Genomic DNA, 57,671 nt, shown 5'->3' with positions numbered 1-57,671 from the left:
GCCAGTGCCAATAACAAGGCGCCAACCGCACCCACGCGCCAGGTCACACCCCAGATCAGACGCCACAGCCAGCGGAACATACGGCGGAAAATCCCACCGCCGCCTCCGCCGGATTTCTTGCGTGTTTTCTTTCTACTTGTCCGGCGAGTGGTTGTTTTGCGCGCAACTGCTTTCTTGCCTGCAGGCTTTGCCGCACGCTTGGTCGCCTTGGGCTTGCGCCCTTTCGACGGGTATCTTTTATCCGCGACAAGAGGTGTCTTGCGGCGCCTGGACTCAGTCATTTCCAAACTCTGCCCGGTTATCGTTTTCAGGCACCATACCCTGCCACATCCTTGAAGTAGAGGTCAGAATTTCCGGAAATTGGCTTACTTTTTCTGCACATTTTTTAGGCATTGTTATTATTTTGTGCAAAAATTGTGCACCTTGCCACCATTTCCCGCATCTTTTCGGTGAGTTGAACGTTCCTAAAGGCGCACAGTCGCGCTTTTTTGCTGCGAGTGCAAACAGACCGGACAGACCGGGGAAACAAAGGGGACCAACGTGAAACTGATCATTGCGACAATCAAGCCGTTCAAGCTCGAGGAGGTGCGCGAGGCACTGACCGCGGCCGGCGTGCGCGGCATGATGGTGACCGAAATCAAGGGCTTCGGCTCGCAATCCGGTCACACGGAAATCTATCGCGGCGCGGAATACGCCGTGAACTTTGTGCCCAAGATCAAACTGGAAATCGTGGTTCCCGCCACGATGGCCGACCAGATCGTCGAAACCATCACAAACACAGCCAAGACCGGCAAGATCGGTGACGGCAAGATTTTCGTCCTCGACGTCGAGCAGGCCCTGCGCGTGCGGACCGGGGAAACCAACGAAGAGGCGCTGTAAGGCGTCCCCACTCATCACTACTCGAGGACACACAATGAACCTGATGAAATCTCTCATCCCTGCCGCCGCGATCGTCGCGCTGCCGCAGATGGGTCTGGCGCAGGAAGCCGCCGCTGGCGAAGCCGCGCTACACACCCAGTATATCTTTACCACGCTGTTGTTCCTGATGGCGGGATTCCTTGTCTTCTTCATGGCGGCAGGCTTTGCCATGCTGGAAGGCGGTCTGGTGCGTTCCAAGAACGTTGCCATGCAGATGATCAAGAACGTGGCTCTGTTTTCTCTTGCCGCAATCATGTACTGGCTGGTTGGCTTCAACACGATGTATCCGGGCGACTTCAACGGCTTCTTCGCCATTGGCGGCCCAACCGTGCTGGACCCGGTTGGTGTTGACCCTGCCGAGGCTGCCTTGGAATATGCCTCGATCGGGTCAGACTTCTTCTTCCAGCTGGTCTTTGTGGCTGCAACCGCGTCCATCGTGTCGGGTGCCGTAGCCGAGCGGATCAAGCTGTTCCCCTTCCTGATCTTCGTGGTCGTGCTGACCGGTATCCTGTACCCGATCTCAGGCTCCTGGCAGTGGGGCGGCGGCTGGTTGTCTGAAGCTGGCTTCTCGGACTTCGCTGGTTCGACCGTTGTACACTCGGTCGGTGGCTGGGCAGCTCTGGCAGGTGTGATCGTGCTTGGCCCGCGTATCGGCAAATACAAGGACGGCAAAGTGCATCCTATGCCCGGTTCGAACCTGGCGCTGGCAACTTTGGGTACGTTCATCCTGTGGCTGGGCTGGTTCGGCTTCAACGGCGGCTCGCAGCTGGCAATGGGCACCGTGGGTGACGTATCTGACGTTTCGCGCATCTTTGCCAACACCAACATGGCAGCCGCTTCGGGTGCAGTTACAGCGCTGATCCTGACACAGGTTCTTTATAAAAAGCCTGACCTGACCATGGTTCTGAACGGCGCGCTGGCCGGTCTGGTTTCGATCACTGCTGAACCGCTGGCTCCGACACTGTTTGGCGCTCTGTGGATTGGTGCAGTTGGCGGCATCATCGTGGTCTTCACCGTTCCGATGCTGGACAAGTTCAAGCTGGACGACGTTGTCGGTGCAATTCCGGTTCACCTGTTCGCCGGTATCTGGGGCACCATCGCCGTTATCTTCTACGGTGAGGCAAGCCTGGGCACACAGCTGCTGGGTATCGCAGCATACGGTGTGTTCACCTTTGTCGGCGCATTGATCCTGTGGACCATCCTGAAAACCGTCATGGGTATCCGCGTCAGCGAAGAGGACGAGATCAACGGCCTCGACATGGCGGAACTGGGTATGGAAGCCTATCCGGAATTCTCGAAAGGCTAAGCCCTTTCCAACTCAATCTAAAGCCGGGCGTTCGCGCCCGGCTTTTCTGTTGGTCGCATACAAAAAAAGCCGCGCTGGGTTGCGCGGCTTTTTCTAATGAATGGTTAGATATCAGACGCCGACGTCGATGATCGCCTTGGCTAAAATCGGTACCGTCGCCGCGTTCAGGCCCGCAATGTTCAGGCGGCTGTCGCCTACCATGTAAATACCATGATCTGCGCGCAATTTCTCGACCAGCTCCGGCGCTGCTCCGAGGCGCGAGAACATACCGCGGTGCTGGGCTACAAATCCAAACCGATCCGAACCGCTGAGGCGTTGCAGCTCATCGGCCAGTTGCTGACGCAGGCCTAGCATGGACAGGCGCACCTCTTCCAGCTCTGCGGCCCAATCTGCGCGCAACGCATCGTCGTTCAGGATCGTCGTCACAACGCGCGCGCCGTGGTCGGGCGGGAAGGAATAGTTCTGACGGTTCAAAAACGCGAGCGTCGACTGATTCAACGCGGTCTGCGAAGCATCATCGCTGATTGCCATCAACAGCCCGGTACGTTCCCGGTACACGCCAAAGTTCTTCGAACAAGACGCCGCGATCAGGCAGCGCTTGACGGACGAGGCCACCAGCCGTGTCGCCTGCGCGTCTTCCTCAAGACCGTCGCCGAACCCTTGATAAGCAATGTCTATCATCGCCACGAGGCCAAGCTCGTTGATGATGTTCACGACCTCTTGCCATTGTACCATATTCAGGTTGGCGCCGGTCGGGTTATGACAGCAACCATGCAGCAGGACCACGTCGCCCGCTTTGGCGGTTTTCAGATCCTCGACCATGCCGTCGAAGTCTACGCCACGGGTTTCACCATCGAAGTAACGGTACTGGACCGTCTCCATCCCCAGATAGCTCAGGATCGACAGGTGGTTCGGCCATGTCGGATTCGACACAAACACCCGTGCCGAGGGGTTGGCCATGCGGATCATCTCAAACGCCTGACGGCACGCGCCGGTGCCGCCCGGTGTTGCCACGGCTGCAATGTTTCCACGTGGAACCGCGTTGCCAAGGATCAACCCGATCATCGCATCCGAATAGGCCGGATCGCCCGCCAGACCTGTGTAGGCTTTGCTTTCCTGTTCCTCCAGAATGCGTTTTTCGGCTGCTTTCACTGCGCGCATCACAGGGGTGATACCTTCAGCGTTCTTGTAGACACCCACACCCAGGTCGATCTTTTGATCGCGCGGATCTTCGCGGTACATCTGCATCAGCGCCAGAATCTTATCGGCGGGCTGCGGTTTGAGGTTCTCGAACATCAGTTCTCTCCGGTTGCGACGGGCAGGGTCGGGAAGGCACCCCATTCAGCCCAGGACCCGTCATAAAGCGAGTGGTCTTTCTTGCCCATGCGTTCAAGCGCAAGGCTGAGGATCGCGGCCGTAACGCCGGAACCGCACGACGTGATGGCAGGTTTGGACAAGTCCACGCCTGCCGCTTCGAATACGGCGCGGCAGTCGTCGGGCGACTTCATTGTGCCGTTCTTGTTCAGCAGCTCGGTAAACGGCACGTTGCGCGACCCCGGAATATGGCCCGAGCGCAATCCTTCGCGCGGCTCGGGCGCGGTGCCCGCGAAACGGGCGGCAGCTCGGGCATCGATGATTTCGTGATCGGCCAGCTTTGCGGCGGCAGAGACTTGCGTCACATCCCGCACGAGATGGTTCTGAACCCGCACCGTCATGTGGCGGTCGCGGATAACAGGTGGCAGGTCTTCGACCTCGCGCCCCTCGGATTGCCATTTGGGAAACCCGCCATCCAGAACAGCCACGTTTTCCTGCCCCATCAGGCGGAATAACCACCAGACACGCGCGGCCGACATCAGCCCAGCCCCGTCATAGACGACCACCTGATGGCCATCGCCAACGCCCATCGCCCGAAGCCGCGACATGAACTTCTCGACTGGTGGTGCCATATGCGGCAGGTCAGAACGCAGGTCCGAAATCTCATCGATATCAAAGAAGCGCGCGCCCGGGATATGAGCCGCATCATATTCAGCCTTGGCATCGCGCCCCTGCTGTGGCAAGTACCACGACCCGTCCAGAACCCGCAGGTCCGGGTCCTTCATATGGGCTGCAAGCCATTCGGTGGAAACGAGGGTTTTCGGATCGTCCTGCATCTGAGCCTCCGCTGAGCGAGCTTGCGTTTTCCCTATACGTGCAGGGATGCAGGTTCAAGGCTGGATGGGCGTCTTAGGGCTGTCTATCCAACTGGTGCCGCCTGCCCGTAATGATGCATATTCAAAAACGCGGCCCCTTCGGCACCAGCGCGATAACCATGCGGCAGATCCGCGGCAAAGCGCAGCCCCTGCCCGGCTTGCAGCGGTACCCAGTCCCCGTCGCGCAGAATTTCGAGCGATCCGTTCAACACGAACACTTCTTCGGTCACGCCCGCAGCATGCGCGGGGGATTCGTGGCTCTGGTTGGGGGCAAGATCGACATGAAAGGTCTCGGCCCCCAGGGTGGGGTCAAATGGAAAGACGATTTTGACCTCAATACTGCCGGGAAAGGTTACCGTGCGAAACAGGCTTGCGTCGGCAGGGTCACGCAACGCCGACGCGCCGATTAGGGCGCTCAGAGGCAGTTGGAAACCCTTTGCGATCTTCCACAGCGTCGCGATGGTGGGGCTGGATTCGCCGCGCTCGATCTGGCCCAGCATGGCTTTGCTGACGCCGGTCATTTCGGCCACTTTCGACAGACTCAGCCCCGAGGCCGCCCGCACATCCCGTAATTTCAGCGTAATCTCGTCCGGTGCCATATCGTCGTCTTCCGAATCCTCTTGTGCGTTATAGCGCACATGTGATACGTGCGCTATAACGCACATCTCCCGCATATCGCAACCGGGGCAAAAGGGAAACAGCATCATGCCACTTTACCGTTCCAGAACCTCAACCCATGGCCGTAACATGGCCGGTGCCCGCGGCCTGTGGCGCGCGACCGGTATGGGTGACGACGACTTCGGCAAACCGATCATCGCCATCGTCAACTCATTCACCCAGTTCGTGCCCGGCCACGTCCACCTGAAGGACCTGGGCCAAATGGTTGCGCGCGAGGTTGAGGCGGCTGGCGGCGTTGCCAAAGAGTTCAACACCATCGCCGTGGATGACGGCATCGCCATGGGCCATGACGGGATGCTGTATTCCCTGCCCTCGCGTGAGGTGATCGCGGACTCGGTGGAATATATGGTCAACGCGCACTGTGCGGATGCGATGGTCTGTATCTCGAATTGCGACAAGATCACGCCGGGCATGCTGATGGCCGCGATGCGCCTGAACATCCCGGCGATCTTTGTCTCGGGCGGGCCGATGGAGGCAGGCAAGATCGACATCGCCGATCTGGACGCCAAAAAGATCGACCTTGTCGACGCCATGGTTGCCGCCGCTGATGACCGGTTTACTGATGAGCAGGTCCAGCACATCGAAGAAAACGCCTGCCCCACATGCGGGTCGTGTTCGGGCATGTTCACCGCGAACTCGATGAATTGTCTGGCCGAGGCGCTGGGTCTTGCCCTTCCGGGCAATGGCTCGACCTTGGCCACGCACTCGGACCGCAAAGAGCTGTTCCTAGAAGCTGGTCGCCGCATCGTCGAGATCACCAAGCGGCACTACGATCTGGACGAAAAGGGCTTCCTGCCCCGCGAAATCGCCACGTTTGATGCGTTCGAGAACGCCATGTCGCTGGATATCGCCATGGGCGGATCGACCAATACCGTGCTGCACCTGTTGGCCATCGCGCATGAAGGCGAGGTCGATTTCACCATGAAGGACATGGATCGCCTCAGCCGCCGCGTGCCTTGCTTGTGCAAGGTCGCACCGAACACCGAGAACGTGCATATGGAAGACGTGCACCGTGCCGGAGGTATTTTCTCGATCCTTGGCGAGCTTAGCCGCGCAGGGCTGTTCCACGAACATTGCAACACGGTCCATTCCGGCACGATGGGCGAAGCGATTGCCAATTGGGACATCAAGGTTGCCAACAACCCAAAGGCGCAGGACCTGTTCAAGGCGTCCCCCGGCGGCGTGCGCACCACGCAGGCCTTCAGCCAGTCGAACCGGTACAAGGAACTGGACACCGACCGCGAAGGCGGCGTGATCCGGTCCAAGGAACATGCCTTCAGCCAAGACGGCGGTCTGGCGGTTCTATTTGGCAACATTGCGCGCGACGGCTGTATTGTGAAGACAGCCGGCGTTGATCCGGCCAGCCTGACCTTTACCGGCAAGGCCTATGTCTGCGAAAGCCAGGATCAGGCAGTGAACGACATCCTGACCGGCAAGGTGAAAGAGGGTGACGTTGTCGTCATCCGCTACGAAGGCCCGCGCGGCGGTCCGGGGATGCAAGAGATGCTGTACCCGACCTCGTATCTGAAATCCAAAGGTCTGGGCAAAGCTTGTGCCCTGCTGACCGATGGTCGATTCTCGGGTGGTACCTCGGGCCTGTCGATTGGCCATGTGTCCCCCGAAGCGGCAGAAGGTGGCGAGATTGGCTTGGTTCAGGATGGCGACCGGATCGAGATCGACATACCGAACCGCTCAATTCATCTTGCCGTGTCGGATGAGGAATTGGCAGAGCGCCGCAGTGTCCAGAACGAAAAGGGATGGGAACCCGTCAAGCCGCGCAAACGCAAGGTTTCAACGGCGCTAAAAGCGTATGCCAAACTGACGACAAGCGCCGCCAAGGGTGCGGTTCGCCAGCTCTGACAAGCGAATGCCCGGTCGCGAATGTCTGAAGACCGGGCCCCAAACACTCCCTCGCCCGAAGCGCACTATCGGCTTCGCCGATACCCCGTTCGGCCTTGGGCCCGGCGCCGCGCTTTGCGCGGCCGCGGGCCCAACCAGAGGAAATATCTCGCAAGAGACATTGACGATGGGCGGGAGAAGCACCCGTCCAGTTCAATCGCCAAGTTTCGCGTGAACCTCGTCCAGATCGATTTCACCGATAGGCATTTTGTTTCCCGGGTTTTCGAAATCGTATTTGAACAGTTCGAAATCCTGCTTGTAGATTTCATAGACCAAATGCATGGACAAATCGTCAAAATACTCTTCCACCGGATGTGCCCGCTTTGGTCCGTGGCCCTCGGACTCGTTGAACCGCGGGATTTCTGACAGGTCTACCGTATGGGGTGTCTGAAGGTGGTTCAGCACATCCTGCATGCCGTCATTGAATTCCTCGGTCCAGAAGATGCGATCGTACCGCCCACCGTTGACAATGAATGTCGACACGTGGCCAGACATCGCCGACCAGTGAATATCAGGGTCCATGGGCCGTCGCCATCGAATGGTATCCCGAGCAAACAAAAGAAACCTTCGGAAACTGGCAATCTGGTCGAATTCACCTTTCCCATCATCCCCACCTACTTCGATACCGTAGTTGTAGATCAGGGTCGGCACCAGATTACCGCGGTATCGTTTCCCGTTTCGCTGGATTCCGCAGATCTTGTCAAAAAACGAGCTCAAAATCCGCGTATATGGATTGCGAACACAGGTAAACGCGTAAGAGGCATGGCTTCGCACATTTTTGGTAATAGGGTCCTGACTGGTGTCAAAAGCCCATTTGTGCATCCCCTCTTTCGCGTCATGAATATCGCCGTCAAAAAAGCGCCCATGATCCGAGTAATACATGATCTGCCCGATGGTCGAGCACGCACATTTGGGAACCACGCGATAGACCATGCTCTCGCTCTCGGTCATCCATGTACCGGGAAAACCCATCTGCCGTGCCTCCTATGCGGTTTTGTGCCTTGAACCTGCGCCCGCATTTGAAATCAAAAAACCAAAAATATTGTGTTTATTCAATCGTTCATCCTCAGTATCACGGTTGGCAACGGGCAGAAACGGAAATCGTGAAATCAAGATGGCCAAAGTCGCCTATATTTTGCTGTGCCATAAAGACCCTGACGCGATTGTTGCACAGGCCGAACAACTGACGGCAACAGGGGACTGCATGGCGATCCATTTTGATGCCCGCGCCAGCTCTGAGGCATTCCAACGCATTCAAACTGCTCTGAAAGACAACCCCAATGTTACCTTTGCGACTAAACGCATAAAGTGCGGTTGGGGCGAATGGTCTCTTGTTCAGGCAACGCTCTACGCATTGCAAGCCGCGGTAACCGCCTTTCCGCGAGCGACGCATTTTTACATGCTGTCCGGCGACTGCATGGCGATAAAAACAGCCGAGTATACCCACCGTTTTCTGGCTGAGCGGGACAAAGACATCATTGAAAGCCACGATTTCTTTGAAAGCAACTGGATCAAGACCGGAATGAAGGAAGACCGGCTGATCTATCGCCATTTCTTCAACGAGCGGACCCAAAGCAAGCTGTTTTACGCGTCCTATGAGCTGCAAAAGCGCTTGAAAGCTGAACGTGATATTCCCGCAGACATCAGGGTCATGATCGGCAGCCAGTGGTGGTGCCTACGCCGCCGGACCGTTGAGATGATCCTAGAACTGCTGAAACAGCGCCCAGACATAAAGCGGTTCTTTGCAACCACGTGGATACCGGACGAAACCTTCTTTCAAACGCTGGTGCGCCACCTTGTTCCCAAACAAGAGATCGACAACCGTACGCCGACGTTCCTGATGTTCTCGGATTACGGGATGCCGGTGACGTTCTACAATGATCACTACGATATGCTGCTGGGGCAGGACTATCTGTTTGCGCGCAAGATCAGCCCCGAAGCGTATGAGCTGAAAGACCGTCTGGGCAAGTTATATGCAGCCAAGAATGTCGACTTTCAGATTTCCGATGAAGGACGGAACCTCTACGGATTTCTGACCACCCGTGGTCGGGTTGGGCGCCGACACGGGCAGCGCTTTTGGGAGGCCAGCAATACCCTGGGACCCGAGCGCAACGTATATATGATCGTATGTAAAAAGTGGCATGTCGCGAAACGGCTCGTTAGCCAGATCGCTGCAGAAACAGGCATTCCCTGTGTCGAGTATCTGTTCAACGAAGAAGAAACAGCGCTGCCGGATTTGGGTGGGATCGAAACAACCTTGATCAAGCGATCTCGCCACCGTCGCGCCGTGGTACGTATGCTGTTTGAAGCTTTCGATACGAACAAATTGGTTCTGTGTGTCGATCCCGCCAATATCGACATCATTCAAGACTTCTGCGCAGATCAGGCCAACACCCATGTGCTTGAGATCGAATGCGAGTATTCAGACGAATACCTGATCGGGCACGCGCGTCGGGTTGGGCTGGCAGGTGAACACAGCCCCGCTGACACTGTGGCTCACCTTGTACCTACGCTTCGCAATGCTTTGTCATACGAGTCGGAATTGATCCGGGCCGCCAAGCTGGACGGGTTTTCGTTGATCCGAGAAAACGAAACACGCGCGCATAACGAAGCCCAGATCACCCGATTTCTTGGGGTACCAGCAGGCAAGGCGCATGCCGTTATGCGCCTTGACTACCTGTTTGCAGACTGATCCGCACTTTTCTGGTACGGATCAGATATCGAATTTGACACCCTGTGCCAGCGGTAATTCGGCCGAGTAATTCACCGTGTTGGTTTGGCGGCGCATGTAGGATTTCCACGAGTCAGAGCCGCTTTCGCGCCCACCACCGGTGTCCTTTTCACCGCCAAAGGCACCGCCGATTTCAGCCCCCGATGGTCCGATATTGACGTTGGCGATGCCACAATCGGACCCGGCTGCGGTCAGGAATTGCTCGGCCTCACGCATGTTCAGGGTAAAGACGCAGGACGACAGGCCCTGCGGCACATCGTTTTGCAGTTCGATGGCGTCGTCGAACTCATCATAGCCCATGACATACAGGATCGGCGCGAAGGTCTCGGTCTTCACGGTCGCGGTCTGGCTCGGCATCTCGACAATGGCGGGCTGCATGTAGACACCATCCGGAACACCTTCGGTCACGCGCGCGCCACCGAATACGGTGCCGCCTTCGGCCTCGGCCGCCTGCAGCGCTGCCGTCATCGCCGCGCCAGAGGCTTCATCGACCAGCGGGCCGATCAGCGTGCCGTCAGACAGCGGGTTTCCGATGGGCAGACCGGCATAGGCTTTCTTGAGGCGACCCACCAGTTCCTCACGGATCGAGTTGTGCACGATCAGGCGGCGCAGTGTCGTGCAGCGTTGGCCCGCTGTGCCCACGGCCGAAAATACAATCGCGCGCACCGCCATCTCCAGATCTGCCGAGGGGCCAACGATCATCGCGTTATTCCCGCCCAGCTCCAGAATGCATTTGCCGAACCGCTGCGCCACGACGGGGGCCACGGCGCGGCCCATGCGGGTGGAACCCGTGGCCGAGATCACAGGCACATCCTCGCTGGCCACCAGAGCCTCACCCAGAGCGGCACCACCGATCAGGGTTTGCAGCAGGTGGTCAGGTGCGTCACCAAACCGGGCCAGCGCGCGTTCGAAAATCTTCTGACAGGCCATCGCGGTCAAAGGCGTCTTTTCGGAAGGTTTCCAGATCACAGTGTCACCACAGACCAACGCAATCGCCGCGTTCCACGACCAGACCGCAACCGGGAAGTTGAAGGCCGAGATTACGCCGATCGGACCCGCCGGATGCCATGTCTCCATCATCCGGTGGCCGGGGCGCTCAGACGCGATGGTAAGACCATAGAGCTGGCGCGAGAGGCCCACGGCAAAGTCGCAGATGTCGATCATCTCCTGCACTTCGCCCAAGCCTTCGGATGTGATCTTGCCAGCCTCCCAACTGACCAGCGCGCCCAGATCATCCTTGGCGGCGCGCAGTTCTTCGCCCAGAAGGCGGATCAGCTCACCCCGGCGCGGGGCAGGCACGGTGCGCCACGATTTGAACGCGGTTTTGGCGTTGGCAAAGATGGTGTCCATATCGCCAGCAGGAGTTTCATGCACCTCTGCCAACAAGCTGCCGTCGATCGGGGATCGCACGGCCAGCGAACCGCCGGTCAGATCGGCGGCTGTCAGGTCCAGATTGGCGAGGGTGGATTGCGCAGTCATCACGATGTCTTTCATATCTCAGGCCGCCTTGTTCTGTTCGGTTACGTCGCCAGCGCGATAGAGCCGGCCAAATTCGGTGTTCAGGAAATCGGACAGGTTCACCTGCTCTTGTCGCACAAAGCCACTTGTCGGCAGCGCGCCCGATCGCATCAGGTCAACGACGCCCAGAACACCCGCTGCGGTGGTCACCTGAATTGCGCTCCAGACCTGCCCTTTGATGGTCCGGGCAAAGCTTTTGTTGATCAGGGATTTCTCGCGCAATGAGCCGTCAATCATGCCTTTGGCCGTGCAATAGACCAGAACCACATCCTGATCCGTACGCGGCAGGGCGGTTTCAAAGATGTCCTTCATCAGATCGCGGCGACGTTCCAGCCCCAGATCTTTGAGAAGCAGTTTCAGAATATCGCAATGACCCGGATACCGGATCGACCGATACGACACCGCTCGCGCCTTGCCTTCCAGCGTTTCGGGTAGCGTCCCCAAGCCGCCCGAGGTGTTGAAGCACTCATATTCCACCCCGTCATGACCCAGAACTTCGTAATCCTCCAGCGGCGCGGTTTTGACACGCTCACCATTCACAATGGCATCGCACGGGTTGCAGTATTCGTTGATCAAACCGTCGGTAGACCAGGTCAGATTGTATTTCAGAGCATTGGTCGGATAGAGCGGCAGAGCCCCGACACGCATATGCAGACTATCCAACTGATCAAATTCGGCGGCCAGTGCCGCGCCTGCGATACCAACAAAGCCGGGTGCCAATCCGCATTGCGGCATAAAGGCTGTGGTGCTGTTTTCTGCCAGAGCGCGCACAGCCTCGGTTGCGGCGACATCTTCGGTCAGATCAAAGTAGTGGGCCCCGACGGTCTTGGCCGCCTTGGCAATTTTCGGGGTCAGAAAAAACGGAGCCGCCGAAATAACGGCGTCAAATCCGGTCAAGCCCTGCGTTAATTGGCCTTCGTCGCCGACATCAATCTGTCTGGTCGAAAGACCCTGCCGGTTTAAACCGGACAAAGCCGCAAGATCGCGGTCGGCGACCGTTACAGTGTAATTGGGTGAAGATTGCAGCAAGGCCGCGATCATCTGACCGATCTTGCCTGCTCCGATAACACAGATATTCCAGCTCAAAACGTGCCTCCTCTTTCGTTTTTAGAAAGTATGAGGGTGCGTTTGTCCGTTCTGCAGGGGCAATCTTGACGATTATGACGAAATCTCCGTCATTATGACGGAATATTCGTCACAAAGTATAATTACGCCGTCTGCATCATGCGCGCGTTAATAGCTGCTTCTGGTGGTGCCGCGCTGTGAACTCCCATCTCCGTCAGAGCATGCTTGGCTGCATCGACAACCGCGCGCATAACGTCTGCGTCCATGCGCCCGATGCACCCGATGCGGAAACTATCCACTTCGGTCAGCTTTCCCGGATAGATGATAAAGCCCTCATCCTTCATCAGCTCATAAAAGCGTCCGAATTCGAAATTCGGATCAGACGGGCAGAAGAATGTCACGATAATCGGGGACAGCCATTCATCCGACAACAATGTCTCGAACCCCAACGCGCGCATACCCGACACCATCACATCGCGGTTCTGCGTATACCGCGCGCCGCGGCCCGCAACACCGCCTTCGGCTTCGTGTTCTGTCAGGGCCTGAAGGAACGCAGCAACCACATGTGTCGGAGGGGTAAAGCGCCATTGACCCGTTTTCTCCATCGCGTCCCATTGCGCGTGCAAATCAAGGCTGAGGGACGGACAATTTCCTTTTGCAGCAGTCAGGGCTGACTTTTGGGCCAGTACAAACCCAAATCCCGGAACCCCTTCGATACACTTGTTGGCGGACGACACCATCGCTTCGAATGTGTATTCGCTGGGCTGCAAGGGGATTGCGCCAAAGGCGGACATGCTGTCGATCAAAAGCTTGCGGCCTGCCGCTGCGGTGGCGTCAGAAATCTCGTGCAGAGGGTTCAGAATGCCCGAACTCGTCTCGCAGTGGATCGCTACAACATGGGTAATCGCCGGATCATCGGCCAGTATCTGTGCCACTTCTGACCCGCGCGGCGGTAGGTAATCGCCCTTATCCAGCAGCACATAAGCACGGCCCGCATATGCCAGTGTCTGAGCCGCGCGTTTACCGTATGCACCATTGGCCAGCACCAGCGCCTTACCGGACGGCGGGATCATCGACGTCAGCATAGCCTCGACTGCAAAACTGCCGGAACCTTGCATCGGCACGCAATCGTAGTCCTCGGACCCGTCACCCAGCAGTTTCAAAAGCCGTGCGCGCAGTTCAGCAGTCATGGCGCGAAAATCGCCGTCCCAGCTTCCCCAATCTCTCAGCATGGCTTGTTTGACGGAATAAGAGGTCGTTAGCGGACCTGGTGTCAGTAGATAGGGTTCGCCAAGTTCCGGACGGGGGACGAGTGACATAGAGACAGCGCCTTGTTCGCAGCAGGATTTCGCCGCTAGGGTATTTACGATACCCCACTTTTTCCACCACCCATAGCTTTTCTATATAAGATTGCCTCTGTCAGAAAACTGACACTTAAAGCGCCGGCTGGCCGCCCCTTCTGGTTTCCGCGCCTTGGGACAGGAGCCGAGCGCAGCAAACCCGAATGAGTCCGCAATACTTAACGAATTTAATGCTTATGTACGTCCATATGCACGGATTGTGGGCATTAACCCTCGGGGCTTAGCCCCTCGGTGGATAGATCGTCCAATTTTGGCATTAGTCTGAGCAATTCCCGCGCGTAATCAGTCTGTGGATTAGAGAACAGGTCGTTGGTGTCTTGCAGTTCAACAACTTTACCCTGTTTCATCACCGCGACCCTGTCGCACATCTGACGGACCACAGGCAGGTCATGGCTGATGAACAGCAGCGTCAGGCCCAGATGTTCTTGCAGATCCTTCAGGATGTTCAGGATTTGGGCCTGAATAGACACGTCCAGCGCACTTGTGGGTTCATCACAGATCAGAAAGCGGGGCTGCGTCGCCAGGGCGCGCGCGATCGAAATCCGCTGACGCTGACCGCCCGAGAATTCATGCGGGTATTTCAGCCCGGCCTCATGACCCAGCCCAACCTGATCAAGCAGTTCATCCACGCGGCGCTTGATGTCAGCACCTTCCATCAGCTTGTGATGGCGGATCGGCTCGGCCACGATTTCGTCCACTCGCATCCGGGGGTTGAGCGAGGAATAGGGGTCTTGAAAGATCATCTGGATGTTTTTGCGGTAGGCGTCCAGCGCAGCTTTGTTGGTCAGGTCGCTGACAACCTGCCCCTGAAACGAGATCGTGCCACCATCGACCGGGTAAAGCCCCGCAATCATCCGCGCGACGGTGGACTTGCCCGAGCCGGATTCACCTACCACGCCAAACACCTCACCCGCGCGGATGTCAAAGCTGACATCGTCCACGGCGGTGAAATAGGTGCGATCCCACGGTAGCAAACCTTTGCGCTGCAGGAATTTCTTGGTCAGGTTGCGGATCTCGAACACCGGTTTGGTGGTGTCATTGTCAACCTTGGGCCAATGACGCGCCATATCCTCGATGGCGAACCGGGTTTCGCGCCCGCCATAGCTGATCTGCGGAAAGCGGTGCAGCTTCAGCGTCGGACGCGGCACGGCGGCGATCAACGACTTGGTATATTCATGGCTGGGCTGGCCCATCACCTGAGAAGTCGGGCCGCTTTCAACCACTTTGCCCGCATACATAACTGTCACCTTATCCGTGGTGTCGGCAATCACGCCCATATCATGGGTGATCAGGATGACGCCCACCTGGCGCTCTGTCGCCAGTTCTTTGATCAGGTCCAGAATCTGCGCCTGAACGGACACGTCCAGCGCCGTGGTTGGTTCATCCGCGATGATCACATCCGGTTCCGTGCACAGGGCCAGAGCGATCACCACGCGCTGCCGCATCCCGCCCGAGAACTGGTGCGGGTACTGGTCCAGCCGTGTATCGGGGTCGGGAATGCCCACCCGATCGATCAGATCACGGGCGCGTTTGTTCGCCTCGGCATCCGAGCCGCCCAGATGGGCCTTAATCGTCTCAACCAATTGCTCGCGCACAGTGAACAGCGGGTTGAGCGAGGTCAGCGGATCCTGAAAGATCATCGAGATCTTCTTGCCCCGCAGCCCACGCATCGCCTCGGCGTCCAGACCGCTGATCTGGTCACCGCTGAGTTTTATCGTACCGCTTGCGATACGGCCGGGGCGATCCAGCAGGCCCATGATGGCGGCGCCAATGGTGGATTTACCGGCGCCGGATTCGCCCACCAGTCCGTGGATTTCGCCCGGCTCCACCGACAGGTCCACATGGTCCACGGCAGTGAACAGTTTGCGGCGGGTCGGGAATTCGACCGTCAGGTCATTGATCGTCAGAAGGCTCATGAAATCACCGCAGCTTGGGGTTCAGCGCATCGCGCAGCCAGTCGCCCAGCAGGTTCACAGACAAGGCCAGCGCCAAAAGAGTGCAGGCCGGAAAGAACAGGATCCACCACTCACCCGAGAACAGGAAGCCCTGCCCGATGCGGATCAGCGTGCCCAGCGACGACTGGGTCGGGGGCGCGCCCACGCCAAGGAAGCTGAGCGTTGCCTCGGCAATGATGGCCAGCGCCAGCGAGATGGTGGCAATCACCAGAACCGGGCTGAGGACATTGGGCAGGATATGGCGGAACATGATCGGGAACGATCCGCGACCGATCAGGCGGGCGGCCTGAACGTATTCCTTGTTCTTTTCCACCAGCGCCGCGCCACGAACCACGCGGGCAAACTGCACCCAATCCGACAGAGCAATTGCGACGATCAGGACATAGATCGCCATCTCATCGCGGTATTCCGGCGGGGTTACGCCCTTGGCGATACCAAAGATCAGCATAGCGACCAGAATGGCGGGGAAGGTCAGCTGTACATCCGCAACCCGCATGATCAGCGTCTCGATCCAGCCGCCGAAATAGGCTGCGACCAGACCCAAAACAACACCGATGATCAATGCCAGCAATACAGCCGATGCACCCACGAACAACGAAATCCGCATCCCGTAAAGAATGGTCGAGAAGACGTCGCGCCCCTGATCGTCTGTACCCAGCAGGAAGGTTTCCTGTGTGAACGCGTTGGGCGTGCCGGGCGGCGTAAACCCGTTCATCAGGTTCAGCGAGGCAGGGTCAAACGGATTATAGGGCGCGATCAGCGGCGCAAAGATCGCGGACAGAACCAAAATGGCCACGACCAGCGTCGCGATGATCGCCACAGGAGAATGCCGGAAGGACCATGCAAAATCGCTGTCCCAGAACTTGGCAAACCGCGTCTTTTCGGGGGCTTTGGGTGTATCGAGAATATCGGTCATGTGGCCCTCGCGTCGACACGCAGGCGCGGGTCAATGGCATAGTAGAGAAGATCGACGATCAGGTTGATTGTCACGAACATGACCGAAATCAGCATCAGATAAGCGGCCATGACGGGGATGTCGACGAACTGGATCGCGTTGATAAACAGCAGGCCAACGCCTGGCCACTGGAACACCGTCTCGGTGATGATGGCAAAGGCGATGATTGATCCGAGCTGCAGGCCCGTGATGGTGATCACCGGCACCAGAGTGTTCTTCAAAGCGTGGCGGAAATTGATCACCCGGTCCGACAATCCACGTGCGCGGGCAAAACGCACATAGTCGGCGCGCATCACCTCAAGCATCTCGGATCGGACCAGCCGCATGATCAGCGTCATCTGATACAGACCCAGCGTGATCGCCGGCAGGATCAGCGCCTTTAGACCCGAGGCCGTAAGGAACCCCGTGGACCAATTGCCAATCATAACGGTTTCGCCCCTCCCGAAGCTGGGCAGAAGGTCCAGTTCGACCGAGAAGATATAGATAAGTAATATCCCGATCAGAAAGGTTGGCAGGGAAACCCCAATCAGCGATACCGTCATGATCACATTCGCCGCGATCCCTTGTCGTCGGATCGCAGTAAACACGCCCAGCGCAATACCCATGGTGATCGCCAGAAAACCGGACACGAAAGCCAGCTCTAACGTGGCAGGAGCGCGCTCTAACAGGATCGTTGAGACCGGCCGGCCCTGACGGAAGGAAACACCGAAATTCCCTTGCGCCGCGCCTTGCAGATACTTGAAATACTGCACCGGGAAAGGCTGATCCAACCCAAGCTCAGCGCGCAGCCTGTCAATATCGGCCTGTGTCCGTTCTTGCCCCAGCATGTTGTCGATCGGATCGCCGACAAAACGAAACATCGAAAACGCGACCAGACCCACGACCAGCAAAACGATCACGGATTGGAACATCCTTCGGACGATATATGCGAACATTCATTTTCCCCGTTGATTTCCGTGTCTACGCACGGGTCGACCGAATGGTCAAGATGTCGCGGGACCCAGTGCCGCCCGGTCATGTGGCGCAAGCCAATCCACTTTTGGACCGAGTGGAACAATGCCAAGAGGGTTGCGAAGCTCGGATGGAGAGAAATAGCCCGTCTTGTATATCTCGGGCTTCACGGTTTGCGCGACTTCAGGACGTGTGTACAGATCCCGCGCATATCCCCAAAGGTTTGGGTAGTCGATCAACCGCCGTAGGTTGCAGCGGAACGCATAATGATAGGCCACGTCAAACCGTGCGAGTGTTGGAAAAAGACGCAAATCAGCCTCGGTCAGTTGATCGCCGCATAGATATCTGTTTGTCGCCAGATGCGCCTCGATCTCGTCCAGCATGGCGAATACGTCGTGAAACCCTGCCTCATAGGCATCTTGCGTGCGTGCAAAGCCAGTACGGTAGACGCCATTGTTCAGGCGTGGATAGATTTTCGCATTCCAGTCGTCGATCTGCTTCAATTTATCCGCAGGTGCCAGATCAGGGCCATACCCATCGAGCGTCCCCAGCATTCGGACCAGATCAGCGGACTCATTAGACACCGCGCGGTTTTCAACACGATCCCATAGCAACGGAACGGTGATCCGACCGGTATAGGCCGGGTCAACCTTGGCGTAGACCTGATGCAAAGCGGTGACGCCGAACAGGGGATCGGCAAATTCACCCTCTACGTCATAAACCCACCCATCCTCAGTTCGGCGCGGACGGGCATAGGACACGGTTATGATGTCATCCAACCCTTTGACTGCACGGGTCAACAGAACCCGATGCGCCCAAGGGCAATTCCATGCGGCATACAGGTGAAACCTGCCGGGCGCGTAAGGTCCGTCCGGCAGATCATTGCGAATGGTAGACGCCTGACGGCGGTAAGCACCATCTAGGCTTGTCTCAGGGGCCGGGTCCTCTGGGTGATAGAGCCCATCAATCATGACACCCATCGGGTTAGTTCACCGTAACCCAGCGCAACAGAAAGAAATTGTCCGGGCGCTGCGTCAGATCAATATTGCTGCCAGTCCCCCAGACCAAGGGCTGCACGTACATCGGAATATAGACGTGGTCGTCCTGATATATCTGGGTGACCTCATCCAGCATGGCCTGACGCTTGGCTGCGTCCAGTTCCGACTGGATCATCGGCAGCAGCTCATCCACTCGCGCGTTCGAATAGCCACCAAAGTTCCAGCTACCCAGTTTTTTCTCTTCGTTCGGAGTAGCAACAAGGAACCGCACAGGGTGTTCCGCATCAAACGTACCCGGGCTCCAGCCTAACAGGTACATGTCGTAATTATCCTCGCGCAGCTCTGGCCAATAGTTACGAACCGGCATTGCATCCAGTTCGGCAGAAACTCCGATCTGCGCCAGCATGCTGACAACCGCCTGGCAGACGGCCTCATCATTCAGATAGCGATCGTTGGGGCATTTCAGCCCGAATGAGAACCCATCGGCATAGCCCGCTTCGGCCAGCAACGCCTTGGCGCCTTCAACATCAAAGGCGGGGCGATCTGCATTGGCGGCGGAATAGCCGCTCATGGCGGGGCTGACCAGTTGCGAGGCGGCCTCGGCATTGCCCCGCATGATCGTGGCCAGGATCGCGTCGACATTGACGGCCTGTGCCACCGCCTGACGGACCCGCACATCGCGGAACGGGTTCGGCTTGCCCGCATCGTCGGTGTATTTCAGCGTCTCGGCCTCGTGGTCAAAACCCAGCATGATCACGCGCGCCTCGATACCCTGAATGACATCCACATCTCCGTTTTGCTTCAGGCGCGCGACGTCCTGAATGGGCACCGGATTTATCATGTCCACATCACCTGACAGCAGGGCCGCAACGGCAGTCGCTGGGTTCTGGATCGGGTTGAACTCGGCACGGGTAATGTTGTGCTCAACCTTGTCCCACCAGCCTTGATATGGCTCTAATACGGTCTTCAACCCCGGCTCGCGCGCAGCCACTTTAAAAGCGCCCGTACCATTGGCATTGATGGTCGCGTAATTGCCGGTCTCTTTGTCTGGCACAACGGCATCGTTGGCCTCGGCCCAACCTTGATCCATGATCATCCAGTTGGCGATCGAGGACGGGAACAACGGGTTTGGTGCGGTGGTCATGATATCAACCGTATAGTCGTCGACGACGATCACCTCACTGACCGGCGCGAACCAGCTGCGGGTATCTGCAGCCTCGCCGGATGCACGCTGATAGCTGAACAGGACATCCTGTGCATCAAATGTACTGCCATCATGGAACGTCACGCCCTTACGCAGTTTGAAACGCCACCCTTCGCCTTCGCCGATCGGCTCCCAACTGACGGCCAACGCGGGCTCGACGGTCATGTCTTTGTCACGGCGTACCAACCCCTCATAGACGTTGTTGAGAAAGCCCAGAACGGGGGCCGAGTTGACGGCGTGCGGATCCATGGTCTGAGGATCGGTAGTCGAGGCCCATTTGAACTCGGCCGCCTGAACACTGGTCGCAGCTAAAAAGGCCAGGCCAATGGCACTGTTTCTGAGGATCATCACAATGTCTCCCTGTTTCTGGGGTCGAGTTTTCTTGGTTTTTCCTGCATGCGCAAGGAAATCTCAGGTCGAAACGAAAACAGGGCGCGAAATCCGCGCCCTGTCTGATTAAGCAATAGAACTGATTTAGTTCATGGTAAAGTATTTGACCTTCGGCTGGTCTTCGGCATCCACTTCGATGCCCACACCGTCAGCCATACCCCAGTTCAGAACCTGATGGTGGATGGGGATGTACAGCGCCTCGTCCTGCACCACCCGCCAGATGTCGGCGATGTCCGCGTTCCGCGCGTCAAGATCGGTGTTCGAGGCCAGCGACTTGATCTTGGCATCCAGCGCATCGTCCTGATATCCGGTGCCGTTCCACGTGCCGATATCGTCTTCGCGACCATGCACAAGGAAGTTGAAGATGTATTCCGAGTCATATGTCGGCACGCCCCAACCCAGCATGTAGAAGTCGGTCTTGCTGTCGGTGATCAGCGGGAAGTGCTGCGCCTTGGGCTTGGCGTCCAGATTCACGGTCACGCCGATCTGACCCAGCATACCGACGGCCGCCTGACAGATCGCCTCATCGTTGATGTAGCGGTCATTCGGGCAGTCCAGCCGCAGAGAGAAGCCGTCGCCATAGCCTGCTTCGGCCATCAGCGCCTTGGCTTTTTCCAGATCGGTCGAGGATTCGCCGTCCATGTCAGCGGTCCAGCCGTTCACGAAAGGCGGTGCGATCATGCCCGCAGGCTGAGATTGGCCGCGCATTACGACCTGCTTGATCGCATCGCGGTTGATCGCCATCGACATCGCCTGGCGCACACGCACATCGGCCAACGGGTTTTTGCCGTCCACGTTATCCGCTTCGATGTCATCCGAGCCCTGGTTCATACCAAAGAAGATGACGCGGTTCTGCGGGGCCTGCTTGACCATCAGGCCATCAGCACCGTTAACGCGGTCAATATCCTGTACCGGCATATCCTGCAGGAAGTTCACCTCACCCGACAGCATCGCCGCAACGCGGGTCGCCGCATTCTGGATGGGTGTATAGATGATCTCGGTCACTTCCATCGGGAACTGGTCGATGCCCCAATAGTTGTCGTTGCGCACCATCACAGTTTTGACGTCAGGCTCACGACTCTGCAGAACATATGGGCCCGTGCCATTGGCATTGGTGGTGGCATAGGTGATCTCGCCACCCTCAAAATCCTGCACATTGACGGTGTTGTTCGCCTCGGACCAGCCCTTGTCCATGATGAACAGGTTGGTCAGGTTCGACGGCAGGATCGGGTTCGGACCGTCGGTGACGATCTCGACCGTGTAGTCATCAACCGCGCGCACTTCGGTGATCGAGCCGATCAGCTCTTTCATATCGGAATTCGGCTGCTTGGCCCGTTCAAAGCTGAACACCACGTCTTCGGCATTGAAATCCGCGCCATCGTGGAATTTCACACCCTCGCGCAGCTTGAAGACCCACACATTCGGATCATCGGCCTTGGGCCCCCACTCGGTCGCAAGCGCAGGTTCAAACGCGCCGGTCACGTCGCGGATGATCAGCGGCTCATACATCTGGTGCCGGATGGTGTGAGACGGACCCTCGTTTTGCGAATGCGGATCCAGCGTCAGCGCGTCGCCGGCCCGCGCCCAGCGCAGGGTTTCGGCCGATGCGCCTGCAGCCATCAGCGCGGTCGCGCTGGCAGCGATCATCAGATTTCTTAAGATCATTACAAACTCCCCGTTTTTTGTTCACGCCGCTATTCAGGGCGGCTGACCGCTTTTCGCGGTCATGGTGCCCTGATCATCCAGATCATTTTGACAGTTGCAACACTAGAATGTGATGCAACTGAAATGATAAATCTGAAACTATCATTTAAGCTTGATTAGACTCTAAGTAACCACCAGTTCAGCGTAAAATGATCGAGCGGCGATGTTCATCATCCGGGAAAACACGCCCAGACTTGACGCAACGGAATATGTGTTCAAACACCTTGCCTGCGTCTCCTCCCGGGGCCACAGGTCCGAAATAGTTGTGCCCGGTTGGCGTGTCATAGCGCGTATTTACGTCATCACAATCGACCTGAAATACGTTGCGCGGGGTGCGATCAATGTTTTCGGGGCCTGTATGTCCAAGACGTCGCGATGCGACCTTGTTCTTGAGGTTTGCCGCTTTGCTGGCCCGCAACGCCAGATCATCTGAGGCGAAATACACCACAACATTGCGCGAGGCATGGCTGACCAAAACACCGGGTTCGTTTTCGTGGACGGTTTCGTTCACCACATCAGCCGCAACCATGAACGTGTTGCGAAACAACAATGGCACGCCCGATGCCAGATCATAGCGGTCCCATTCCATCAATGTCTGCCGCAAGACGCGATTGCCCATCGAATGCGCAAGCAGGTTCATCCGTTTCAGGCACGGCGCAACATCGGGTTCATTGTCGTCGCTATTGCGCCACTCCAGGAACCGCTCAAGCACGCGGGCAAAAGAATACCCGCTTTGGTCCGCAGACTTCTGATCGTCCCAGTATTTCTGAACGATGCCATGCTCATTATCACTGGGCCAGATCAGAGGCAGCACCATCACCTCGCCCGGATCGGCCTGATCGCAAAGGCGCTGCAATTCGGACGCTGTTCTAAAAACGTCTTCGGGCAAATTGTTGAAACCGTGCAAATACAACAGGATCTGGCGGCAGTCACTGTCGCGCACACGGCGCAACAACTCTTTGCTTGTGATTTCGGTGTGGTGCTCTCCCTCACCTTTTTCGCAATAAAACACGGAATTGGACGGCGCGTTGTTGTCCAGATCAAACGTAAACCTGCGCCCTTTGCGGGTGCGAATACTCTGAGTTGGAAATCTGTTTGTTATGAAAAGCATGCAATGAACTCCGACAATAGTGTCTGATCGACGTGATATGATAGTACCAACCGCCACACAGCCTGTCAGCTTGCGTAAATCACACGGTTCCAAATAGTCAGGTATTCCGCCGGTTGCATTCGTTTATCAAGCAATCAACTATTCCCAAGATGCGCGTGCTTTTAAGAGTTTGTTTTGCGGGCCTTATGCTCGTGTCGCTTGTGCTGATTGGCTTTCGGCTGGCCGCAGGCGCGCGTGAGTCTTTGGCGCTGGGCCAAGAGCTTCCGTCCGGAGGCCAACTGATAGAAACCACGGATGGCGCTGTGTTTCTGCTGGAAAAAGGTCAACCTGATAATCAGGCGGTGTTGTTTGCCCATGGGACGGCAGCCTGGTCTGCGCTTTGGCTTCCGACGCTTGAAGCGGTTGCTTTGGAGGGGTTCTACGCGCAGGCATTCGACATGCCACCCTTTGGCTGGTCCGAACACCCCGAAGGGGACTATAGCCGTGAACGGCAAAGCGATCGTGTGATTGCACTACTTGAAGCGCTGAACAACCGGCCGATTGTCGTCGCCCACTCTTTTGGTGCAGGCCCCGTGGCCGAGGCTGTGATGCAACGCCCCGATCTAGTGTCAGGATTGGTGATCGTAAGCGGTGCCATCGCGCTGGGACGACACGATCCGCCCAGCGAGGTCCCGTTTTACCTCGAAAACCGGGCCTCTCGCCAATTCATCGCGTCGGCAACTGTTTCGAACCCGCTGTTAACGCGGGCTTTCCTGCGCAGTTTTCTGCATGTGAAATCCGCGGCCTCTGCCGAAACCACGGAGTTGCTACAAGAACCGATGCGCCGGGCCGGTTATACGCAAGCGGTCGCCGACTGGTTACCCACCTTGCTGGTTCCCCCACTGACCGCCCTGAGCACACGTCCTGAGAACTGGCGCAGGCTTGAAGTTCCAATCGGCCTGATCTGGGGCGCCGAGGATACCGTGACGCCATTGGCCCAGGCACAAGAGTTGCACAGCTTGGTTCCTCAGGCCCATTTCCAAGTTTTGCAGAACGTGGGTCACATACCGCAGATCGAAGACCCGGCATCATTTCAAGCCGTATTAGGGTCTATTCTTAAATCCATTTCAGATCCTTTATTGGATGAGGCAGAGTCATGAGAAATTTCACCAGAAGAGCCGCGCTCGTCGCGGCGGGCGGTTTGGCCGGTTGGGGCGTATCGCGCTGGTTGGGCCCGGACTTACCTGTATACGCCGGTACGAGCCGGACATTTGCGCCGCAGGACCCGACGGTCATGAATGACGCCAGCGGTCTGTCACCGACCCCGGTCCACAAGCATCTGGTCATGTCCGAGGATGCCGAGGAATCCCTGATCGCGGCCATCAGACGCGAATTGGCGCAAGCAAGCACCGAAGGGCGGCCGCTCAATGTGGGGGCCGCGCGGCATTCGATGGGGGGTCAGGCCATTCCCCGCGACGGAACGGCGATCACCTTTGATAACGGCTGGGTCGAAATCGACAGCGCCGCACAAACGTATTCGACGCATGCCGGCGCGCGCTGGTCTCAGGTCATAGCGGCGCTGGACCCAGTCGGGTGGTCGCCTAAGGTGATGCAATCGAACCACGACTTCGGCGTTGCCGCCACATATTCGGTTAACGCCCATGGCTGGCCCGTTCCCTTTGGGCCGATGGGGGCCACGATACGCTCATTGCGAATGGTTTTACCGTCGGGCGATCTTGTGACCTGCTCACCGACCGAGAACGCGGACTTGTTCAATCTGGGAATGGGCGGGTACGGGTTGATCGGTGTCATCGTGGACCTTGAGGTCGAGATGGTTCCCAACACCCGCCTCACACCGTCCTTTGACGTTATGGAAGCCAGCGCATTTGCTTCTGCCTTTCGCAAAGCGGTCGATGACCCGGCTGTCACGATGGCCTATGGCAGGCTGAATGTCGAAAGGGCGTCTTTCTTCGAAGACGCTTTGCTGATCACCTATCGCGAAACGGTTGATCAGTCTGAACTGCCAGCCGCGTCAGGCTCGGGCTGGATGTCACATGCTGCCAGCCGACTGTATCGTGCGCAGCTTGGAAGTGAGGCCTTCAAATCCTTTCGATGGTGGAATGAAACAACACTTGGTCCAGCCCTCGGGGGCGGGGAGGCGACCCGGAACTCATTGATCAATGAGCCCGTCATCACGCTGGACGATCGCAACCCAGACCGGACCGACATATTGCATGAGTATTTCGTAGGGTTTGACGCCTTCGACGATTTTCTGATCGCCTGCCGCGAGGTGATCCCCGCCTCGTATCAGGAGTTTCTGAACGTTACGCTTCGATACGTGGCGCAAGACGATCAGGCGGTTCTATCCTTTGCGTCTGAACCCAGAATCGCCGCCGTCATGTCCTTTAGCCAGGAAATGACCCAACGTGGCGAAGCAGACATGGCCCGTATGACACAGGCACTTATCGACAAAATTGTTGAAATTGGCGGGGCCTATTATCTGCCCTACCGTCCACACGCGCGGCTGGATCAATTGACGGCGGCCTATCCACGTGCTGCAGAATTCGCGCAGGCCAAACGCAGGCTGGACCCGCAGCTTGTTCTTAGAAATAACCTTTGGGACAGTTATCTGGGGCTTTTATGACCAACCTTCAAAACCTTTGCATCATCTATTTCTTCGTGCTGATGATCGCTGCTTTGTTGAATTACATCCCCGGCGTAACCGACGAGGACGGGCTGGCTTTTGGGATTTTCGCGCTGGACCTCTATGACGATGCCTTGCACGTTGCGTCGGCCTTTTGGGCCTTGATCGCGGGGTTATGGTCTCACAAGGCCGCGCGCATCTTTCTGATCCTTTTCGGCCTGGCCTATCTTGGCGATGGGGTGTTCGGGTTCTTTACCGGCTACGGGTATCTGGACCTTGGGATATTCACCAACCCCTCTGCCGGTATCGACCTATCGCTGGGGCGTTTTCTGGCAAATCTTCCTCATCTGGCGCTTGGCGGGCTGGCCGCCTGGGCTGGCCTGCGAGACGCGAGGCGCACAGCATGAGGTTTCTGTTGCGCTGGATGCGGCGGATCGTGTTTCTGCTGCTGGTTGTCGTCATCGGATTGGCCGCCCCGATTGTTTATGTTGAAACCAGCTGCAAAGGCTCCGCGCAGCCGCAAACCTACGCCGCCTTGCTGCCGACGGAACATCACCGCCCTGAAACCCGCACATTGATGACCTATCCCGAATGGCACATCGTTCACGCATACGCAGATTATGCCGAGGTGCTGGATCAGGGCGATCCCCACGACTACGGTTTTTGGCGCGGTATCACCGGATTCTGGAGCTCTCTCTGCGCCCTGACGGAAAACGCCTCAGCCCATGGTGAGATTGATGGTGCGACGAAACAGATGGTTTACGTCATCGGCGCGAGTTTTACCGCGGAATTGGCGATGAAAGCCGCGTATGAAGAAACGGTTGGTCGCCTTTTCACGGCGCTTCGAGGGCCGGAAAAAGCAACATTAGACACTGTTTCGGCACAGCAGGCTGCCGCCTATGCCGAGTTCCTGCAACAAGTCCCCTGGTATAAATGGCCGTTTGCGCAAGATGCGCAGGACCTGCTGGAACAGTCCACCGGCTCGTTACGCGACAGCGAACGCGCCATTGCGCTGGGGTTAGAATATACCGCCAAGGACGCTTATGCTGGTGTGATTGAACAAGCCGTGGAGCAGGTTGGACCGGACGAGCTGACACTGCGCATGATTGCAACCGGCGCCGAGGATTTTTCGGCATATCCTGACGTTCAGGTCATTGGCACCCGGCCCGAAGGCACCGAGATCGAAACTCCTCGTTATCGCGAACTGACCAATCTTTTGACCGAAATGGCGCGTGACGGAGTGGATATCATCGAGATCGCCGGAAATGACGATATCATGTTCACGGCTTTGTCTTCGCGACCGTCCGAGCCCGGAGCCGTTTTCAGCGCGCCTCGACAGGGTTTTGACGACTATCGCCATCTGATCGTCGTCAAGGTTGCCGATCTGGCCGACCAGCTACGGCAGACCGAGAGATCAGGTCTGACCCTAGAACATATCCATGACTATTAGGTCCATCCTGATCGCCCTGCCGTTACTGGTATTGGGCTGGTTATCGACCTTGGTGGTGGTTGCGTTGCTGACGGATGAGGCCCCCGCCTACGTGGTTCTTTTGCCTCAGGAAAGACTGCTGGATGCGTTGTCGGATGATACTGCGATCCTCGCGACCTCAAGGCTCAGCGTGACGGTTGCCTCGGACATGCCAGGCTTTGCCAAATCCCTTTACGCCAATGGCGCGCGTTTGGTGTTGCCCGCAGGTTTGCCCGGCTGCTTGCCCTTGCCCAAGGCCTAGCAATCATCCCTCAAACGGGACACGCGACTCGTCCAGTGTTTTTTGGCTCGACGGTAGGTTCAGCTCGTGGGTTACCGGAGCTGAACGAGAGATGACCCGACCCTTGCGTACAACCGCCAAACGATGGGCCCGCAGGCGGATCGCTTCGATCGGGTCGGCGGCTTGCAGCAATACGAAATTCGCATCGCACCCCTTGGCCACGCCATATCCCTGCAAACCCATGATCCGGGCCGAGTTCCGGGTCACCGCATCAAAACACCAGGCCATGTCCGCGCGGCTAGAAAGTTGCCCTACATGTAACCCCATGAAGGCCACATCCAGCATGTCGGCTTTACCCAGCGAATACCAAGGGTCCATCATACAATCAGAACCGAAACCGACGGTGATCCCGGCATCGCGCAGCTCACGCACACGGGTCTGGCCGCGGCGTTTGGGATAGGTGTCATGCCGCCCCTGCAACATAATGTTGATCAACGGGTTCGGGATCGCGTGAACACCGGATTCGACCATCAGCGGGATCAGCTTCGAGACATAGTAGTTGTCCATCGAATGCATCGAGGTCAGATGCGAACCCGTAACTCTTCCGTTCAAACCCAATCGCTGCGTTTCATAGGCCAGTGTTTCGATGTGGCGGCTCAGCGGGTCATCGCTTTCGTCGCAATGCATATCCACCATTAGCCCCCGATCAGCCGCCAGCTGACACAAAAGCCGAACGGATTCCGCCCCGTCCGCCATGGTCCGTTCGAAATGCGGAATACCTCCGACCACGTCTACGCCCATATCCAGCGCACGGATCGTGTTTTGCATGGCGGTTGGGCTGCGCAATACACCGTCTTGCGGGAAAGCGACCAGCTGCAGGTCAAGATAGTCCTTAACTTGCTCCCGCACCTGCAACAGCGCCTGCACGCCCTTCAATTCGTCATCGCAGGTGTCCACATGACTGCGGATCGCACCAATCCCCTTGGACACCGCGAGTTCGCAATAGCGCACAGCGCGGGCAACGATGTCATCAACGGACTGGATCGGTTTAAGCTCGCCCCACAAAGCAATCCCCTCAAGCAACGTGCCCGAGACATTCATGCGAGGGGTCCCCAATGATAAAGTCGCATCCATGTGGAAATGCGGATCGACAAAGGGTGCAGACACCAATTGACCCGCAGCGTCGATGACCTCGGCGGCCTCGGCGGTAATGCCGGCCTCAACCGCAGTGATTTTGCCATCCTGACAGGCGATATCCATTCCGGTTTGACCATCGGTCAGGGTGGCGTTTTTGATAAGCAGATCGACCATAATCAACGTTGACCTTTGAACCAGGGGGTGAGCAATGCCCGCGGATAATCCGCCGAGCGCGCGGCGATCACAAGGGCGATGATGGACAGGACATATGGCACCATCAGAAACACCTGTCCGGGTACCAAGGCGCCAACCTCGGTCTGTAGACGCACTTGCAACGCGTCAAAGGCACCAAACAGAAGCGCGCCCAAAAGGGCTTTGCCCGGTCGCCAACTGGCAAAAATCACCAGCGCGATACAGACCCATCCACGCCCGTTGACCATGCCAAAAAAGAAAGCGTCAAAGGCGCTCATGGTCAGGAACGCGCCGCCCAATGCCATAAGCGCGGATCCGACAACAATGGCCCCGATGCGCAAACCATATACGGACAAACCTTGCGCATCCACGCTGTCCGGGTTGTCGCCCACGGCCTTGATCGCCACGCCCAGCGCCGTGCGGTTCAGCACATACCAAACCATCGCAACCAGTAGCAAAGCCAGCCACGTCAGCGCTGTTTGCTGAAACAGAACAGAGCCTAAAAAGGGCAGATCAGACAAAATAGGCAGGTCCAGGGGCTGAAACGGTTCGATCCTTGGTGGCGAAGATACATTCGGCAGCGCCGTACGATAGGTATAGTAACTGACTGATGTCGCAAACAGCGTGATCCCTAATCCAGAGACATGCTGAGACAACCCCAAAGGCACCGTGAGGATCGCATGAAGAAGGCCGAAAAACGCACCGGCTAAGGCCGCCACAAGTACGCCGCCCCAAAGTCCTGCGCCCAACCAGACGGCCATCCAGCCACACATAGCACCGACGACAAAGATACCTTCGATCCCAAGGTTCAGAACGCCAGCCCTTTCGCAGATCAGCGCGCCCAGAACGCCAAAGATCAAAGGTGTCGCGATGCGCAAAGAGGCGGCCCAAAAGCTTTCAGACAGCAGGATGTTGAGGATATCCATCATGACACTGTCCTCGTCGCGCTGGCCCTTACGATCCGGTATCGCGCGACGAACCCTCCGACGAGGACGCAGAGAAGCGACATGGATACAACCAAATCCGCAAGGAAGGACGACACGCCCATGGCGCGGCTCATGCTGTCGGCACCGACAAAAACGGATGCAATGAAAAGGGCCGCAATCACCACACCCATCGGTGACAGCCCGGCCAACATCGCCACGACGATGCCCGTATAGCCAAACCCCGGCGAAAGATCTGCGGTCAGGTACCCTTTGAGGCCGGCAACCTCACTCACACCTGCCAAACCGGCCAGACCACCCGACAGGATGGCCACGCCGAACAAAGATCTATTCACGTTGATACCAGCATGTCGCGCGGCGGCAGCGTTTTCGCCCACGGCCCGCAAACGAAACCCCCAAACGGATCGCGCCAGCATAAATTGCGCCAATACCGCCAGTATTAGAGCCAGAATCAGCCCTGAATGCACACGCATCCGATCCATCAGAGGAGGTAACATGCCCTGATCCAAAACCGGCTCGGACTGCGGCCATCCCAAACTCAACGGGTCTTGCAACGGCCCTTCAAGCATCATCTGCACGAAGATCAGGATGATGAAGTTCAACAGCAGCGTCGTGACCACCTCATCCGCGCCAAAACGGGTTTTCAGATAGGTCGGCGCGACCATCCCGGCCGCTCCGGCCGCGGCACCGGTCAGGATAATCAGCGGGACTAGAAGAATGCCCGAGATATCAAACAGCCCCGAGCCGACCGCCACAGCGGCCATTGCGCCCAAATACAGCTGACCTTCGGCCCCGATGTTCCATAATTTCGCGCGAAAGGCCAAAGCCGCAGCCAGCCCGGTGAATATCAGCGGTGTGGCGCGGGTCAGAACTTCGGAAAACGCAAAGACCGATCCGAACACGCCGCGGAACATCTCGGCATAGGCGGTGATCGGGTGAGCACCAGCCGCCAACAATGGGACCGCAGCAAGACCCAACGCAATCACCGCGGATATGATCGGCACGCCCAAGGTAAAGGCCCGCGATTGCGTTTGACGTGGTTCGATGCGGATCATGCGGGTTCTCCTGCCATCATCAGCCCGATTTGTTCACGGTCGCGGTCCGGCGCTTCGTGCAGTTCTCCGTCACGGATAACGAATATCCTGTCTGCCAAGCTTAGTAATTCATCCAGATCTTCTGAGATCAGAACCACACCCGCCCCACGCGCCCGCGCGTTCAACAGGCGCTTGCCGACGTCAGCCGCTGCGCCCATGTCCAAGCCACGCGTCGGCTGGTTGGCCAGAATAAGACGTGGGGCGCGGTCGAAAACCCGCGCCAGTATAAGCTTTTGTATGTTCCCGCCGGACAGCAACCTTGCCGACGCATCGACGCCGGGTCCGCGTACATCATACGCTTTGGCCAGACGCTCGGCATTGTCCTGAATGTCTTCGCGTCTTAACAAACCGAACGTCTGGACCTCTGGATCGCGTAGGCGTTCAATGACCATGTTTTCAGATACGCTCATCGCGCCCACGATACCTTCATGGTGGCGATCTTCCGGAATGCGGCCAACCCCGGCATCCACCATCTTGGCCGGGGTCGGGGACGTTATTTTTACGCCATCAACCTCAATTAGACCCTTTTCAAGCCGCGCGAGCCCCGCAATTGCATTAGCCAACCCTTTTTGACCGTTCCCTGAAACCCCGGCGATTCCCAGGATTTCATATGCGTGCACGGTCAGGTTCACGTCGATCAGCGTATCGCGCTTGGACCGACCCGCGACCGAGACATCGGACAGTGTCAGAATAGGCTCGCCCGGTGTCAGTTCCGACCCCGCCAACTGGGGCGTTTCGGCACCAACCATCATGCGGGCAATTGATTTCTCGTCTGCATCTGCCGTCGCCATTTCCCCCACTTTTTGTCCGTGGCGCAAAACGGCGATGCGGTCCGAGAATGCCAGAACTTCGCGCAGTTTATGGCTGATGAATATGACGGACAGTCCTTCGCGCGTCATGTTCCGGATGTTTTCAAAAAGCGTGTCGGCCTCTTGCGGCGTCAAAACTGCGGTCGGTTCGTCGAGGACCAAAATGCGAGCGTCCCTGTAAAGCGCCTTGAGGATCTCGACGCGTTGACGCTCGCCCACTGAAAGGCGACCAACCGGAGTGTCCAGTGGGGCGGTCAGGCCACTTTGGGCCATGATCGCCTCAATCTTGCGACGCGCTTCGCCACGCTTGCGGCGCAACGCGAACAGAGGTTCGGCCCCAAGCGTGATGTTGTCCAGGGCCGAGATATTCTCGGCCAATGTGAAATGCTGGTGCACCATTCCCACGCCCGAGGCCAGCGCCACCTGTGGATGGCCCAGTGGTAGTGGGTGCATCAACCCCGCCTCATCAGCGACTTCAATAGAGCCTGAATCGGGCAAATAATACCCAAACAGCATATTCATCAACGTGGTCTTGCCTGCACCGTTTTCGCCCAGCAGCGCAAGAACCTCACCCTTTTTGAGGGTGAGGCTGACATTGTCATTGGCGATGACCGGGCCGAATTGTTTGCTCAGCCCGTTGAGTTTCAGAACCGTGGAATCTGTCATTGGGAAAACGGGCCGGCGAACAGGCCGGCCCGGGAACGATTACTGGTCTGAAACCGGACGATCGTCGTTCACATTGACCCGGAACAGGCCATCCAGAATCTCGGCCTGCCGCGCATTTACGGCTTCGACGACTTCGGCGGGGACCAGTTCTTCGTCCAAAACCATCGAGCCGCCGCCATAGCCCATAAAGCTGTACTGACCATAATCTGCAGCCTCGAACGATCCGTTCGCCACATTGGCGACGGCCTTGTCGATGGTCGGCTCCATATGCCACAGGGCCGACGCCATGATCGTTCCCGGATAATCGCCTGACGTGTCGATCACATTGCCCACGGCCTTGACCCCGCGCTCTACCGCGGCGTCTGACACACCAAAGCGTTCGGCATACATGACGTCAGCGCCCGCATCCATCATCGCGATAGCGCTTTCCTTGGCTTTCGGCGGGTCGTACCAGCTGTCGATAAAGGTCACGAGGAATTTGACATCGGGGTTCACTTCACGAGCCCCGTCCATGAAGGCATTCATCAGGCGGTTTACCTCGGGGATCGCATATCCGCCAACCATTCCGATGACATTCGATTCAGTCGCGGCCCCGGCGACCATGCCCGTCAGATAAGACGGCTCATGGATCCAGTTATCAAAGACCGAGAAATTCGGCCCGACCGGCCCAAACGACGACCCCATCAGAAAGGCGGTGTCCGGGTAATCTTTGGCCACCTTGCGCGCCGCGCGTTCCAGGCCGAACACCTCGCCCACAATCAGTTGCGATCCCTGTTCCGCATATTCGCGCATCACGCGTTCATAATCTGTATTGGCCACATTTTCCGAGAATACATATTCGATATCCCCGCGTTCGGCCGCGGCATTCAGTGCTTTGTGGATACGGCTGATCCACTGTTGTTCAACCGGCAGCGTATAGATTGCTGCGACTTTTACGGTTTCTGCTGCCGCAAGCCCTGCTGAATACAACGTTGAAGCCGCTGCAACAGCGGCCAACAACACGCGTCGGGAAAATTTTTGATTGGCCATGACACCCTCCTGTTTTGGGTGATGCGAACATTATTTTACTGTTCAGTCAATTTTTTACTCGGCGTAATTGGCCGTCCAGTAATTTTTCACGGCGGTTGCGAGTAAATACTAAGCGTACTCGAATAGATAAGACATGCGAACACACAACCTTAAATTGATATCGTCTGTGACGAAACCAAGTACGCGCGGCACAGAATTTGAATTTTTTACTCCGATTCCAACGCTCAGCTTGTCAAAGGAAGAGGCATTCTCTAGGACCAGAAGAACCAGCATTTGACCGAGTGGATTCATCATGCAGATAGCGCCAGTTCTTCTTTGCGGTGGCTCGGGAACCCGTTTGTGGCCGTTGTCACGGAAAAGCTACCCTAAGCAATTCGCCTCTCTGATGGGTGACAAGACCTTATTTCAAAGTTCTGCCTTGCGGTTAACCGGTCAAACAGAGGCATTGAGCTTTGCGGCGCCAATGGTTCTGACCAACTCGGATTTCCGTTTTATCGTCACTGAACAACTGCAAGCAGTGGGAATTGACCCAGGGCCAATTTTGATCGAACCAGAAGGACGCAATACTGCGCCCGCGGTTTTGGCCGCGGCCTTGCGCGCACACGCAGAAGATGAAAACGCGGTGTTGTTGGTCGCACCGTCTGATCACGTTGTACCTGATGTCGCAGCCTTTCACGCAGCCGTCATTCGCGGACTGGACGCGGTCGGGCAAGGGCAACTGGTCACCTTCGGGATCACGCCGACACACGCGGAAACGGCATATGGCTATCTTGAGCTTGCCGAAAAACCGGGCACCAGTGGCGCGGCCGTGGCGCTTAGGCAATTTGTCGAAAAACCTGATGCTGACCGTGCAGCAGAAATGCTGGCAGCCGGTAATTTCAAATGGAATGCCGGTATATTCCTGTTCCGGGCCGTCGACATCATTGCCGCCTTCCGTGCCCACGCGCCCGAATTGCTGGAACCCGTCCAGCGCGCGCTGGACGATGCAAAGCCTGACCTTGGATTCTTGCGACTAGCCCCGGAGCCTTGGGCGGGTGCCCAAGATATCTCGATCGACTATGCGGTAATGGAAAAAGCCGAAAACCTGTCCGTCGTACCTTTTGACGCGGCGTGGTCAGACTTGGGCGGCTGGGATGCCGTCTGGCGCGAGAGTGGCCCTGATGCAGACGGCGTCGTGACAAGCGGTGATGCAACCGCAATTGATTGTCAGGACACATTACTGCGCTCGGACAGCGAGCGCCTTGAGGTTGTCGGGATAGGCTTGAACAATATCATGGCTGTCGCGATGAATGACGCGGTATTGGTTGCCGACAAGTCGCGCGCGCAAGACGTCAAAAAGGCCGTTGCAGCGCTAAAGGAAAAAGGGGCTGAACAGGCCACCCAATTTCCCAAGGACCACCGCCCGTGGGGATGGTTCGAAAGCCTCGTGGTCGGTGATCGGTTTCAGGTGAAACGTATTCAGGTTCACCCGGGCGCGTCCTTGTCTCTGCAAAGCCACGTCCACAGGTCCGAACATTGGATCGTGGTCGAAGGCACCGCGAAAGTGACAATCGATGGACAAGAGACACTGGTGACCGAAAACCAGAGCGTCTACGTCCCACTGGGCGCAGTCCACCGGATGGAAAACCCGGGCAAGGTGCCCATGGTCCTGATCGAAGTGCAAACGGGCGCGTATGTCGGAGAAGACGACATCATCCGGTACGAGGATGTCTATGCGCGCGACTAACACCTCCGGTATCGGCACAGGCCGGTCGTGAACCAACGTTGAGTTCTGGGTTTCTGAAATGACTGAAGCAGAGGCAATTCCGCCCCTGAGCCCCTCGAGCGCCGGGTATGATTTTTCAGGTCTCAGGGTAGCAATCGTTCACTATTGGCTTGTCGGCATGCGCGGCGGTGAAAAAGTTGTCGAAAGCCTGCTTGATCTGTTTCCGGATGCGGTGATCATCACACATGTTTATGACCCGCAGCAGGTCAGTGAGAAAATCCGCAAGCAAGATGTGCGTGAAACCTTCATCTCAAAGCTTCCGGGTGCCAGAAAGCACTATCAAAAATACCTTCCGCTGATGCCACTTGCGCTGGAGCTGGTGGATATGACCGAATTCGACGTCATCCTGTCCAGCGAAAGTGGCCCCGCCAAGGGTATCATCCCGCGCCCTGACGCTGTGCATCTTTGCTATTGCCACTCGCCGATGCGCTACATCTGGGACCACTATCACATCTACCGCGCCTCAGCCGGACGGCTTGCCCGGCTCGCTATGCCAACCGTGGCGCATAAGTTGCGGATCTGGGATGTCACAAGTTCAGCGCGGGTGGATCGTTTCGTTGCCAATTCCAGCTTTGTGGCACAGCGTATCGGGAAATACTATCGACGGACGGCGGACGTCGTTTATCCGCCCGTCGTGGTGAACGACTTCGACATATCAGATGAGATCGGAGACCACTACCTGCTGGCGGGCGAGATGGTCTCCTACAAGCGGGCGGATCTGGCGATTGATGCCTTCAATGCCTCAGGTCGTAAGCTGATCGTTGTTGGCGATGGCGAGATGCGAGATGCTCTGTCGCAAAAAGCCAATCCCAACATAACCTTTCTGGGGCGCGTCGGCTTTGCCGAGCTTAAACGGCAGTTTGCCACCTGCAAGGCGTTGATCTTTCCCGGTGAGGAAGATTTTGGGATCATACCCGTCGAGGTGATGGCGTCCGGTCGCCCTGTTGTCGCCTATGGTCGGGGTGGGGCTTTGGATACGGTCCTTCCCGGCGTTTCAGGAGTGCATTTTTACGAGCAAACAGCAGAGGCCCTGAACGCTGCGATTGATGCGCTTGAGGCAGATGTCACTTTGATGAACGCGCCGTCCAGAATCCGAGAACATGCTGAGCGTTTTGACCAACAGGTCTTCAAATCCAGAATTGCCGACCTGTTAGCGCATGATCTGCAGCTGACGGCATCAAACGCACGCCGCGCATAATGAACTGGGCGGTATGAGCATAGGCGTCGTGGAACAATCTGGAAAAAGGTTTGCCCTGAAAAGCCTGTCTGCGCTGTTCATTAAGTGCGCCGCAGCAGGGCTTTCATTTCTTATGTTCGTTGCACTGTCCCGCGGGTTGGGCGACGAAGGGTTCGGTCAATTCAGTTTTGCCTTTTCACTCGCCACGCTTCTTGCCGTAATTGGCTCATGCGGACAGCGCAATCTGGTCCTGCGTTTTGCATCTTTTTACATCCATGCCCAGGATTTTGCCAAAGCAAGGGCAGTGGTGCGGTTCAGCTATCTGACCGTTTTGTTGGGATGTGGGTTCACCGCGATTGCGCTGAGCATATCGGCTGCGGTCTTGCCGATATTTGAAGACCAAAAAAGCCTGTTATGGGCAACGGCGCAGTTCACGATCATTCTGGCGATTGCTGAATTTCAACCCAATCCGCAACGTGCTGCGGGGTCTGTCTGGCGAGCGCTATTGCCACGGGACGTCGTCTTCCGTGCTTGTATAATCGCGACCGCAATGCTCAGCGTGTCGGGGGCAATCCCAGCGATTGATCCGGTTTCCACGCTTCGCACTATGACGGTTACGTTGGGGGCTATCGTTCTGATCCAGTGCTTTCTGGTCCCTCTGACCAACCCAGCCCGCCACGTGGCCGGAAAGGTGGATTTCAGCCCAAAACGCAAGTGGATCTCGTCCTCTTGGGGAATGTGGGGCAATTCGGTCGTGGATGCGTCCGGACGCAACCTTGCCATCGTCATCATGGGTGGTTTGCTGCCGGCTGCGGCCATTGGGGGCGTATTCGCGGCGTTACGTACGGCAATGGTTCTGGAACTGTTCCTGATGGCGATCAATATTGTGGCGGCACCGTTGCTGGCCGCCCAAATGGGGCATGGTGATGTCAGCGGCGCGCGCAATACCTGCCGCCGCATCAGCCTGATGCTAGGGTTGCCCACGCTTGTCAGTTTTGTTGTGTTTGTTCTCTGGGGCGGTTGGGTGCTGGAACTCTTCGGTGCGGGTTTTTCAGCTGCGCATCCCGAGCTTATTGTCATCAGCTTTGGATACCTCGTCAGCGCGTTGGCAGGCCCCACAGTACAGATCATGGAAATGTCCGGGTATGAGCGTGTGCATTTCAAAATACTGTCTCTAACAACGGGTGTTTCGCTTGCTGCCTTGCCCGCTGCCGTCGCGCTGTGGGGCACCATGGGGGCCGCCATGTGCATCAGCTTGAACCTGATCGCACTGAACGTCGCGGCCTATATCTTCATCTTCAGAGCAACCGGTATTTCCGCTGGCATCGTCGATCTATCCCTACTGAGAAAAGAGGGCACACCGTGACCCAAACGCCCTTGCCCGTGAACTTTTTATACCTAGGCGGTGACAAATGTGGCTCGACCTGGATTTGGCATATCCTCAACCAGCATCCGGACGTCACGTTGGCGAACGCCAAAGAGCTTTTCTACTTTGACCGCTTTTACGACAAGGGTGCTGCATGGTATCTGCGTCAGTTCCCCAAGCAAACCGCCACAAAGCGGGTGGGCGAAATCTGTCACGACTACCTGTACTCGCAAACAGCTCTGAAACGGATTGCGACGGACTTGCCCCATGACAGCCGCTTTTTGGTGACAGTTCGTTCCCCGATTGCCCGCAGTATCTCGCACTGGAAATACATGCTGAAGATCGGGCGCACGCGGCTGAGTTTTGAAGACGCCATCCAGGAGTTTCCTGAAATCATCGAGAATTCGCTGTTCGGGAAACACATCGAAAATGCTGTCACTCATCTGGGCGAAGAGCGCGTATTCGTGCTTGATTTCGACCAGCTCGGGGCGGACCCCGTTGGTTTTGGTAGGTCACTGTCTAACGCTCTGGACATCCCATTCATCGACTCGCTGCCCTACGCAGATCGCATTCTAGAGGCCCAATCTGCGCGCAACCCCGCGCTTGTTTCAGCGTTACGCAACACGGGTTGGATGTTGCGTCGACTGGGGCTGCCCAGCATCGTTTCAAAAGTCAAAAGTAGTCGGCATGTATCGCGGATGCTTTACACATCATCTGCCGAAAAAACCTGCGGGGAACCTACAAACGAGGTTTTGAAACAACTCACTGATCAGTTCGCCTCGGACCAAGCCAAATTGGCCAAATTCTTGCGTCCTCAGTCTTGCGACATGTCTGTTGGCTGAGGTGTCCGGGATAACCGCTGCAACCCGGCGCCCGGGGCGGCATGTGACAGTTCACAAGACCACCCTGATTACCGGGTTACTGATGTTGAGCGGCGTTTTACTGGGCCTCTCGTCCCTGCCTGCAGCGCTAGTAATTTCATTTTGCGCCTTTGCGTCCATCGTTCTGATGCGCAGCCTGACGAAACCCGCGGCATGGATCTGGGCGTTTGTCCTTTATTGTGTCGTCAGCGGCCTGGTCTTTAACGGTTTCGCCTCGATCCAAGAGACCTCACTTGCCAGTTGGATAGGGAAGGAAGGCCGAGTTTTTCTGTACTATTGGCCCGCCCTATATGTGCTAAGCACCAGCGTTCCGCCAGAAAAGCAAATCGGCCTACTGATGCGCGGCCTGACAGTGATTGTGTTGGCCAACGTCACCGCCACGGCAGTGGGCAATTTTTCAACATTCGGCTCACATCACGCAGCCGGAGCCTTTGCGGTGACGGCCACGCTTTATCATTTCTATCGGTACAGTTATTCACGGGCGGTGGTGGATCTGTTGTTTCTGGGAATGTCAGTTGTTGCACTCTTGGGAACAGATTCTCGTACTTCTCTGCTTGCTGTGGTTTTGGCGATTGTCGCAACAAACCTAAGCTCGGGCAAACTGCGAGCGGGTCTTGCGGTGGTGGTTCTTGCACCGGCAGGTATTTTCCTGATGGCCAGTGTCTTTCCCAGCCAGTTTGAACGCCTGAACGACGCCGCCAACGCGCGCACCTTTCATGCAATGCAGCGCAATTTCCTTGTCGCGTATCACGCCGAACACCCGCTGGAGGTCGGAAAGGCGTGGGAGTTGGCGGATGACATTGACCTGTCTGGAAACGCGAACCTGGCCATCCGTGGGTATTTGTTTGGACGCACAACAGGAGAGTTCATGCGTTCTCCCATCGTTGGGATCGGCTTCGGTCGGATCAACGACATTGGGCGGGTGTTCTCAGGCACGCCATACGCGCTCTATGTCGTAACAGAAGCCTCTGTCGCCTCGCCAACGGAACAGACGGCGCATAATTCCTACCTTCAGTTTTTGGCTGAGCTCGGGATTTTGGGTAGTGTGCTGCTTTTCCTTGCCTATCGCTCCATGTGGATTGGATTGGGCGGCACGATACCCCACCAAAGGATGTGGTCTCAGATCGGTAAGGCCAGTCTGGTGAGCCTTCTTTTCATAGCGCTGACGCAGCACTCATTCGGGGCACCGATTTACGGATTGTCCCTGTTTTTGATGGCGTCCCTCGCATACAGAAAATGCCAGCCTGCGTAAGGCTGGCATACAGATGTTCTGCAGTTATGAAGTCGCGCCGGATTTCATGGCGTAAAACTGCGTGATCATGGCTTCTTCCGCCGAGTTTGGAACCCGATTCATATGCAGGCCACCGTAGTCCCTGATATGCGCAGGGTTCGGGCCCGAAACGCGATAGGGCTCAGAACCGCCATCCTCAAGCGGTGCGCCGGATTGGGCCAAAGTATTGCCGTTCACGTTTGTCAAAATACCGGCCGCGCTGTTGGACGTTGTGACAAGCGTATCGACCCCAACCAAAGATGCCCCTGTATCAACGGCGCTTTGAATCCCGCCGAATGAGCATACGACACGCCCCGGATCCGATTGCAGGGTAAAGATCAGCGGATGACGTTGTTTAAGGTCCCCGCCCCCGCTACCTCGGTTGCTAACGATATGAGCGAAAGCACGACTGAAGCCAAGCGTCCGAAACGCGACCGCCTCAAATACCTCGGCCGAAAACGGCACCGCTCCTTGAAACACCAACGTGTCGTCAGCGCCGTCGCTTTCCAGCCAATGACGCGTGCCATCGGTTTGATACACCGGTGCCGAGGTGCCGCTGGGCGCAAGGTAATACCCCCCCAGAGTTCCTTTGTTGCTTACGCGTCGAACCGGATCACCGGCCAACGTGACTGGTACTAAACCAGCCGCATCCTGGAATAGGGTCGCCCGATCCGAAGGATCGCGCCACAATTGTGGTTCCAGACCTGAAATACTTTGATGCGCTTTGCGCAAAGCAAGCGAAGAAATCGAAAGGCTGACATCAATCATCGTGCACCTCCGATCTTTGTTGCCTGCCGCACGCGGCGTTCAGTTCTTTCCTACGGGCCATGACAGTCCGGATGTCACATTCCACTTGGGACAATTTCATTGGTCTCCACCATTTTGACGAATTGATCTGCGTACAAACCCAAGGGGGCGTGTGCGTTCGCCGAAATGGTTTCCGAACAGTTTTTACGTTGGCTTAGACGACCGTTCGGTGTGGTGATAAACGGCAGATTTGCGCTGCACATGGCTTCGGTTTTAAAAATACTCTTCTTAAAGTTGTTATTCTTAAAGTTCTAAACTTCACCTTAAGCACAGCTATCCGGCAGGAAGCGCCACCTCTGTCTGGGGTTTTGCGGTACCGGAATTAAGTCTTTGTTTACCAGTTCAACCTATCACGCAAGGAGCCATACAGTGGAAATACCACAAGCTGTATCGGCGCGTTGAATTGTGCTTGCGGCAGAAGGGATTTCTGGATGTTGGACTTTGCCTCTACGGCGCGAACACCCGACAGGTCAGCCGCGGTTACCTACCCGCACCCTCCCACAGCCGGTCTCTATTCGAAGTATGGAAAGCGGCTACTTGATCTTGGCTTGGCGCTTGTTCTGTTGCCTGCCATAGCACCGGTCATCTCCGTTTTATGGATACTGGCACGTCGCGACGGGGGGCCAGGCTTTTTTGGTCATGTACGTATTGGAAAAGACTCTAAAACGTTCAAGTGTTGGAAAATACGGACTATGGTCGTCGACGCAGAACAGCGGCTTCAGTCACACTTGGCAGCCAATCTCGAAGCAGCAGAAGAATGGGAGCGAGATCACAAACTGACCAATGATCCGCGTATTAATCGGATCGGACACTTCTTGCGCCGAACCAGTTTGGACGAGTTACCTCAGATCTGGAACGTGTTGAAGGGCGAAATGAGCTTTGTTGGCCCGCGCCCTGTCGTTGCCATCGAACTTGTCAAATACGGAAAGGCGGCACCTGCTTACCTTGCGCAAAAACCGGGTATAACCGGGCTTTGGCAAGTCTCGGGTCGAAACGAAATCAGCTATGGTGACAGGGTGGCGATGGACGTGGCTTACCTTGACCGGCGCAGCCTGATCAACGACTTGAAAATCATCGTCCTGACGGTTTCTGCCGTCCTGACCGGCACGGGTCGATGAAGAGTTTCGTTATTTGTTGATATTGGCAGAACACATCTTATACGTGTGCTTTGAATTCTCCAAAAAGGTTCGGAATGAAGCAGACTCCGATACACAACACGCAGTTCACAGCGGCCGGACGTCCCGCAGAGCAAGAGCTCGCAAGCGATACAATTGATCTGAGCGCGTTGGTCGCAACGTTGTGGCGCGGTAAATGGGTGATCGGGTTATCTACTTTGGCAACTGTACTGCTGGGCGCTTACTATGCATTTATCGCCGCCGTTCCACATTACAAATCCACAGCCGTAGTTATGCTGGAAACGGATCAAGCCAGCGTTGTCGACCTGCAAAGCGTTGTGGGTGGCTTGGCCGGGGACACCGCCGAAGTGAACTCGGAACTGGAAGTTATGAAATCCCGCGGCCTGATGGAAAAAGTTGTGAGCAAGCTGGATCTGGTCTCTGATCCGGAGTTCAACACCGATCTGCAGCCACCGAACGCTCTGGACCGTTCGTTGCAGTTTCTCAGGCCTAATCCCGTCCCCCCAACACCTGACAATTTGGCAGATCAGTTAACCCGGGACGATGTGATCACGGCTTTGCTTGGCAAGATCTCTATCCGGAATGTGCCGCAAAGCCTTGTATTTGAAATCACGGTTCATACTGAGTCCGCCCGCAAGTCGGCCCTGATCGCCGATACCATTGTTGACCTCTACATTCTGAACCAGATCGAAGTGAAATTCGACGCGACAGAACAAGCCACTACGTGGCTAACAGGCCGTGTGGCAGAGTTGCAAGCGGAACTGGAAACTGCCGAGGCAAAGGTCAACGCGTTCAATTCCGACACCACTCTTGTGTCACCCGAAGCTCTGCAGCTTCAAGAAGTTCAGCTGAAAGACCTGCGCGAGCGTCTGGAAACGGCAGACGCGACCCGTAACGCCGCACAGATCCGATACGAAAGCCTTATCGCGGCAAAGGATCGTGCTGCGCAGAGGGAAGCCAGCCAAGACTCACAACTGGCACGTCTATTTGACAGTTTGAACGGCTCAGGAACCAGCCAGGACGCCTTTGACACGGCGTTTCAACGGGTGGTCGCTCGCAATGCATTGGAAGTTCGGCGCGCGGCGCAACAAGCGCAAGCCTTGAGGCAATCCACGGAAGAGTTGGCCCAACAGATAGACCAGCAAAGCGCGGATCTGATCACGCTGCAGCAACTCGGTCGCGAAGCAGAAGCCGTGCGCTTGTTGTATGAGTATTTTCTGGCGCGGTTAAAAGAAACCTCGGCGCAGGAGGGAATTCAAAAAGCGGATAGTCGACAATTGTCCAGAGCGGTCGTTCCAAGCGATCCGTCTAGGCCGCGGAAACCGATGATACTGGGAATGTCTTTGATTCTGGGTCTCCTTTTAGGCAGCGCAATCGTCCTGATGAATGAACTCAGACGCAAAGGCTTTCGATCCGCGCCAGAGCTAGAACGCATGACAGGATACAGCGTGCTGGGCCAAATTCCCGCCTTTCCAACACGGGGACGTCGCACGGTTTTGGAATATCTCGCTGCAAAACCGTCATCCGCGACGGCTGAAGCGGTTCGAAACCTTCGAACATCGTTGATGCTGTCTAACGTAGATCGGCCCCCGCAGGTAATCGTGATGACATCTTCGCTGCCCGGCGAAGGCAAAACCACCAACGCCCTAGCACTGGCGCAGAATTTTGTGGGCATCGGAAAGAAAGTACTGCTTGTCGAAGGTGACATACGAAGGCTGACAATGACGGCGCAGTTGGAAAATGTGCCCAAGCAAGGCATCGTGTCCGTTCTGGCCGGAGACATTTCCGCACAAGACGCCGTTTTTCGGGACCCTTTGCTTGGATGTGACGTTCTCGCGGGTGAGGAAACCTCGGCCAACGCAGCGGACTTGTTTGCGTCGGACCGTTTTCGGCAGTTTCTAAGCGGCATGCGCGAACACTACGACATCATATTAATCGATACGCCGCCAACTTTGCTGGTGTCAGATGCACGGTTGATCGCACGTAACGCGGACGCGGTACTTTTGACCGTGAAATGGAATGACACATCCGAGCAAGATGTCAGCGAAGCGCTACGCCTGTTCCATACCGATAATCAGCACCTGACGGGAATTGTGATGGGGCAGATCAGCCCGCGTGGTGCAAAGGCGTATGGCTATACCTACGGCGGCTACGCGAACAGCTATTACAGCAACTGATCGCCAAATCGTGCCCGACCTGAAATTGTGAGTGCGCCCTTCGTACAGAAGGCCTGTTCAATCAGTTCGTTGTGCTAACCGTGCTCGTTGTACTGTTGGTCGATCCACCGCCGCCCGCTGCCGCGACACCAATGGCCGCCGCCGCAACCCCAAGCGCAGGAGCGACAAGCGGCACAAAGCCTGTCACACCCGCGGCTTCAGCCACCTTGGCAGCATCTTCCGCACCTCTGGATATCTCGGCATTTGGTGCGGTAGGCGCGCCGTTCTGTGAAGCGGGCGAGCCATCTTGAGCCAGTACCGCAGTGGTTGAAAATCCCAAAGCAAAAATCGAAAGCCTGATCATTCTTATCCCCCTCAATCACAACTCGATCTCAGAACAAACTGATGGTCGAGTGCGAAAATTCGTTATTGCTGGGCAGTTTTGAAACTGAAAAGTAGCAAAAACTACATTTATTATGAACTACTTGGATATGAAAAGTGTTAAAATTCGGTTAACTTCTCGGCCCGATGAACACTCCTCCGAAGAGAGTTGCATAGAATCCTGATTGCAGTTTTGACACACGTTTAACGAAAGTTAAATGCAGGATTAGTCGCTTGAGACGACCCCAATAAAAGCGGTTAAGGAGGGTCAAAAAAGGCAACTCCCCCGCGTGAAGATCAAAGCGTCATTCCTTAGGTGCACAAGCGTCGCAGCGTGGTTCTGCGTCATCACTGCGACCATTTCACAGGCGCAGTCTGTCTCGACCTATGGAACGCCTGGGCTGATCGATATTCCCACGGCAGAAATGTTCAAAGATGGCATGCTGACCTTCACGGCGTCGGGTTTCCGGAACACCGGACGGGCAACAATGACGTTCCAATTACTGCCCTGGATACATGGCAGTTTTCGATATGCCGTACTTGATCGCTTGGACGGCCCTGGAACAACCCGTTTCGACCGCAGTTTCGATGTCCATTTCCGCCTGCGCGAGGAAGATCGAAATGGGCCCGCGATTGCGATGGGCCTGCGAGACTTCGGTGGAACTGGTATTTACGCGGCAGAGTATGTTGTTGCGACGAAAACTCTGAATGACCGGCTTAAGCTAACAGGCGGTATCGGGTGGGGCCGGATGGCTGGCCGGGGCGCGTTCTCAAATCCACTAAGCGTTTTCGGAAACCGTTTTAACGAGCGGAACAACACAAATGCAGGCGACATTTCGGAAACCGGACAATTGGATTTCGGCAACTGGTTCCGCGGCGATGCTGCGGTATTCGGCGGGGCAAGCTGGCAATATAATGACCGCCTGACGTTTTTGGCTGAGTATTCACCCGACCTGTACGCCCAAGAAAGCATCAACGACAATTTTCAGGTCAAGTCCCCCATCAACTTCGGGCTTCAGTACCGTTTTCAGAACGGCTCTCAGCTGACAACTTCGGTTCTTTACGGAACGACACTGGGGCTGAGTTACAGCTATTTCGTTGATCCGCGCAAATCCGTCGCGCCCGGAGGTCAAGGCGCGGCGCCGCCGCCTTTGCGACCGGAAAACCCGTCGCAGAAACGTTCATCCACGGACAAGGGTGATATTCGCACCCAGATGAAAGCGGCCCTGAAACAAGAAGGGCTGCGGCTGGGCTATATGTCGGAAACCGCTGATACTGTCCTCGTCGGGGTCGAAAACACATCGTATGGGCAGGCCGCTCAGGCACTTGGCCGGGCAGCCCGCGTTCTGGCCAACGAACAGCCAAAGCAAACAAAGCATTTCGATATTGCACTGATGTCCAGCGGTGTGCCGCTCAGCGCCGTTCGAATAAACCGCGACGATCTCTATGCGCTGGAGAACGATCCAGACAACACGTGGCGCAGCTTTGCACGCGCTCAGATTTCAGACACGATACCTGTGGTTCAAGGTGGGGTCCTGAAAGACGCGTACCCGCATTTTTCCTATAGGTTCGGACCTTATCTGAACTTTTCTTTCTTTGATCCTGACGATCCGCTGCGGTACGAGCTTGGGGCCGCTCTGGGGGCCGATTACACTTTGTCCCCCGGGTTTACGTTGTCAGCCGAACTGCGGCAGCCAGTTCTTAGCACTTTGGATGACAGTAGCCGTGTATCGGATTCCACCTTACCCAGAGTACGCTCGGATTGGGCAATCTATGCCCGCGAGTCGAACCTGCGGGTCGAACATATGACCGCAGAGTATCTGTGGCGTCCGTCAACCAACCTGTTTGCACGCGCGACCCTTGGGTATTTGGAAACCATGTTTGGCGGCTTGTCCGCCGAATTGCTGTGGTACCCTGTAGACAGTCGCCTCGCGCTAGGAGTCGAGGCGAATTACGTCGCCCAGCGTGATTTTGACGTCTTGTTTGGCTTTCAGGACTACAGTGTCGCCACAGGCCACGTCTCGGCCTACCACGATCTGCCCGGCGAGTTTCATGCACAGATCGATCTGGGTCGCTACCTTGCCGGAGATTATGGCGCCACCTTCAGCCTTGATCGCGAATTCACCAACGGTTTCAAAGTTGGGGCTTTCTTTACGCTGACCGATGTCAGTTTCGAAGAATTTGGCGAGGGGTCTTTCGACAAAGGTATCCGTCTGGAAATCCCTGTGTCCTGGCTGACGGGACGGCCATCGCGAAACAAGATCGCGCAGACCATTCGACCTGTCTTGCGCGATGGCGGGGCAAGGCTGAACGTGCGAAACCGTCTATACGGAGTGACCCGCGAAGCACGCACACAGCAGCTTTTCCGCGGTTGGGGAAGGTTTTGGCGATGAGGTCCCTGTACGCCCTATTGCTTGGCCTGTTGTTGATCTCGTGCGGTGAGGCGCAAGAGGATTTTGACTTGCTCAAGGGCGCGCTGCAGCCTGACGCGCCTCGTTTTCATCCGCGCGCCAACGCGCTTGCGGCACGCCGCCCTATCCCACCACGGCTGGAGGTCAGCTTTCCCAGCCGTGACCTAAGCGGAGTCATGCTTCTGGAAACCGAACGTGCAGGTGTACAATCCTGGTTGTCCGCCGACGGCGCTGCACTCACGCTGTCGCAGGGTATGCTGACCTCGACCAAGGGTTTTGGTGGGGGGCTTGTCGCCTCGGACACCAGTCAAAGTGCGGCGATTGTTCTTGGCGACGGCAACGCGCGTGTTGAGCGGTTCCACAGCTTTCTGAACGGCAATGATGAAATCGAACTGCATGCCTATGTCTGCCAGATCTCAGAGGCAGGACCGGACATCGTCCTGCTGCGTGGCAACCCAGTAAACACGTCCAAACGCGAAGAGCGTTGTTATGGGGTCAGGGGCAGCTTTTTGAACACGTACTGGGTGCAGAACGCTCCGCGCCGGATCGTTCAATCATCGCAATGGACGGGCAATTTCCTGGGCAACATCTTCATCAAATCAGTGCCCGATGACACGTAACTCTTTGAACGGCAGAGGATACCTCGTGCGCAACATTTCACTTTTGATCAACCTCGTTGCGGTTTGTGCCGTGACAGTTGGATGCTCAACGATTTACCGCAGCCCTTCGGTGACTGCAGGCGTATCTGACAGCGGCAAAGTCCGCGTGGTACCCCTGACGCCCGAAACCGTTCTTGTGGCCAACCGATCTGTTTCTGCGCCAAAGACTCTGCCTGCGGTTTTTCAACTGTCCGCCGGATCTACAGCGGGTGCCAACCGGCAAAGTGCGGCGTCTTTACCGGATGCACCCTCTACACAAGATGGGACAAGAGCAGGTCTTCAATTGAACCCGCCCCAGCAGATCGTGCCGGGCCCCTACACTATCGGTGTTGGTGACGTTTTGGTATTGTCTACCCCGTCGACACAAGGCTCTGCGGGCGAGTTGTCTGGTCTGCTTGCCGCTCAGAACAGCCGCAACGGCTACACAGTTCAAGACGATGGCGCGATTAACATTCCCGATGTCGGCCGCGTCAGGCTTGCGGGTCTAACCGTGGACGAAGCCGAAGCGAGCCTGTTCCAACGTTTGGTGGAAAACCAGATTGACCCCACCTTCAGTCTTGAAATTGCCGAGTTCAACTCTCGCCGTGTATCCGTTGGAGGAGCGGTTGGACAACCCGGCGTACAGCCTATTACGCTGACCCGACTAACTCTGGGCGAAGCACTGACCGCAGCCGGTTCCGTTTCAGTTCGCGATATCGACAACAGTTCGGTCCGCCTTTACCGCCACGGGGAAATGTACCAGATCCCGCTTGAAGATCTTTATGCGCAAACCGCGTTACAGGACCTGAACCTGATCGCAAATGACTCGGTCTTCGTCGATACAGATTATGACCTGGATCGCGCGGAACGGTATTTTGCACAGCAGATCCAGCTGCGTGAAACAGCTCTGGAAGAGCGTCAAACCGCCCTACAGGAACTGGATACCGTGGTTAATTTGCGCCGTGACGACCTGAATGAACGTCGTGCGACCTATATACAGTCTATCGAATTGGATGCTGTTGATCGCGACTATGTCTATCTCAGCGGCGAAGTGCGTACGCAGGGCCGTTACGCATTGCCTTTCAACCACAATGCCACACTTGCGGACGCTCTGTTCGACACTGGCGGCGGGATTGCCAAGGAAACCGGAGACGCATCAGAAGTTTACGTTCTGCGCGCCGCGTCAGATGCCCGAGAATTCGGGGCCGTAACGGCCTGGCATCTGGACACCAGAAATGCTGCGCATCTGACGCTTGCTGCGCAATTCATCCTGCGGAGCAACGATATCATTTTCATTGCTGAAAACCCGGTCACGCGTTGGGGTCGGACAATCAGTCAGATCACGCCATCGCTGATTACGACACCAATCGTCGCCGCCGTGAACTAAGGCGTCATACAGACCGGGCCCGGCGCGGCGGCCCGGTCAACGATTGCGATAGGCCGATAAGCCATACGCCAATTCGGCTTTAGTCAGGTTCTGGTCTAAACCAAAAGCATCGCGTGGATGCCGGACGCAGTTGTACCTGTTGCGTGAATTCGGCGCACGCCGACTGGCAGAATGGAATAATCCGACACTTTTACGGTTCGAACTTCGTCCTGCACAGTGGTCAGGACCAACGTTCCACCGGTTTCTACGTAAAGGCCGATAGCGACAGCCGTCAAATCCGAACTGTCAGAGGGCGTTACGGGTGCAATATCTCGAGCAGGTCCAGCTAGGCTGGAGGCGCGATTGGTAAAAGGGTTCGTGGTCATGGGTTTTGCCTCGTTGAATGTTTAATCGGCAGAACCGTAGAAAAACCCAGTTAACGCGGTTCAAGCAGGGCGCGCGTTGCGCAAACTGTTTTATTGCGCTTGAAGCTAGGATCAGGTGGAGCAGTTACAGCAATAACTCGATCGACCAAATATCAGTCCTTATAGGAATTTGGGCGTGGAACCATCCAGACATACCGCACTGAGAACACCAGTCGCATAAGCTCCGGTATCGATGGCGATGCGACCACGCAGAGCATGTGCCTCTGATACAATGGTATGCCCATGCACAACCCAATAGCCATCTCGTCGATCCTTGGATTGAAACCTCGGGTGGCCCCAGATCAACAGCTCGTCTGTTTGCCCATCAGGCGGACATGCGGGGTCCGCTCCGGCATGCGCGACAAGTACGTTTCCTGATAAATAATGGCTTGGCAGGTCGGCCAGCCACGCTAACATCCGCTCTCCCATGGCCTCCAGCAATTTATCGCGGCAATCGATCAGATCGGCGGAGTTCCTTTCCAATCCAACCCCTCGGACACCAAAAGACGCCAGCGTCTGCAAGCCGCCGTGATGTATCCACCGGGCTGCTGGACCAGTAGGATCCGCCAGGAACCGAAGCAACATTTGTTCATGGTTACCCATCAGGCAAACATAGTCCGGTCGTGCAGCAAGCAATCGCAACACGTCTGCACTGTTTTCACCCCGGTCAATATAGTCACCGACCAGAACGACACGATAACCAGTTGGGACTCTGGCCAATAGTTCTTCCAACGGATCGAGGCTGCCGTGCACATCGCCGATCACGCACAAGGGCTCGTCCGGTTTCGGAGATTCAAAGCGCGCAGAACGACGGAACCCACGGGTTAGAAATGAAAGCATACTCAAGAACTTCTCGATGACATCGCCAGTGTCAAAACGGAGCTGGATCCTACCAGTCCCGCGGGCGGTTTATACAGTGATAGCCCTAGTGCAAAGCCTTCTCAACTTTAATCAAGCCGAACGGCAAACAGGTACACCCATCTTGATTAGCTCAGCACCCCTGATCCTGTGGATACCAGCGATGCGATTGCGACCTTTGAGCATGAACCAGGTTTTCAACGGTTCAGGATAATGATCCGCCATGATTTGACTAAAGTAATCAAAGTCTTTTTGCGGCAAACGCCGACCGCTTCGGGACGGACCGTGAAACCCGAATACCGTTTTCGCATCTACACAAGTGTCAGGCAGACCCAGAAACATTGTACATGTAGAATAACAAACGCGCCCACGGATTTCGATCCGAACTCTGTTGCGTCGAAGGTTTTCCAACTCAATGATCCGGTCATGTAGATATCCACCTCGGTCGTTCTGAACGATGTAGGTCTTATTCGTCTCTGCCCATGTGCTTGAGGCCATAAGCATCAGGCAAGACGCTGCGCCTACTGCAATCAGCCATACAGACAGGCAAGTTTGCTTTATGCATCGCTCTGCAAAAACTTCGAAGCCACGTAAGTGCGCCTGACACATCCTTTTTCTCCAATCCAGTTGAACCTGGGATCAGCGCTAAAGAAGAGACGCGTTTCGGCTGTGCGTGCGTGGTGGCAGAATTATGTTTTAAATTAACAATTTAATGCCAATTTCAGTTAATTCTGAAAGACAAAATGAGAAGGGCCGCGAGATAGACAGTCAAACTGTCTCGCGGCCCCAAGCCAGATGTCTGAACATCCAGACACCTAGGATAGAACGTCGGTCAATTGTTAAAGCAATCCCTTATGATTGGATTGCCATCGGTATCTATAGCGCCCGTGTCGAACTTGATCTGAGGTGCAAGACGGGGGCGCGTGAAAGCGATCGCCTCGTAGGTCTGTGCCGAAATGATAAAGTTCCCAAACCACGGTGTGTAATCCAAGAATGCCTCGGTCATAAGCAATGTATCGCCTTCAGCAAACAGCGGGATACGACCAGCGTACAAGCTCATGTCAGCATTAGTCAGATTCAACAACCCGTCTGTGGACTCTGACCAACAGAACTCCAGAACCCGTTGGGTCGCGTCATCACAATCTGCTGTGCACTCGACCGTCGATAGCCTCATTTCCGTCGGATAGTTGTTATCCGTCAGAAATCCCAGAACGCTATTCACACCGTTAAAATATGCGGTGTCTATAAAGTTGTCTTCGCGGCTGACCATATCGGATACCGTATAAGTCGCCTTGGACTGCAAATACGAAACCCGAATTGCATCCTGCGTGACAATTCCACCGAAAATCAAAAGCACAAGGAACGGCATGACCATTCCAGCCTCGACCAGCGCAGCGCCGCTGGTGTCCTTCACAAAGCGATTGATGGCGTGACCAATCTTTCGGAGCGATTTGTTGTTTCTCATGGTCATATCAAGTTGGCTCGTTCACAAATGCGGATTTTGAAACCAGTGCAAAGTTCCCAAACTCATCGTATCGCGGCAGAGCTCGCAAAGCATTTATGTACGGGAATAGAGATGCCTGAATGAGGCAGGCCCGCGCCACCATCAGTTGGTTTTCGTCGCCTGCGGCGAATTCAATCGGCGGCACGTAGCCGTCTTCCGGGGTGGTGTCCAAACAATTGGAGTCACCCAAATCCAACGTCCATACACCTTTTTCCACTTCGCGAACCTGAAGCAACAGGTTGTCCGAGCAGTCCCACAGTATGAATCGTGCGTACGGCTTTGCACACATCGCATCCTTTACCTTGTCATGATCGGGATCAGGGATAAGCCCCAAACGCAGTTCGCGGAACGTCTCATCAGTCACGCGATCAAGGGCGACTTGCCTGATCTGCACATAACTGAACTCCATCGACATGTAGGACATCAAGAGAAGCAACGGCAGAACCATTGAAAACTCAACCAATACCGCGCCGTTTTCGTCTCTCTTCCATGTAACAAGGCTGTTCACCAAGCGTCTGGCGATGCCGGGCTGCTTGCCATTAGACGATTCTACAGAATTGTTTTTGATAGATTTTACAAACATAACAACACTCCAGCCCAATCACTGCGTCAGACGCAGCCGGTTGATTTCGCGGGCGATTGAATCGAACGCCGAGTCGATATCCAGGCTGTTTACATCGTAGAAAAAGGAAGGAGAGGACGCGCAATCCAACAACGTAGCGTCGCCTTGACCGTAAGTGTCCATTCCAATTGTGAAAATCGTGACACCTGTGGCTTTTACTGTGTCACAAATATTCGTTGTACGGGTGTTTTTCGTGTCATTGAAAGTTGATGCCACGATGCGGTTATAATGACCATTAGCGGTTCTTGACGTATCGGCCCGAGATAAGATGTCGTTTACAAAGGTGCGAACCGGAAGCTCTGCCCACACTTCTTGCCAGGTTAGACGCACAGCGCCCGTTCCTGGCGATGTGCTCCAGAAATTTCCTGGTACTCGGTAGTAGTCAAACGGACCGAACCGGTTCCTGAAATACGCAAAGTTATCCGTGCCGGGCCGATGGAACACGGGCGAATTGCCACTGCGGAACGGGGCGCGAATATCGTAGCTTGATGTATTTTCCCCATCAGACATCACGATCAGGTATTTGACGGATTCCACACTCGTGTAGTCATCGGGTACTCCTCGACTTGCAGGTCCTGAAAGATATTCAAATCCAGCCGTGCCAGACAAAGATGACAACACAGGTCGCAACGAAGGGTCCAACATGGCAGCCCCCCATTTCGTGGCCATTTCGATCGAGGTAAACCCGTAAGGCTGCATCGCACGAATGCGGGCCTTAAGCGCATCGGGATTTTGTGACCACGGCACGATATCGCGAACTGCAGAATCCGTTGGGCAGACGACACCAAACTGATCAACATCGTCCCCCAGACCGCGCGCATCGTGATGCGCAGTTCTGGTTAGCTGGGTGTCTGTCGGAATGACGGTCGTTTGATAATCAGCATTGTCGCTGAATGTAACGCAATTGGAGTCCGAATGCTCAGCACTCACAGTGAAATTGCTTAGCAATGCCTCACCAACAGATACTTGGGTCGCAAAGGGAACCAGTGAAATAACGGTATTGCCCGGCTGACCCGGGTCCGGCTGAACCTCATCGACAAAAGCCTGAGCTGCCGGGATCAGCAAGTCCATGCGCGACGGCGTCGCCGGCGGTCCGCTGATTGCACCGGGCGCCCATGACATTGAACCCGAGTTGTCCAGCGCAAGGGCGATTTCAATATCCTGTCTGGACTCTGTTGCAGCACCTACGACGGAAACGTCCCAATTTTCCCATCCGATAATTCTGCTGAGATAAGATGCAAATTGATCAGATGCGTCGATCGTGACGGTTCGCTCTGCAAGAGAATCAACAACCGTTACGTTATCAAGGTTGTCAGCCAGGCCAGCCTTCCCGAAGAAATCCTGAACGACCAACTCGGGGTCCAAGGTTTGTTCAAGGTCGGCTGCTGCCAAGCTTGCTGAATCAGTCGTGCTTTGAAGGCGCACCCTCACGCTTTCGGCCAAGGCGGATTCAAAAGCAAAACCGATGAGTGCCATCAACGGTACGAGCAATAGTGCAACCAGAATGAGAACAGCCCCACGGCTCTCGTCTCGGTAACGAGAAAAAAGGTCTTTTTGCTGACCGGAATTGTCCGCCTTAGCCTTGTCTGGCAGAGCGATTAAGCCACGTTCGGTTTTCTCCGGAAACTCAATACACATCTTTACAACTCACAACTGTTAACATCACGAAAACACTGAAAACCCGGATATTCTTACCTTAAAATGAACACCAAATGAACCCAAAATGAATGAACTTGGGCATTTTTCGGGCTCATTTTGGGCGGAAACACGGTCTTTGGATGCGCTTGTACATGCGAAACAGCTTTAAAAATAAGGGCAATCGGTAATACAACGATCATGGCGAGCGAGATTTTCGCGCGAAGAACTAACTGAATCGTGAAGTTGTTTCGTTAACTCGGCCTTAAACACATCAATGGATTGGGGGCCTGAAAATATGTGTGAGGTTGCATGCAACTCAGCCAGTCTTTTTGTTTTCCACTTAAGCATCTGTAAATAAAAAGATAACGACTGAAGTGTGGAATAAGCGACCCGAGGGAAACTTCAGCATAACACGAGCATCGATAACACTAGCCGTTGGAGTCGCTGTCGTTCTCGCTGTTTCAATTGGTCTTTTGGAAAAAAGGAAAATCAACGATCTCGATCTATTTTGCTGATTGTCCTCAGAACACACATTCTGCTTTTTTAATTCAAGCGCGAATCGTGACACTGGGTTATCAGAATTCTGTTTGCATGACCTAATTTGACATTGTTTTGGTTGTAGCCAGTTCCAATACCGGCTCAAAAAACAATTCATACAAATTGATTCTTTTGTATTTGAAACGTGGCCTCGTTAAAAAAACTGAGCTCAACCTACTTCCTCGACACCGGAAAGCGGAATCTTACCAAGAAAGTGAGCAGCCTCACCTGACTGTTCCAATTTGATTGTTAGTGCATCATTGGCTTTTGATCCATCGGGATGACGGGTTCCGGCGCTGGCGGGCGCGTCGCTCAGATACTCTGAGCTGGATGGGGACATGATCAAAACAGGCACGACGACGAGCGGGGCTCAAGACGTTTCCTTTTGCGGCTTCCGTCAGGATTAATTTGTCCAAAGTCAGATCTGAAACCGCGCGTTCTCTTTCTGAAGCCGTTTCAGTTCCTTCAATTGATCAACACCCATTCCACCGTACTTCTTTCTCAAGCGGTAATAGGTTTGTTCTACAGCGCCGATCTGCCTGATCGCATCAAGACGGGACATGCCTTGCCCCATCAGAACCTCAACCTGCCGTAACTTCGAAACTATCTCTTCCGTCGCTTGTTCGCCATTCTAAGTCCTCCATTTCCTAAACGTAACGGTGGACCAATTCAGTTGGGGAGGCTCAGTTCAACCTGGCCGCATCAGACACTTCCATGCCGCCATACTTGGATTTGAATTTGTAGAACGTGCCTTGGCTGAGACCGTGCTTGCGGCACACCTCCGCCGTTGGCGTCCCGGCTTCTTGTTGCTTGATCATCCCAATGATCTGGGCTTTCCTGAAACGACTCTTTCGCATTCGTTTGCTTCTTCAAAAGGTTGAGCAAACTCTACATAACGACGAGGGAAGTTTCGGGGAGCAGGTTATCGGCTATCGCGTTGGCAGCCATCGTCATCTACTGGCTAAGAATCCTGAGCCTAGAAGACTCACGGAAAGCCCTTGTGATAGACACGAATTAGACCTTACCTTCTTTTTGAAGCTCTTTCCATATTCCAATCGCTACATCTACCGCATCCTCAAACGAAGTGCTTATCTCTTCTATCTTTTCCGGGTACTTTGAAAAGTCTTCATCAAACGGCTTTTTCCCGTCGAAGAAACGGTGAGCAATCTCAGTATTGCTATCTTCAAAACACCTGTAGAATTCCTGCGCTTGAGCGCGTGTCGTGAAGTGGTGTTGGCCGGGACAAACCTTCTGAATATACCTATGAATACCGTTACGTTCGAACCGCGGTATAACTTCGTTAACCCTCTGCATAAACCGGCTGCCGACGTAACTGATTGACGAATTTTCGGTTTCAGGTCTTTCTAAGTCTTGCAGATCAATTCCAATGTGTGAGCAGAAATCATCAATAAGATCCCCGTTTACAAGTACTTTCCTATCGAAGAGCCGTACTACGAGATTCTCTCGACCGAACACTTTTGACCATGCATTCAACAGATGCGAATAATTCAACTGCGACATTTGATGTGCCAAGTCTTCGCAAAGCGTAAATGGCAAACCCCCATTCAGGACTGTTGAAGTAAGATCACTTACTGCATACTCATCCTGTCGGCGCAGGTAGACAATCACTTTCACCTCGTCGAAGAAATCAAGCAGGGCGAATACATCTCGAACTTCATCTTCTTGTGTAAAGTGCGATAGGTCCTCAGAAGAAATCACAATCTTTCGACATCGAGACCGACGAACTTCTTTATAGAGTTTCTTTTTGAATTCTAGTCGATACGTCAGCCATTCTTCTCCGGTGGTAATTTTTTCCTGCTCAAAATAAAACCACTGCTTATTTCTTTGGCGATCAGAGGCGAGTGCTATCTCAAACCCATTGTGCGTAATAGCCTTGGGCTTTAGAATTCGGCGTTTTCTCAGGCTCTTTCGATTTCTGTTTAAAAAACTTTGAATTGAACTCGAGCCCGTCTTTCGAGTTCCTATGTGAAGGTAGCAGGTTTTCATTCTTGCCGGAACCTTGTATTGAAGTTTCATGCTAAATCGCTGTCATTGCTAAGTGCCCTTGATCAAGGCGACTGTTGAGCGTCCCCACATGGGTATTGACCGTCTAGTTTGAATGGCATGTGTGGATGCACAGTTCTCCTTAGCGAAAGTTAAGCTGCTTGATATGCTAGTTGACCAGTGAGCTCCAGACCGCTGTCCTCAAAAATGCTCTGCCGCGAACCCCCTCTTATCAAATCGACCTAAACTGTCCCATTGGCGCTGGCGTCAGACAGATAGTTCGGATGCAGTCTGTTTTTGAAGAAGCCAGGGTCAATCAGGCTATTGAGGTTTGCTTCAAGCTCACCTGAAGGGTGCGCTGTTTTCTGCGCATCTTCTGTTTTAAACTAACTCAGATTCTGGTGCAGTCCTCTTGGCTTGACCGCTTTCTCGGCGGCTAGCCGGGCTTCCTACCGTTGGGCTTGTAAAACGCCACCGGGCGGCCGTGCGTCTGTAGATAGCTCTCAAGCGCTTCGAAGTAGCTGGAGGTGCTCGCGGGTGGGACAAACGCAGTTCCATCAACGTGCTGGTGGCATCGTCGATAGAGACGATCAGTGTGCAGGGATCGCCTCGATCCTTGAACCAGCGGTGGTTGGAGCCGTCGACCTGGATCAACTCACCATAGCATTCCCGCCGCAGACGCGGCTGATGAAATGTTCTGCGTTGCTTGCGGGATAGCCAGATTCCACCTTCAACCATCCATTTGCGCAATGCCTCACGCTAGGATTTGAAGCCGTGATGCTCGGCCAACTTTTCAGCAGCCAATGGCATATCTCTCCTTGACCAGTGCCAACGCATAGTCGCGCTTCGACTTGTAGATCTGATTATTCGGAGATTTGCCGTGTGTCTTTTGCCGCATCGCAACTGCACCCTCTAAACGATATCCATCTTTGTAATTCCGTTTGGCGTGGGCTTCGGAGTGTTGGCCATCGAAAACGCGCTAAGTGTCCTTGGTCTTTTGTATCGTAATTACAACTTTAGAACCCGTGTTCACGGGCTGTATCCGGACATTGGTGCAAGCGCGGCGAAGGACGAGATTGTCCCGCGATGCGTGAGTTCTAATGGGTCAGGATTTTGGCAGCGCGGCGAAAGTCCGGTCTGGCGGGCCGCACCGCAGCACTTGGATGTTAGGGGCAACGGCAGGTATGGGCCGTCATTAACTAAGCCAAAGTCAACAAACCCTGCTTCGCAGCAATCCATGCTAGGTGCAGCATATAGAACTTTGGGCTCAAAGACGCCAATCGAAATATCTTCTTGGGCCGTGGTTTCGCCCGATGAGTGCGTCTATCGGCAATGCTATTTCACTTGGCTGACGGTGCTGACAGTGCCGACGGGAACTGTGTGTTGGTTTTTCTTCAGGTGAGAGAATCGGCGACGCTGACGACTGGGTACGCTTCTTCTAGGGTGCCTGAGTTTGCTCTCTTGCGTAGCAGCGGTGTAGCACCGGGTGTAGATGCCCTGGGCGCAAGAAGCGCCCCATGCGGCGCTAAGTGTTTGTTATATCTCTATAAATTTTGGTTGCGGGAGTAGGATTTGAACCTACGACCTTCAGGT

At 55.6% G+C, this 57,671-nt stretch carries 49 protein-coding genes and 3 pseudogenes (1 of these 52 running past the window's edge); 19 read left to right on the top strand and 33 right to left on the bottom strand.

Annotated elements, in window-relative coordinates; genetic code table 11:
- A protein-coding gene (locus tag ACR0BD_RS16450) for a transglycosylase domain-containing protein (RefSeq protein ID WP_480698356.1) crosses the window boundary here: on the bottom strand, positions 1-281 show its 5' portion. Its footprint begins 1,906 nt before the window's first position; 281 of the gene's 2,187 nt are visible here — the first part of the coding sequence; its start codon is at positions 279-281; its stop codon lies beyond the left edge, outside the window.
- Positions 282-540: 259 nt separating this feature from the next.
- Here ACR0BD_RS16450 and ACR0BD_RS16445 point away from each other — a divergent pair, with 259 nt between their 5' ends.
- Together ACR0BD_RS16445 and ACR0BD_RS16440 are read left to right on the top strand one after the other, a co-directional pair.
- Positions 541-879, top strand: a complete 339-nt coding sequence (locus tag ACR0BD_RS16445) for a P-II family nitrogen regulator (protein WP_480698358.1) — start codon at positions 541-543, stop codon at positions 877-879.
- Between the two features lie 34 nt (positions 880-913).
- Complete coding sequence (locus ACR0BD_RS16440; protein ID WP_480832025.1) at positions 914-2,224, top strand: ammonium transporter; 1,311 nt, start codon at positions 914-916, stop codon at positions 2,222-2,224.
- Between the two features lie 111 nt (positions 2,225-2,335).
- Here ACR0BD_RS16440 and ACR0BD_RS16435 read toward each other — a convergent pair whose 3' ends face one another.
- The 3 genes from ACR0BD_RS16435 to ACR0BD_RS16425 form a co-directional block, all read right to left on the bottom strand.
- Entirely contained in the window at positions 2,336-3,520 is a 1,185-nt protein-coding gene (locus tag ACR0BD_RS16435) for an amino acid aminotransferase (RefSeq protein WP_480832023.1), read from the bottom strand.
- Positions 3,520-4,374, bottom strand: coding sequence for a 3-mercaptopyruvate sulfurtransferase (gene sseA, locus ACR0BD_RS16430; RefSeq protein ID WP_480832021.1), 855 nt, complete (start codon positions 4,372-4,374; stop codon positions 3,520-3,522). The genes ACR0BD_RS16435 and sseA overlap by 1 nt, the downstream gene beginning before the upstream one ends.
- A gap of 83 nt (positions 4,375-4,457) precedes the next feature.
- A complete protein-coding gene (locus ACR0BD_RS16425) occupies positions 4,458-5,012 on the bottom strand; it encodes a helix-turn-helix domain-containing protein (protein WP_480832206.1) in 555 nt (184 codons plus the stop codon).
- Positions 5,013-5,118: 106 nt separating this feature from the next.
- On the opposite strand from ACR0BD_RS16425, the gene ilvD reads away from it, so the two are divergent.
- Positions 5,119-6,951: a dihydroxy-acid dehydratase gene (gene ilvD, locus ACR0BD_RS16420; protein WP_480832020.1), complete on the top strand. Its 1,833-nt coding sequence runs from the start codon at positions 5,119-5,121 to the stop codon at positions 6,949-6,951.
- 192 nt (positions 6,952-7,143) lie between these two features.
- Here the strand turns inward: ilvD and ACR0BD_RS16415 are convergent, their stop codons facing one another.
- Positions 7,144-7,962 carry a sulfotransferase family protein gene (locus ACR0BD_RS16415; RefSeq protein WP_480832018.1) on the bottom strand — a complete coding sequence of 273 codons (819 nt, stop codon included), beginning with the start codon at positions 7,960-7,962 and terminating at the stop codon, positions 7,144-7,146.
- A 142-nt stretch (positions 7,963-8,104) separates the two neighbouring features.
- Between ACR0BD_RS16415 and ACR0BD_RS16410 the strand changes: the two genes are divergently transcribed.
- Positions 8,105-9,682: a DUF5928 domain-containing protein gene (locus ACR0BD_RS16410; RefSeq protein ID WP_480832017.1), complete on the top strand. Its 1,578-nt coding sequence runs from the start codon at positions 8,105-8,107 to the stop codon at positions 9,680-9,682.
- Positions 9,683-9,703: 21 nt separating this feature from the next.
- Here ACR0BD_RS16410 and amaB read toward each other — a convergent pair whose 3' ends face one another.
- The 10 genes from amaB to ACR0BD_RS16360 form a co-directional block, all read right to left on the bottom strand.
- A complete protein-coding gene (gene amaB, locus ACR0BD_RS16405; RefSeq protein ID WP_480832205.1) occupies positions 9,704-11,200 on the bottom strand; it encodes an L-piperidine-6-carboxylate dehydrogenase in 1,497 nt (498 codons plus the stop codon).
- An 18-nt stretch (positions 11,201-11,218) separates the two neighbouring features.
- Positions 11,219-12,325 carry a saccharopine dehydrogenase family protein gene (locus ACR0BD_RS16400; RefSeq protein WP_480832015.1) on the bottom strand — a complete coding sequence of 369 codons (1,107 nt, stop codon included), beginning with the start codon at positions 12,323-12,325 and terminating at the stop codon, positions 11,219-11,221.
- 122 nt (positions 12,326-12,447) lie between these two features.
- The gene (locus ACR0BD_RS16395; RefSeq protein WP_480832013.1) at positions 12,448-13,623 is read right to left on the bottom strand and encodes a 2-aminoethylphosphonate--pyruvate transaminase; all 1,176 of its coding nucleotides are present in this window, start codon (positions 13,621-13,623) and stop codon (positions 12,448-12,450) included.
- A 248-nt stretch (positions 13,624-13,871) separates the two neighbouring features.
- Positions 13,872-15,581, bottom strand: a complete 1,710-nt coding sequence (locus ACR0BD_RS16390) for an ABC transporter ATP-binding protein (RefSeq protein ID WP_480832011.1) — start codon at positions 15,579-15,581, stop codon at positions 13,872-13,874.
- A gap of 4 nt (positions 15,582-15,585) precedes the next feature.
- Positions 15,586-16,536, bottom strand: coding sequence for an ABC transporter permease (locus ACR0BD_RS16385; protein ID WP_480832009.1), 951 nt, complete (start codon positions 16,534-16,536; stop codon positions 15,586-15,588).
- Positions 16,533-17,510 (bottom strand): ABC transporter permease, encoded by a 978-nt coding sequence (locus ACR0BD_RS16380; RefSeq protein ID WP_480832008.1) that lies wholly within the window; start codon positions 17,508-17,510, stop codon positions 16,533-16,535. Before ACR0BD_RS16380 ends, ACR0BD_RS16385 begins: the two co-directional genes overlap by 4 nt.
- A 48-nt stretch (positions 17,511-17,558) precedes the next feature.
- A complete protein-coding gene (locus tag ACR0BD_RS16375; RefSeq protein WP_480832006.1) occupies positions 17,559-18,506 on the bottom strand; it encodes a glutathione S-transferase family protein in 948 nt (315 codons plus the stop codon).
- Positions 18,507-18,510: 4 nt separating this feature from the next.
- Positions 18,511-20,076: an ABC transporter substrate-binding protein gene (locus tag ACR0BD_RS16370; protein WP_480832004.1), complete on the bottom strand. Its 1,566-nt coding sequence runs from the start codon at positions 20,074-20,076 to the stop codon at positions 18,511-18,513.
- Between the two features lie 126 nt (positions 20,077-20,202).
- On the bottom strand, positions 20,203-21,783 hold the full coding sequence (locus ACR0BD_RS16365; protein WP_480832002.1) for an ABC transporter substrate-binding protein: 1,581 nt from the start codon (positions 21,781-21,783) through the stop codon (positions 20,203-20,205).
- Between the two features lie 178 nt (positions 21,784-21,961).
- Positions 21,962-22,933, bottom strand: a complete 972-nt coding sequence (locus ACR0BD_RS16360; protein WP_480698389.1) for an alpha/beta hydrolase — start codon at positions 22,931-22,933, stop codon at positions 21,962-21,964.
- 185 nt (positions 22,934-23,118) lie between these two features.
- Between ACR0BD_RS16360 and ACR0BD_RS16355 the strand changes: the two genes are divergently transcribed.
- The 5 genes from ACR0BD_RS16355 to ACR0BD_RS16335 are packed head-to-tail and all read left to right on the top strand — an operon-like array spanning position 23,119 to position 27,286.
- Positions 23,119-24,072 carry an alpha/beta fold hydrolase gene (locus tag ACR0BD_RS16355; RefSeq protein WP_480832000.1) on the top strand — a complete coding sequence of 318 codons (954 nt, stop codon included), beginning with the start codon at positions 23,119-23,121 and terminating at the stop codon, positions 24,070-24,072.
- Positions 24,069-25,556, top strand: coding sequence for an FAD-binding oxidoreductase (locus ACR0BD_RS16350; RefSeq protein WP_480831997.1), 1,488 nt, complete (start codon positions 24,069-24,071; stop codon positions 25,554-25,556). Before ACR0BD_RS16355 ends, ACR0BD_RS16350 begins: the two co-directional genes overlap by 4 nt.
- The gene (locus ACR0BD_RS16345; RefSeq protein WP_480831995.1) at positions 25,553-25,963 is read left to right on the top strand and encodes a hypothetical protein; all 411 of its coding nucleotides are present in this window, start codon (positions 25,553-25,555) and stop codon (positions 25,961-25,963) included. The genes ACR0BD_RS16350 and ACR0BD_RS16345 overlap by 4 nt, the downstream gene beginning before the upstream one ends.
- A complete protein-coding gene (locus ACR0BD_RS16340) occupies positions 25,960-27,006 on the top strand; it encodes a hypothetical protein (protein WP_480831993.1) in 1,047 nt (348 codons plus the stop codon). Before ACR0BD_RS16345 ends, ACR0BD_RS16340 begins: the two co-directional genes overlap by 4 nt.
- Positions 26,996-27,286, top strand: coding sequence for a hypothetical protein (locus ACR0BD_RS16335; RefSeq protein WP_480831991.1), 291 nt, complete (start codon positions 26,996-26,998; stop codon positions 27,284-27,286). Before ACR0BD_RS16340 ends, ACR0BD_RS16335 begins: the two co-directional genes overlap by 11 nt.
- 3 nt (positions 27,287-27,289) lie before the next feature.
- Here ACR0BD_RS16335 and ACR0BD_RS16330 read toward each other — a convergent pair whose 3' ends face one another.
- Genes ACR0BD_RS16330 through ACR0BD_RS16310 form a run of 5 tightly spaced genes read right to left on the bottom strand, consistent with a single transcriptional unit; the run spans position 27,290 to position 33,136 of the window.
- Positions 27,290-28,576, bottom strand: a complete 1,287-nt coding sequence (locus ACR0BD_RS16330; RefSeq protein WP_480831988.1) for an amidohydrolase family protein — start codon at positions 28,574-28,576, stop codon at positions 27,290-27,292.
- A 2-nt stretch (positions 28,577-28,578) separates the two neighbouring features.
- Positions 28,579-29,520 carry an ABC transporter permease gene (locus ACR0BD_RS16325; protein WP_480832203.1) on the bottom strand — a complete coding sequence of 314 codons (942 nt, stop codon included), beginning with the start codon at positions 29,518-29,520 and terminating at the stop codon, positions 28,579-28,581.
- Positions 29,520-30,590: an ABC transporter permease gene (locus ACR0BD_RS16320; RefSeq protein ID WP_480832201.1), complete on the bottom strand. Its 1,071-nt coding sequence runs from the start codon at positions 30,588-30,590 to the stop codon at positions 29,520-29,522. Before ACR0BD_RS16320 ends, ACR0BD_RS16325 begins: the two co-directional genes overlap by 1 nt.
- On the bottom strand, positions 30,590-32,107 hold the full coding sequence (locus ACR0BD_RS16315; RefSeq protein WP_480831986.1) for an ABC transporter ATP-binding protein: 1,518 nt from the start codon (positions 32,105-32,107) through the stop codon (positions 30,590-30,592). Before ACR0BD_RS16315 ends, ACR0BD_RS16320 begins: the two co-directional genes overlap by 1 nt.
- Before the next feature lie 39 nt (positions 32,108-32,146).
- Positions 32,147-33,136, bottom strand: coding sequence for a BMP family protein (locus ACR0BD_RS16310; protein ID WP_480831983.1), 990 nt, complete (start codon positions 33,134-33,136; stop codon positions 32,147-32,149).
- A 292-nt stretch (positions 33,137-33,428) separates the two neighbouring features.
- Between ACR0BD_RS16310 and ACR0BD_RS16305 the strand changes: the two genes are divergently transcribed.
- The 5 genes from ACR0BD_RS16305 to ACR0BD_RS16285 are packed head-to-tail and all read left to right on the top strand — an operon-like array spanning position 33,429 to position 39,577.
- Entirely contained in the window at positions 33,429-34,862 is a 1,434-nt protein-coding gene (locus ACR0BD_RS16305; protein ID WP_480831981.1) for a mannose-1-phosphate guanylyltransferase/mannose-6-phosphate isomerase, read from the top strand.
- Positions 34,863-34,920: 58 nt separating this feature from the next.
- Complete coding sequence (locus ACR0BD_RS16300; RefSeq protein WP_480831979.1) at positions 34,921-36,099, top strand: glycosyltransferase; 1,179 nt, start codon at positions 34,921-34,923, stop codon at positions 36,097-36,099.
- Positions 36,100-36,112: 13 nt separating this feature from the next.
- Positions 36,113-37,444 carry a lipopolysaccharide biosynthesis protein gene (locus ACR0BD_RS16295; protein ID WP_480831977.1) on the top strand — a complete coding sequence of 444 codons (1,332 nt, stop codon included), beginning with the start codon at positions 36,113-36,115 and terminating at the stop codon, positions 37,442-37,444.
- Entirely contained in the window at positions 37,441-38,286 is an 846-nt protein-coding gene (locus ACR0BD_RS16290; RefSeq protein WP_480831976.1) for a sulfotransferase domain-containing protein, read from the top strand. Before ACR0BD_RS16295 ends, ACR0BD_RS16290 begins: the two co-directional genes overlap by 4 nt.
- A gap of 43 nt (positions 38,287-38,329) precedes the next feature.
- Positions 38,330-39,577, top strand: a complete 1,248-nt coding sequence (locus ACR0BD_RS16285; RefSeq protein ID WP_480831974.1) for an O-antigen ligase family protein — start codon at positions 38,330-38,332, stop codon at positions 39,575-39,577.
- Between the two features lie 24 nt (positions 39,578-39,601).
- Here ACR0BD_RS16285 and ACR0BD_RS16280 read toward each other — a convergent pair whose 3' ends face one another.
- Entirely contained in the window at positions 39,602-40,363 is a 762-nt protein-coding gene (locus ACR0BD_RS16280) for a hypothetical protein (RefSeq protein ID WP_480831972.1), read from the bottom strand.
- 470 nt (positions 40,364-40,833) lie between these two features.
- Here ACR0BD_RS16280 and ACR0BD_RS16275 point away from each other — a divergent pair, with 470 nt between their 5' ends.
- Together ACR0BD_RS16275 and ACR0BD_RS16270 are read left to right on the top strand one after the other, a co-directional pair.
- Positions 40,834-41,520, top strand: coding sequence for a sugar transferase (locus ACR0BD_RS16275; protein ID WP_480831970.1), 687 nt, complete (start codon positions 40,834-40,836; stop codon positions 41,518-41,520).
- 74 nt (positions 41,521-41,594) lie between these two features.
- The gene (locus ACR0BD_RS16270; RefSeq protein WP_480831968.1) at positions 41,595-43,715 is read left to right on the top strand and encodes a GumC family protein; all 2,121 of its coding nucleotides are present in this window, start codon (positions 41,595-41,597) and stop codon (positions 43,713-43,715) included.
- Between the two features lie 61 nt (positions 43,716-43,776).
- Here ACR0BD_RS16270 and ACR0BD_RS16265 read toward each other — a convergent pair whose 3' ends face one another.
- Positions 43,777-44,058 carry a hypothetical protein gene (locus ACR0BD_RS16265; RefSeq protein WP_480831966.1) on the bottom strand — a complete coding sequence of 94 codons (282 nt, stop codon included), beginning with the start codon at positions 44,056-44,058 and terminating at the stop codon, positions 43,777-43,779.
- 442 nt (positions 44,059-44,500) lie between these two features.
- Here ACR0BD_RS16265 and ACR0BD_RS16260 point away from each other — a divergent pair, with 442 nt between their 5' ends.
- Genes ACR0BD_RS16260 through ACR0BD_RS16250 form a run of 3 tightly spaced genes read left to right on the top strand, consistent with a single transcriptional unit; the run spans position 44,501 to position 48,511 of the window.
- Positions 44,501-46,468 (top strand): YjbH domain-containing protein, encoded by a 1,968-nt coding sequence (locus ACR0BD_RS16260; RefSeq protein ID WP_480832199.1) that lies wholly within the window; start codon positions 44,501-44,503, stop codon positions 46,466-46,468.
- Positions 46,465-47,106 (top strand): YjbF family lipoprotein, encoded by a 642-nt coding sequence (locus tag ACR0BD_RS16255; RefSeq protein ID WP_480831964.1) that lies wholly within the window; start codon positions 46,465-46,467, stop codon positions 47,104-47,106. The genes ACR0BD_RS16260 and ACR0BD_RS16255 overlap by 4 nt, the downstream gene beginning before the upstream one ends.
- On the top strand, positions 47,096-48,511 hold the full coding sequence (locus tag ACR0BD_RS16250) for a polysaccharide biosynthesis/export family protein (protein ID WP_480831962.1): 1,416 nt from the start codon (positions 47,096-47,098) through the stop codon (positions 48,509-48,511). Before ACR0BD_RS16255 ends, ACR0BD_RS16250 begins: the two co-directional genes overlap by 11 nt.
- Before the next feature lie 95 nt (positions 48,512-48,606).
- Here the strand turns inward: ACR0BD_RS16250 and ACR0BD_RS16245 are convergent, their stop codons facing one another.
- The 11 genes and pseudogenes from ACR0BD_RS16245 to ACR0BD_RS16195 form a co-directional block, all read right to left on the bottom strand.
- The gene (locus tag ACR0BD_RS16245) at positions 48,607-48,876 is read right to left on the bottom strand and encodes a spike base protein, RCAP_Rcc01079 family (RefSeq protein ID WP_480831959.1); all 270 of its coding nucleotides are present in this window, start codon (positions 48,874-48,876) and stop codon (positions 48,607-48,609) included.
- 159 nt (positions 48,877-49,035) lie between these two features.
- Entirely contained in the window at positions 49,036-49,755 is a 720-nt protein-coding gene (locus ACR0BD_RS16240) for a metallophosphoesterase (RefSeq protein WP_480831957.1), read from the bottom strand.
- A 111-nt stretch (positions 49,756-49,866) separates the two neighbouring features.
- Positions 49,867-50,277 (bottom strand): hypothetical protein, encoded by a 411-nt coding sequence (locus ACR0BD_RS16235; RefSeq protein ID WP_480831955.1) that lies wholly within the window; start codon positions 50,275-50,277, stop codon positions 49,867-49,869.
- A 328-nt stretch (positions 50,278-50,605) separates the two neighbouring features.
- Complete coding sequence (locus tag ACR0BD_RS16230; RefSeq protein ID WP_480831953.1) at positions 50,606-51,244, bottom strand: TadE/TadG family type IV pilus assembly protein; 639 nt, start codon at positions 51,242-51,244, stop codon at positions 50,606-50,608.
- A gap of 1 nt (position 51,245) precedes the next feature.
- Positions 51,246-51,860, bottom strand: a complete 615-nt coding sequence (locus ACR0BD_RS16225) for a TadE/TadG family type IV pilus assembly protein (protein ID WP_480831951.1) — start codon at positions 51,858-51,860, stop codon at positions 51,246-51,248.
- 18 nt (positions 51,861-51,878) lie between these two features.
- Positions 51,879-53,537 (bottom strand): Tad domain-containing protein, encoded by a 1,659-nt coding sequence (locus tag ACR0BD_RS16220; RefSeq protein ID WP_480831949.1) that lies wholly within the window; start codon positions 53,535-53,537, stop codon positions 51,879-51,881.
- A gap of 706 nt (positions 53,538-54,243) precedes the next feature.
- Positions 54,244-54,414, bottom strand: a complete 171-nt coding sequence (locus ACR0BD_RS16215) for a hypothetical protein (RefSeq protein WP_480831948.1) — start codon at positions 54,412-54,414, stop codon at positions 54,244-54,246.
- Positions 54,377-54,681 (bottom strand): annotated as a pseudogene (locus ACR0BD_RS16210) (transposase); the annotation flags it as partial. The gene ACR0BD_RS16215 and the pseudogene ACR0BD_RS16210, both read right to left, overlap by 38 nt.
- An 82-nt stretch (positions 54,682-54,763) precedes the next feature.
- A pseudogene (locus ACR0BD_RS16205) lies at positions 54,764-54,931 on the bottom strand (transposase); the annotation flags it as partial.
- 157 nt (positions 54,932-55,088) lie between these two features.
- Positions 55,089-56,111 (bottom strand): hypothetical protein, encoded by a 1,023-nt coding sequence (locus ACR0BD_RS16200; RefSeq protein ID WP_480831946.1) that lies wholly within the window; start codon positions 56,109-56,111, stop codon positions 55,089-55,091.
- A gap of 430 nt (positions 56,112-56,541) precedes the next feature.
- Positions 56,542-57,018, bottom strand: a pseudogene (locus ACR0BD_RS16195) (transposase family protein); the annotation flags it as partial.
- Positions 57,019-57,671: the final 653 nt, after the last annotated feature.

It is taken from the genome of Ruegeria sp. G5 (assembly GCF_056533365.1).
This window is presented reverse-complemented; position numbering and strand designations above follow the sequence as displayed.

Coding starts and splice junctions, on each gene's coding strand:
- ACR0BD_RS16440 (WP_480832025.1), top strand. CDS start 914: ATGAACCTGATGAAATCTCTCATCCCTGCCGCCGCGATCGTCGCGCTG.
- ACR0BD_RS16435 (WP_480832023.1), bottom strand. CDS start 3,520: ATGTTCGAGAACCTCAAACCGCAGCCCGCCGATAAGATTCTGGCGCTG.
- sseA (WP_480832021.1), bottom strand. CDS start 4,374: ATGCAGGACGATCCGAAAACCCTCGTTTCCACCGAATGGCTTGCAGCC.
- ACR0BD_RS16425 (WP_480832206.1), bottom strand. CDS start 5,012: ATGGCACCGGACGAGATTACGCTGAAATTACGGGATGTGCGGGCGGCC.
- ilvD (WP_480832020.1), top strand. CDS start 5,119: ATGCCACTTTACCGTTCCAGAACCTCAACCCATGGCCGTAACATGGCC.
- ACR0BD_RS16415 (WP_480832018.1), bottom strand. CDS start 7,962: ATGGGTTTTCCCGGTACATGGATGACCGAGAGCGAGAGCATGGTCTAT.
- ACR0BD_RS16410 (WP_480832017.1), top strand. CDS start 8,105: ATGGCCAAAGTCGCCTATATTTTGCTGTGCCATAAAGACCCTGACGCG.
- amaB (WP_480832205.1), bottom strand. CDS start 11,200: ATGACTGCGCAATCCACCCTCGCCAATCTGGACCTGACAGCCGCCGAT.
- ACR0BD_RS16395 (WP_480832013.1), bottom strand. CDS start 13,623: ATGTCACTCGTCCCCCGTCCGGAACTTGGCGAACCCTATCTACTGACA.
- ACR0BD_RS16390 (WP_480832011.1), bottom strand. CDS start 15,581: ATGAGCCTTCTGACGATCAATGACCTGACGGTCGAATTCCCGACCCGC.
- ACR0BD_RS16385 (WP_480832009.1), bottom strand. CDS start 16,536: ATGACCGATATTCTCGATACACCCAAAGCCCCCGAAAAGACGCGGTTT.
- ACR0BD_RS16380 (WP_480832008.1), bottom strand. CDS start 17,510: ATGTTCGCATATATCGTCCGAAGGATGTTCCAATCCGTGATCGTTTTG.
- ACR0BD_RS16375 (WP_480832006.1), bottom strand. CDS start 18,506: ATGGGTGTCATGATTGATGGGCTCTATCACCCAGAGGACCCGGCCCCT.
- ACR0BD_RS16370 (WP_480832004.1), bottom strand. CDS start 20,076: ATGATCCTCAGAAACAGTGCCATTGGCCTGGCCTTTTTAGCTGCGACC.
- ACR0BD_RS16365 (WP_480832002.1), bottom strand. CDS start 21,783: ATGATCTTAAGAAATCTGATGATCGCTGCCAGCGCGACCGCGCTGATG.
- ACR0BD_RS16360 (WP_480698389.1), bottom strand. CDS start 22,933: ATGCTTTTCATAACAAACAGATTTCCAACTCAGAGTATTCGCACCCGC.
- ACR0BD_RS16355 (WP_480832000.1), top strand. CDS start 23,119: ATGCTCGTGTCGCTTGTGCTGATTGGCTTTCGGCTGGCCGCAGGCGCG.
- ACR0BD_RS16350 (WP_480831997.1), top strand. CDS start 24,069: ATGAGAAATTTCACCAGAAGAGCCGCGCTCGTCGCGGCGGGCGGTTTG.
- ACR0BD_RS16345 (WP_480831995.1), top strand. CDS start 25,553: ATGACCAACCTTCAAAACCTTTGCATCATCTATTTCTTCGTGCTGATG.
- ACR0BD_RS16340 (WP_480831993.1), top strand. CDS start 25,960: ATGAGGTTTCTGTTGCGCTGGATGCGGCGGATCGTGTTTCTGCTGCTG.
- ACR0BD_RS16335 (WP_480831991.1), top strand. CDS start 26,996: ATGACTATTAGGTCCATCCTGATCGCCCTGCCGTTACTGGTATTGGGC.
- ACR0BD_RS16330 (WP_480831988.1), bottom strand. CDS start 28,576: ATGGTCGATCTGCTTATCAAAAACGCCACCCTGACCGATGGTCAAACC.
- ACR0BD_RS16325 (WP_480832203.1), bottom strand. CDS start 29,520: ATGGATATCCTCAACATCCTGCTGTCTGAAAGCTTTTGGGCCGCCTCT.
- ACR0BD_RS16315 (WP_480831986.1), bottom strand. CDS start 32,107: ATGACAGATTCCACGGTTCTGAAACTCAACGGGCTGAGCAAACAATTC.
- ACR0BD_RS16310 (WP_480831983.1), bottom strand. CDS start 33,136: ATGGCCAATCAAAAATTTTCCCGACGCGTGTTGTTGGCCGCTGTTGCA.
- ACR0BD_RS16305 (WP_480831981.1), top strand. CDS start 33,429: ATGCAGATAGCGCCAGTTCTTCTTTGCGGTGGCTCGGGAACCCGTTTG.
- ACR0BD_RS16300 (WP_480831979.1), top strand. CDS start 34,921: ATGACTGAAGCAGAGGCAATTCCGCCCCTGAGCCCCTCGAGCGCCGGG.
- ACR0BD_RS16295 (WP_480831977.1), top strand. CDS start 36,113: ATGAGCATAGGCGTCGTGGAACAATCTGGAAAAAGGTTTGCCCTGAAA.
- ACR0BD_RS16280 (WP_480831972.1), bottom strand. CDS start 40,363: ATGATTGATGTCAGCCTTTCGATTTCTTCGCTTGCTTTGCGCAAAGCG.
- ACR0BD_RS16275 (WP_480831970.1), top strand. CDS start 40,834: ATGTTGGACTTTGCCTCTACGGCGCGAACACCCGACAGGTCAGCCGCG.
- ACR0BD_RS16270 (WP_480831968.1), top strand. CDS start 41,595: ATGAAGCAGACTCCGATACACAACACGCAGTTCACAGCGGCCGGACGT.
- ACR0BD_RS16265 (WP_480831966.1), bottom strand. CDS start 44,058: ATGATCAGGCTTTCGATTTTTGCTTTGGGATTTTCAACCACTGCGGTA.
- ACR0BD_RS16260 (WP_480832199.1), top strand. CDS start 44,501: ATGTTCAAAGATGGCATGCTGACCTTCACGGCGTCGGGTTTCCGGAAC.
- ACR0BD_RS16255 (WP_480831964.1), top strand. CDS start 46,465: ATGAGGTCCCTGTACGCCCTATTGCTTGGCCTGTTGTTGATCTCGTGC.
- ACR0BD_RS16250 (WP_480831962.1), top strand. CDS start 47,096: ATGACACGTAACTCTTTGAACGGCAGAGGATACCTCGTGCGCAACATT.
- ACR0BD_RS16245 (WP_480831959.1), bottom strand. CDS start 48,876: ATGACCACGAACCCTTTTACCAATCGCGCCTCCAGCCTAGCTGGACCT.
- ACR0BD_RS16240 (WP_480831957.1), bottom strand. CDS start 49,755: ATGCTTTCATTTCTAACCCGTGGGTTCCGTCGTTCTGCGCGCTTTGAA.
- ACR0BD_RS16235 (WP_480831955.1), bottom strand. CDS start 50,277: ATGCTTATGGCCTCAAGCACATGGGCAGAGACGAATAAGACCTACATC.
- ACR0BD_RS16230 (WP_480831953.1), bottom strand. CDS start 51,244: ATGACCATGAGAAACAACAAATCGCTCCGAAAGATTGGTCACGCCATC.
- ACR0BD_RS16225 (WP_480831951.1), bottom strand. CDS start 51,860: ATGTTTGTAAAATCTATCAAAAACAATTCTGTAGAATCGTCTAATGGC.
- ACR0BD_RS16220 (WP_480831949.1), bottom strand. CDS start 53,537: ATGTGTATTGAGTTTCCGGAGAAAACCGAACGTGGCTTAATCGCTCTG.
- ACR0BD_RS16215 (WP_480831948.1), bottom strand. CDS start 54,414: ATGTCCCCATCCAGCTCAGAGTATCTGAGCGACGCGCCCGCCAGCGCC.
- ACR0BD_RS16200 (WP_480831946.1), bottom strand. CDS start 56,111: ATGAAACTTCAATACAAGGTTCCGGCAAGAATGAAAACCTGCTACCTT.